This is a genomic window from Rhodoblastus acidophilus, from assembly GCF_025961575.1.
Lineage (GTDB): Bacteria > Pseudomonadota > Alphaproteobacteria > Rhizobiales > Beijerinckiaceae > Rhodoblastus > Rhodoblastus acidophilus_C.
This window is the reverse complement of the sequence record NZ_JAOQNX010000014.1, coordinates 57672-115342: the sequence shown is the minus strand read 5'-3', so window position 1 is coordinate 115342 and position 57671 is coordinate 57672. Positions and strand designations below refer to the sequence as shown.

At 66.9% G+C, this 57671-nt stretch carries 35 protein-coding genes (2 of these 35 cut by a window edge); 22 read left to right on the top strand and 13 right to left on the bottom strand.

The annotated features are described in order from the left end of the window. A protein-coding gene (locus tag M2320_RS11775) for a SurA N-terminal domain-containing protein (RefSeq protein ID WP_264597439.1) crosses the window boundary here: on the bottom strand, positions 1 to 1887 show its 5' portion. The gene continues 3 nt to the left of window position 1, outside the view; only the first 1887 of its 1890 coding nucleotides appear in the window; it begins with the start codon at positions 1885 to 1887; its stop codon lies off the left edge, out of view. A gap of 122 nt (positions 1888 to 2009) precedes the next feature. Continuing rightward, positions 2010 to 2528 (bottom strand): hypothetical protein, encoded by a 519-nt coding sequence (locus tag M2320_RS11770; protein ID WP_264597438.1) that lies wholly within the window; start codon positions 2526 to 2528, stop codon positions 2010 to 2012. A 326-nt stretch (positions 2529 to 2854) separates the two neighbouring features. On the opposite strand from M2320_RS11770, the gene tpiA reads away from it, so the two are divergent. The 5 genes from tpiA (at position 2855) to M2320_RS11745 (ending at position 6703) form a co-directional block, all read left to right on the top strand. Beyond that, positions 2855 to 3604 carry a triose-phosphate isomerase gene (gene tpiA, locus M2320_RS11765; protein ID WP_264597437.1) on the top strand — a complete coding sequence of 250 codons (750 nt, stop codon included), beginning with the start codon at positions 2855 to 2857 and terminating at the stop codon, positions 3602 to 3604. A gap of 244 nt (positions 3605 to 3848) precedes the next feature. Further along, positions 3849 to 4232, top strand: coding sequence for a preprotein translocase subunit SecG (gene secG, locus M2320_RS11760; protein ID WP_184427616.1), 384 nt, complete (start codon positions 3849 to 3851; stop codon positions 4230 to 4232). 148 nt (positions 4233 to 4380) lie between these two features. Beyond that, complete coding sequence (locus M2320_RS11755) at positions 4381 to 6009, top strand: CTP synthase (protein WP_264597436.1); 1629 nt, start codon at positions 4381 to 4383, stop codon at positions 6007 to 6009. A gap of 68 nt (positions 6010 to 6077) precedes the next feature. Further along, entirely contained in the window at positions 6078 to 6314 is a 237-nt protein-coding gene (locus M2320_RS11750; RefSeq protein WP_264597435.1) for a type II toxin-antitoxin system VapB family antitoxin, read from the top strand. Further along, positions 6302 to 6703 (top strand): type II toxin-antitoxin system VapC family toxin, encoded by a 402-nt coding sequence (locus M2320_RS11745; RefSeq protein WP_264597434.1) that lies wholly within the window; start codon positions 6302 to 6304, stop codon positions 6701 to 6703. The genes M2320_RS11750 and M2320_RS11745 overlap by 13 nt, the downstream gene beginning before the upstream one ends. Before the next feature lie 33 nt (positions 6704 to 6736). Here M2320_RS11745 and M2320_RS11740 read toward each other — a convergent pair whose 3' ends face one another. After that, positions 6737 to 7387, bottom strand: coding sequence for a L,D-transpeptidase (locus tag M2320_RS11740; RefSeq protein WP_264597433.1), 651 nt, complete (start codon positions 7385 to 7387; stop codon positions 6737 to 6739). A gap of 151 nt (positions 7388 to 7538) precedes the next feature. On the opposite strand from M2320_RS11740, the gene M2320_RS11735 reads away from it, so the two are divergent. The 6 genes from M2320_RS11735 (at position 7539) to M2320_RS11710 (ending at position 11891) form a co-directional block, all read left to right on the top strand. Next, the gene (locus M2320_RS11735) at positions 7539 to 8102 is read left to right on the top strand and encodes a hypothetical protein (protein ID WP_264597432.1); all 564 of its coding nucleotides are present in this window, start codon (positions 7539 to 7541) and stop codon (positions 8100 to 8102) included. A gap of 9 nt (positions 8103 to 8111) precedes the next feature. After that, entirely contained in the window at positions 8112 to 8957 is an 846-nt protein-coding gene (gene kdsA / locus M2320_RS11730; RefSeq protein WP_264597431.1) for a 3-deoxy-8-phosphooctulonate synthase, read from the top strand. 102 nt (positions 8958 to 9059) lie between these two features. Further along, positions 9060 to 9455 carry a hypothetical protein gene (locus M2320_RS11725; protein ID WP_264597430.1) on the top strand — a complete coding sequence of 132 codons (396 nt, stop codon included), beginning with the start codon at positions 9060 to 9062 and terminating at the stop codon, positions 9453 to 9455. An 11-nt stretch (positions 9456 to 9466) separates the two neighbouring features. Beyond that, on the top strand, positions 9467 to 9889 hold the full coding sequence (locus M2320_RS11720) for a phage holin family protein (protein ID WP_184427624.1): 423 nt from the start codon (positions 9467 to 9469) through the stop codon (positions 9887 to 9889). Then, complete coding sequence (locus tag M2320_RS11715) at positions 9867 to 10820, top strand: DUF3618 domain-containing protein (RefSeq protein ID WP_264597429.1); 954 nt, start codon at positions 9867 to 9869, stop codon at positions 10818 to 10820. Before M2320_RS11720 ends, M2320_RS11715 begins: the two co-directional genes overlap by 23 nt. Next, on the top strand, positions 10821 to 11891 hold the full coding sequence (locus M2320_RS11710) for a YihY/virulence factor BrkB family protein (RefSeq protein ID WP_264597428.1): 1071 nt from the start codon (positions 10821 to 10823) through the stop codon (positions 11889 to 11891). Here M2320_RS11710 and M2320_RS11705 read toward each other — a convergent pair. Continuing rightward, the gene (locus M2320_RS11705; protein ID WP_264597427.1) at positions 11888 to 12637 is read right to left on the bottom strand and encodes a carbonic anhydrase; all 750 of its coding nucleotides are present in this window, start codon (positions 12635 to 12637) and stop codon (positions 11888 to 11890) included. The two genes, M2320_RS11710 and M2320_RS11705, sit on opposite strands and share 4 nt — an antisense overlap. A 122-nt stretch (positions 12638 to 12759) precedes the next feature. On the opposite strand from M2320_RS11705, the gene M2320_RS11700 reads away from it, so the two are divergent. Continuing rightward, positions 12760 to 13971, top strand: coding sequence for an alpha/beta hydrolase (locus tag M2320_RS11700; RefSeq protein WP_264597426.1), 1212 nt, complete (start codon positions 12760 to 12762; stop codon positions 13969 to 13971). An 83-nt stretch (positions 13972 to 14054) separates the two neighbouring features. On the opposite strand, the gene M2320_RS11695 is transcribed toward M2320_RS11700, so the two are convergent. The 8 genes from M2320_RS11695 to M2320_RS11660 all read right to left on the bottom strand — a co-directional run bounded on the left by M2320_RS11695 (position 14055) and on the right by M2320_RS11660 (position 21870). Then, entirely contained in the window at positions 14055 to 14585 is a 531-nt protein-coding gene (locus tag M2320_RS11695) for a hypothetical protein (protein ID WP_264597425.1), read from the bottom strand. 136 nt (positions 14586 to 14721) lie between these two features. Continuing rightward, positions 14722 to 14952 (bottom strand): hypothetical protein, encoded by a 231-nt coding sequence (locus M2320_RS11690; RefSeq protein ID WP_264597424.1) that lies wholly within the window; start codon positions 14950 to 14952, stop codon positions 14722 to 14724. A 74-nt stretch (positions 14953 to 15026) separates the two neighbouring features. Beyond that, the gene (gene purB / locus M2320_RS11685) at positions 15027 to 16334 is read right to left on the bottom strand and encodes an adenylosuccinate lyase (RefSeq protein WP_264597423.1); all 1308 of its coding nucleotides are present in this window, start codon (positions 16332 to 16334) and stop codon (positions 15027 to 15029) included. A 371-nt stretch (positions 16335 to 16705) separates the two neighbouring features. Then, a complete protein-coding gene (locus tag M2320_RS11680; protein WP_264597422.1) occupies positions 16706 to 17185 on the bottom strand; it encodes a cache domain-containing protein in 480 nt (159 codons plus the stop codon). Positions 17186 to 17360: 175 nt separating this feature from the next. Continuing rightward, positions 17361 to 18986, bottom strand: a complete 1626-nt coding sequence (locus M2320_RS11675) for an NAD(P)-binding protein (RefSeq protein ID WP_264597421.1) — start codon at positions 18984 to 18986, stop codon at positions 17361 to 17363. A 9-nt stretch (positions 18987 to 18995) separates the two neighbouring features. Then, the gene (locus tag M2320_RS11670) at positions 18996 to 20015 is read right to left on the bottom strand and encodes a thiamine pyrophosphate-dependent enzyme (RefSeq protein ID WP_184427633.1); all 1020 of its coding nucleotides are present in this window, start codon (positions 20013 to 20015) and stop codon (positions 18996 to 18998) included. A 6-nt stretch (positions 20016 to 20021) separates the two neighbouring features. After that, positions 20022 to 21284, bottom strand: a complete 1263-nt coding sequence (locus M2320_RS11665) for a transketolase C-terminal domain-containing protein (RefSeq protein WP_264597420.1) — start codon at positions 21282 to 21284, stop codon at positions 20022 to 20024. Positions 21285 to 21294: 10 nt separating this feature from the next. Next, positions 21295 to 21870 (bottom strand): 2-oxoacid:acceptor oxidoreductase family protein, encoded by a 576-nt coding sequence (locus M2320_RS11660; protein ID WP_264597419.1) that lies wholly within the window; start codon positions 21868 to 21870, stop codon positions 21295 to 21297. Between the two features lie 283 nt (positions 21871 to 22153). Here M2320_RS11660 and M2320_RS11655 point away from each other — a divergent pair, with 283 nt between their 5' ends. The 9 genes from M2320_RS11655 (at position 22154) to M2320_RS11615 (ending at position 55979) form a co-directional block, all read left to right on the top strand. Then, a complete protein-coding gene (locus M2320_RS11655) occupies positions 22154 to 22363 on the top strand; it encodes a cold-shock protein (RefSeq protein WP_184427636.1) in 210 nt (69 codons plus the stop codon). 217 nt (positions 22364 to 22580) lie between these two features. Continuing rightward, positions 22581 to 23897, top strand: coding sequence for a DEAD/DEAH box helicase (locus M2320_RS11650; protein ID WP_264597418.1), 1317 nt, complete (start codon positions 22581 to 22583; stop codon positions 23895 to 23897). A 344-nt stretch (positions 23898 to 24241) separates the two neighbouring features. Beyond that, a complete protein-coding gene (locus M2320_RS11645; RefSeq protein ID WP_264597417.1) occupies positions 24242 to 24547 on the top strand; it encodes a DUF3467 domain-containing protein in 306 nt (101 codons plus the stop codon). A gap of 13 nt (positions 24548 to 24560) precedes the next feature. After that, positions 24561 to 26396 carry an HlyD family efflux transporter periplasmic adaptor subunit gene (locus M2320_RS11640; RefSeq protein WP_264597416.1) on the top strand — a complete coding sequence of 612 codons (1836 nt, stop codon included), beginning with the start codon at positions 24561 to 24563 and terminating at the stop codon, positions 26394 to 26396. Continuing rightward, positions 26393 to 28543 (top strand): peptidase M50, encoded by a 2151-nt coding sequence (locus M2320_RS11635; protein WP_264597415.1) that lies wholly within the window; start codon positions 26393 to 26395, stop codon positions 28541 to 28543. Before M2320_RS11640 ends, M2320_RS11635 begins: the two co-directional genes overlap by 4 nt. Beyond that, positions 28536 to 30509, top strand: a complete 1974-nt coding sequence (locus tag M2320_RS11630) for a DEAD/DEAH box helicase (RefSeq protein WP_264597414.1) — start codon at positions 28536 to 28538, stop codon at positions 30507 to 30509. The genes M2320_RS11635 and M2320_RS11630 overlap by 8 nt, the downstream gene beginning before the upstream one ends. Then, positions 30509 to 31327, top strand: coding sequence for an efflux RND transporter periplasmic adaptor subunit (locus M2320_RS11625; protein WP_264597413.1), 819 nt, complete (start codon positions 30509 to 30511; stop codon positions 31325 to 31327). The genes M2320_RS11630 and M2320_RS11625 overlap by 1 nt, the downstream gene beginning before the upstream one ends. 264 nt (positions 31328 to 31591) lie before the next feature. Next, positions 31592 to 54259, top strand: a complete 22668-nt coding sequence (locus tag M2320_RS11620) for a right-handed parallel beta-helix repeat-containing protein (RefSeq protein ID WP_264597412.1) — start codon at positions 31592 to 31594, stop codon at positions 54257 to 54259. A 100-nt stretch (positions 54260 to 54359) separates the two neighbouring features. Further along, on the top strand, positions 54360 to 55979 hold the full coding sequence (locus M2320_RS11615) for a Hint domain-containing protein (RefSeq protein ID WP_264597411.1): 1620 nt from the start codon (positions 54360 to 54362) through the stop codon (positions 55977 to 55979). Between the two features lie 114 nt (positions 55980 to 56093). On the opposite strand, the gene M2320_RS11610 is transcribed toward M2320_RS11615, so the two are convergent. Further along, positions 56094 to 56909, bottom strand: a complete 816-nt coding sequence (locus tag M2320_RS11610) for a hypothetical protein (protein WP_264597410.1) — start codon at positions 56907 to 56909, stop codon at positions 56094 to 56096. A 456-nt stretch (positions 56910 to 57365) separates the two neighbouring features. Between M2320_RS11610 and M2320_RS11605 the strand changes: the two genes are divergently transcribed. Further along, positions 57366 to 57671, top strand: partial view of an arylsulfatase gene (locus tag M2320_RS11605; protein WP_264597409.1) — the start only. It continues 2403 nt past the right edge of the window; 306 of the gene's 2709 nt are visible here — the first part of the coding sequence; it begins with the start codon at positions 57366 to 57368; the stop codon falls past the right edge of the window.

The following is a 57671-nucleotide window of genomic DNA, read 5'->3' as shown; positions in this document are numbered from 1 at the left end:
CTGCTCCGAGCCGAGCGCGCTGCGCAGCGAGGTCTGGTTGATCTTCACGCCAAGCTGCGATTCGAGGCCGCCGACATATTCAACCAGGAGCTCGTCGGCCATGGCGCCTTCGAGTTGCGGCGCGGCGCGCGCGAGATTGGGGTCCTTGGGGTCGAGCGGCGGCACGGTCGAATCCGTCACTTTTAAGACATAGCGCCCGCCCTTGTCGGCCAGCGCCACGCCGGACGCGCCGACGGGCAGGGCGAAAATCTGCGCCACCGCCGCTTCGCTCAGCCCCTCGCCGCCGGCGCGCCGCACATTGGTCGCCTGCTGCAGCTTCGCGTCATTGGCGCGGGCGAGATCGGCGATGGCGGCGCCGCCCTCGATTTTTTTCACGAGGTCATTGGCCTTGGCGGCGAGCGCCTTCTGCGCTTCGGACGTTTTCAGCGCCTCGGCGACCTGCGCCTTGACCTCGTCCAGCGGCTGCTGGCGCGACGGCTCGATGGAATTGATCTCGAACCAGGCGAAGCCGCCGTCCTTGCGCGCCACCGAATCATTGTCGACGCCAATGTCGGAGGCGAAAATCGCCTTGACCAGCTCCGGCGCCGCCCCGACCGGACCGCCCTCCTTGTTGGCGCCGGAGGCGTCGGTGACGATGGATTCGGTCGACAGCCCGATTTCCTGCGCCACCTGGGCGAGACTCTTGCCCTGGGCGCGCAGGTCCTCGATCTTGTCGTGCTTGACCTGCAGGTCGCCCTTGACCTGACCCTTGGCGATCTCCGCCTTGATCTGGTCCTTCACCGAGGCGAAGGCTTGCGTCGTTCCCGGAATGATTTTCGCGACCTTGACGATCACAGTGCCGAACTTGCCCTGGAACGGGCCGACCACTTCCGGCTCGCTCGGCTTGAACGCGGCTTCGGCCACGGCGGGATCGAACACGCCCGTCTTTGCGACCTCGCCGAGATCGGCGAACACGCCGCCCGTATCCTTTTCTTCCGACACGGTCTTGAACAGCACGCCATTGTCCATGCGGGCGCGGGCCTTGTCGGCGGCCTCCTTGCTCTGGAAGGTCAGCTGCAACAGCACGCGCTTTTCCGGCGTCCCATATTTCTGCGTGAGGTCGCGGTCGTAAGCAGCCTTGGCCGCCTCATCCGAAACCGCGACCGACTTCGCCAAAGCCTCGGGCGAAACCACCAGCACGGTGGCCTTGCGATATTCCGGCTTGCGGTAGCTGTCCTTGCGCAGCTCGTAAAAGGCTTTCACCGCCTCGTCGGTGGGGGCGGGCAGGGCGCTGGCGTCGGGCGCCGGCAGAACAAAATAGTCGGCCTTGCGCGTCTCGGCATTGAAACGGTTGATCGCCTCCAGCATCAGCTGCGGAATCTTATAGGCGCCGATAATGGCGCTGGCGATCTGCTGGCGCACCGCATTGGCGCGCTCCTCGCGCAAATAGGTGTTTTCGTTCAGGCCGTTGTCGCGCAGGATCATGTCGAACCGCGCCTGGTCGAATTTTCCATCCGCGCCGGCGAAAATTTTCTCCGCCTTGATGCTCTTGGCGACATCCGCGTCGGACAGGCTCAGGCCGAGCCGGGCCGCGTCCTGGTCGAGCGCGGCGCTGGTGAGCAGGCGGGCGAGCACCTGCCGGTCGAGGCCGATGGCCTTGGCCTCTTCATTGGTGATGGCGCGCCGGGCCTGCCGCTGCAGGCGCTGCAATTCAGACTGATATTCGCTGCGATACTGGGCGACGCCAATGGTCGTGTCGCCGATGGTCGCGAGCTGGTCGGCGCGGAAATTGGTGAACACGTCGCGAATGCCGAAAAAGCCGAAGCCGACCACGATCAGGGCGGCGAAGGCGGCGAGAAGGGCCCGCCCAAAAATGTTTTTCGAAATGATCCGCAGACCGTCAAGCATGGAATTTCTCTGTTCGGCGCCGGGGTGGCGCAAGGCGCCGGACTATAGAAACGCGCCGCGTCCCGCGCAATCCATTTCGGCGGGGCCGGATTCGCCGGTGAAGCCAGCCCCGCCGACCGGGGTCAGACCCGCGCAAGCCCTTCTTCATAAGTCAGATTTGGAAAGCGCGCGTCATATTTGGCGGCGCCGTCGGCCAGCGCGTCGATCTTGGCGGCGGTGTCGAACTTCTTCATCTTGGACTTGTCGAGATAGAAGACGTCGACCAGCTCATTATAGACGGACACGTCGTCATAAGGCAGCACATAGAGCAGGGCGTCGCCAAAGGCGATCTGGTAGCGGTCGCCGCGCTGTACGTCCGCGACATAGATGAAATATTTGCCGTCGGCGCCGAGCGCCCCGCCCAGAGCGGCGGTCAGCAGCGGCAGCTGCGAAAATTTCTCCAGCTGGCCGGCGAGGAACGACAGGCGCGCGCCATCGGCCACGGCCGCCGCGATCGCCGCGGTCAGCAGCGCCGAATCGTCGTCTGTGGGGCGAATCTCGCCGCGAAAGGCGGTGCGCCCCGCGACATGGGTGGGACCGCTATGGGTCGGCTTGATCAGGCGCGCGTCGAGGTCTTGCAGCGCAGTGTTGGCGGCAGTCATGGCGGAGCTTTCAAGAGACCGCTCTTTTCTGAAGGATATCAGAAGCGTAGCGGCAGGACGCCAGCGCCCTCAGGCGTGGCGGTCGTCTTTGCGACGGGAGTAGGGAACTGGCCGAAATCGAGGTCGCCAGTCCGACAAGGCTGAGGTTTGGGCGGGGATGCGTGAGGCGCGCGCCACAATGGCGGCCCGGTTCGGCATCCGAACAACTCCTGACGAGACACAAGCAAGTCTCGGGCCAGCGACCTTTTGTCGCGTCGCGCGGTTCTGCGCCACTGGGCAAGGAAGCGTGGCTCTGCTATCGCAGCGTACACCTTTGGAGCCCGCCCATGACTGACATTCGCCCGCTCGCCGCCGGAAACTGGAAGATGAACGGGGTGACCGCCTCACTCGCGGAACTGACCGCCATCGCCAGCGCCGCTAGGGCCGGCGAGGCGGGCCGCGCGGAAGTCCTGATCTGCCCGCCCGCCACCCTGATCGCCGCGGCAGTTGCGGCCGGAGGCGGCCTCGCCATCGGCGGCCAGGACTGTCACGCCGCCGCATCGGGCGCCCATACCGGCGACATCTCAGCCGAAATGCTGCGCGACGCCGGAGCGACTTATGTCATCGTCGGCCATTCCGAGCGCCGCGCCGATCATGGCGAGAGCGACGAAGTGGTGCGCGCCAAGGCCGAAGCCGCCTTGCGCGCCGGGCTGATCGCCATCGTCTGCGTCGGCGAAACCCGCGACCAGCGCGAGGCCGGGCAAACGCTGGCGGTGGTCGGGTCGCAGATTGCGGGATCGCTGCCCCATGGCGCGACGGCGGCGACGCTGGTGGTCGCCTATGAGCCGGTCTGGGCGATCGGCACCGGCCTAACCCCCACGGCGGCCGATGTGGCCGAAGTCCACGCCTTCATCCGCCACGAGCTGATCGACCTGCTGCCGGGCGAGGGCGAAAAAGTGCGCATCCTCTACGGCGGCTCGGTCAAGCCGACCAATGCCGCCGAACTGATGGCGGTGGAAAACGTCAATGGCGCGCTGGTCGGCGGCGCCAGCCTGACGGCGAAGGATTTTTTGGGCATCGCCGGCGTTTACAAGTGAAGGGCTCCCTTCCTTCTCCCCTTGCGGGAGAAGGTGGCGCGTCAGCGCCGGATGAGGGGTTCGTGCGTTGGAGCGGGGCGTTCATCCCCCATCATCCGCCTCACAGCCCGATCGCCCTCGGACAAGGCTTTCCCCATGAACCGAACGGCTCAACCCCTTCCTTTGCGGCTCGAATTGGTCTAAAGACGCCACAAATTCCGCCGCCGGCCAGAGTCTCCGGCGGCTTGCCTTGTTGGAAAGCGCCATGCAGACGGTTTTGATCGTTGTTCACATGCTGATCGTCGTGGCCCTGATCGTCACGATTCTGCTGCAGCGCTCCGAAGGCGGCGCGCTCGGCATCGGCGGCGGTTCGGGCTCGTTCTTCACCGGGCGCGGCCAGGCGAGCGCGCTCACCCGCGCCACCGCCATCCTCGCCTTCCTGTTCTTCGCCACCAGCCTGGGTCTGACGATCCTCGCCAGCTACACGCGCACCAACACCTCGGTGTTCGAGCAGCCGGCTTCGACGGCCCCGGCCGGCGAGACCAAGGGCGAGGGCGGAAAGCTGATGGATCAGTTGAAGAAGCTGGAACAGCCCGCCGCGCCCACCCCGGCCGCGCCGGAGCCGCAAGCGCCGCCGCGCTCGCAGTAACGCCTTTCGTTTCGCGCGGGAGCCTCTTTCTCCCGCGCTCCGGCTAGGCTTCGCTGCGACTTCTGGCGCGGCGGATTTTCCCATTGAAGACGAACCGGCAAGCGAGGGACGCAGGTCCTCCGCGTGCGCAAAACCTTGAGGACTTGTCATGGCGCGGTACATCTTCATCACCGGCGGCGTGGTGTCCTCGCTCGGCAAGGGCTTGGCCTCCGCCGCGCTCGGCGCGCTGCTGCAAGCGCGCGGCTATACGGTGCGGCTGCGAAAGCTCGACCCCTATCTGAACGTCGATCCCGGCACCATGTCACCCTACCAGCACGGCGAATGTTTTGTCACCGACGACGGCGCGGAAACCGACCTGGACCTTGGCCATTACGAGCGTTTCACCGGACGCTCGGCGAACCGACAGGACAATGTCACCACCGGCCGAATCTATCAGGACATTATCGCCAAGGAGCGGCGCGGCGATTATCTCGGCGGCACCGTGCAGGTCATTCCGCACGTCACCAACGCCATCAAGGATTTCGTTCTCGACGGCAATGACGCCTATGATTTTGTGCTCGTGGAAATCGGCGGCACGGTCGGCGACATCGAAGCCATGCCGTTTCTCGAGGCGATCCGCCAGCTCGGCAATGACCTGCCGCGCAACCACACCTGTTTCATCCACCTGACCCTGCTGCCGTTCATCCCCTCGGCCGGCGAGGTCAAGACAAAACCCACCCAGCACTCTGTCAAGGAACTGCGCTCGATCGGCATCCAGCCGCACATTTTGCTGTGCCGCTGCGACCGCGAAATCCCGGTCGAGGAGCGCCGCAAGCTCGGCCTGTTCTGCAACGTGCGCGAATCCGCGGTGGTCGAGGCGCGCGACGCCGCCTCGATCTATGACGTGCCGCTCGCCTACCACGCCGCCGGCCTCGACCGCGAAGTCTTGGCGGCCTTCGGCATTGACCCGGCGCCGCGCCTCGACATGTCGCGCTGGCAGGCGGTGTCGCGCGCCATCCACAATCCCGAGGGTCAGGTCACCATCGCGGTGGTCGGCAAATATACCGGCATGCTCGACGCCTATAAATCGCTGATCGAGGCGCTGACCCACGGCGGCATGGCGAACAGGGTCAAAGTCCATCTCGACTGGATCGAATCGGAAATTTTCGAGCACCAGGACCCCGCGCCCTATCTCGAACACGTCCACGGCATTCTGGTGCCCGGCGGGTTCGGCCAGCGCGGGGCGGAAGGCAAAATCGCGGCGGCGCGCTTCGCCCGCGAGCGGAATCTCCCCTATTTCGGCATTTGTTTCGGCATGCAGATGGCGGTGATCGAGGCGGCGCGCTCGCTCGCCGGCCTGGAAAAGGCGACCTCGAGCGAATTCGGGGCGACGAAAGAACCGCTGGTCGGCCTGATGACCGAATGGTTGAAGGGCAATGAGCTGCAAAAGCGCGAACAGAGCGGCGATCTCGGCGGCACGATGCGGCTCGGCGCCTATCCGGCGCGGTTGAAAGCGGGTTCAAAAATCGCGGAAATCTACGGCAAGACGGAAATTTCCGAGCGCCACCGCCACCGCTACGAAGTGAACATGGCGTATCGCGAAAAGCTGGAAAACTGCGGCCTGATCTTCGCCGGCACATCGCCGGACGGTCTGTTGCCCGAGACTGTGGAGCTGGCGGACCACCCCTGGTTCATTGGCGTGCAGTACCATCCCGAACTAAAAAGCCGCCCCTTCGAGCCGCACCCGCTGTTCGCCAGCTTTATCGCGGCGGCAAAGGCGCAAAGCCGGCTCGTGTAAGGCTGCACGCCTGTTCCTTGAAGCTGTGTGTAGACAATGCTATCTCTCTGTGTAGACGAGGGAGCGCCATGCCGCTGCACATCAGGGATTTCGCCGCCACGGAAGCGGTGCGCAAGCTGGCGCAAGCCCGCCAGCTGACCCTGACCGAGGCCGTCAAGGTCGCCTGCGAGGAGGCTTTGGCGCGCGATCAGGCCTCAACACCGGTGTCCGAACGGCTCGAAAAAATTCACGAACGCCTGCGCGCGGCGCGAAAAACCGGCGAGAAGGCCGACAAGGCGTTTTTCGATCGGGAATGGGGCGAGTGAGGCTGCTGGTCGAGACCAGCGCGCTCGTCGCCATCGCCCTGGAGGAGCCGGGTTGGGAAAAGCTGGCCGAAGCCATCGCTTCCGCAAACAATCCCGTCACAACCTGCATCAATGTTTTTGAAGCCGCCCTGGCTCTGTCCCGCGTCCGGGAGCTTGCTCCGACCGAGACGCATAGTCTGGTCGAACGCCTCGTCGCGGCGCTCGGCGTCGAGGTCGCCGGCATTTCGCCTGAAATGATCGCCCTCGCGGCGCTTGCGCGACAAAGATTTGGCGCCGGCCGATACGGGCTCAACTTCGGCGATTGCCTGTCCTACGCCGCCGCGCGCCACTTCAAGGCCAGACTGCTTTACGTCGGCAATGATTTCGCCGCGACCGACGTGAACGATTGATCCCTCTCGCTCACGCCCGCCGGGACTGCGCGCTTACTGGAACCCAAAAATCCGCGGGAAAAACGGTTCCTGAACCTGCGGCGCAGGCTGTCTCACAACCTGCCGAACAGGCTGCCGCGAAGCCTCGCGCGCAGGTTGGATCACCTGCGGCTCCTGCTTGCGCCCGGCCAGATAATCCCCGCCGGGGCTGGTTCCGCTGACGATCACCTGCGTATTGTTCAGCCCGCTCTTCTTCACCAGCTCGAACAGCGTGGTGGCGTTCTGGGGCGACAGCCGCACGCAGCCATGCGAGGCGGGCTTGCCCAAATGCTTGACCTCATAGGTGGCGTGAATGGCGTGGCCGTCTCGCATGAAGAACACGGCATGGGGCATGGGGGCGTTGTCGAATTCCTTGCTGTACCAGATCTCGTTCATCGACGTGGCGGTATAATTCCCCGACGGCGTCGAATAGCCGCGCATGCCCGTCGAAACCGGCCAAGTATAGGTGGGGCCGCCTTCAACGGTCACCGTCATTTTCTGCGTGGATTTATCGATGTTGACGACGATCTTGCCGCCGCCGGTTCCGACCTGCTCCAACATTTCCTGCTCGGTGGGGCGCGCATGCGCCAGAGCCGGAACGAGGACCGCGAGGGCGACGAAGGCGGAGAACAAAAGGCTATGGGGTGGAACGACGGACATGCGCATATGCGCCTCCAAAACGGAAAAACAGGGGTCCCGGCTTTTCTAGCATGTTCATCCGGCAATCCAAAGGAAAGCCGCGCGCCATCGCGCCGGTCTGGACGCCAACCCGGGCTTGCCCCATAAAGCTCCGCCCGCAAATCAAATTCGACCTCGCATGCCTCACCATCTCAACAGCGTCACCATCGTCCCGGAAAGCGCCGCAGACGCGCGCCAGCAATGGGCGCGCCTCGGCTTCGCGCTGCTGCCCGGCGGCGTGATCGCGCTGGGCTCGACCAGTATCGTCCTGCGCGACGCCGCCGAGCCGACCCCCGCCTTTGGCCCGATCAGCCTGACCATGACCGAGCTGCCCAACCCGGACGCGGGCGCGCCGGCGCCGCATCCCAATGGCGCGCGCGCCCTGGCGGCCGTCGCAAAAACCATGGAAAACCCCGCCGATCACGCCGAAACCCTGGGGCGCGCCGCCAACCAGCGCGAAATGCGCGCCACCTCCGCCGGCGTTGAGCTGAAACTCGCCAACGCCCGGCTGGAGGCGCTGACCTCCGCCGCCTTCGCGCAGCGCTATGGCGCGGGCGACCAGGCGCTGGTGTTCACTATCTCCTCGCTCAAGGCGACGCGCGCCTTCTTCAACGCCGCGAATTTAGCCTTCGAGGAAAAATCCGACCGGCTCGTGCTCGCCGAGCGCCCCGCCGGCCTCATCCTCGCCTTCGAGGCGCTTTAGGAGCGAACAATGTCCGCCGCCCCTCACGTCACCATCGGCGCCGGCCCGCGCGCCGCCAAATTCGGCAATGATCTGCCGCTCGCCCTGATCGCCGGCCCCTGCGCCATGGAAAGCCGCGACCACGCGCTGTTCATGGCCGAAAGCCTGCAAAAAATCGCGGAACGGCTGAACATCGGCCTGGTCTTCAAATCCTCGTTCGACAAGGCCAACCGCACCTCGGCCAAGGGCCGGCGCGGCATCGGCCTCGACGAGGCTCTAAAAGTTTTTGCCGAGGTGAAGGCGACCTTCGGCCTGCCCGTCGTCACCGACATCCATGAAAAGGAGCAATGCGCCCCCGTCGCCGAAGTGGTCGACCTCCTGCAAATCCCGGCCTTCCTCTGCCGTCAGACCGATCTGCTGCTCGCCGCCGCCGCCACGGGCAAGCCGGTGAACGTGAAAAAAGGCCAGTTCTTGGCCCCCTGGGACATGAAGAATGTCGCGGCGAAAATCACCGAGGCCGGCAATTCCAATGTGCTGGTCACGGAGCGCGGCGCGAGCTTCGGCTACAACACCCTTGTGACCGATTTTCGCGGCCTGCCGATCATGGCCCAGCAAATCGGCGCGCCCGTGATCTTTGACGCCACCCATAGCGTCCAGCAGCCGGGCGGGCAGGGGACGTCGTCCGGCGGCCAGCGCGAGTTCGTTCCGGTGCTGGCCCGCGCCGCGGTCGCGGTCGGCGTCGCCGGCCTGTTCATCGAGACCCACGACCGCCCGGACGAAGCGTTTTCGGATGGCCCGAACATGGTTCCGTTAAGCGAAATGCCTGCGCTTCTGGAGCGGCTCATCGCCTTCGATCGCCTCGCCAAGGGATTGTAAAGCCAGAGCTTTTTTTCGGATTTTTTTCGCGCCCCGGGGGAACGCGCCCTTTCGTTCGCTGTTGCATCAGGCATGGCGATTCCGAACCGATGGGCGGCCTCGATGGATCCGGACACAACATTCAATCGCGCTGAAGAGTTTGCGGACAAGCAAAAAAAAGCCGGCGCCAGCCGGCTCGACGATATGGCGCGCGCCGTACATGGCGCGGCCGACGAACTGAACGCGCAAATGCCGCTCGCCGCCGAATTCGCCCATGCGGCGGCCGAGCGGATCGAGAAGGGCGCAGGCGCCCTGCGCGACCACAACATGCGCGGGCTCGTGGGCGACATCAACAATTTCGGACGCCGCGACCCGCTGATGCTGTTCGGCGGCGCAATGGCGGCCGGCTTCGCGCTGTCCCGTCTGGTGAAAAGCGCCGCGCGCGCCACACCCCGCACCGAGACGCATGTCGGCGGCGCGCCGCATGCCGACGCGTTTCCCGGCGCGCCGATGCGGTGAGAGGAGGTCACATGTCTTACCAGACCCAACGTCCTGTCGCCGACATCATCGGCGATCTCTTCAACCAGGCGACCTCTTTGTTCGGCAAGGAAACGCAGTTGATGCGCGCCGAACTCTCCGAAAACGTCGGCCGGGTCGGCCGCGGCATCGGCCTGCTGGTCGGCGGCGCTGTCCTGTTGATTCCCGCGCTGGTCATCCTGCTCCAGGCGGCCACGGCGGCGTTGATCGAAAACTATCAGCTCGCCTCCTATTGGTCGGCGCTGATCGTCGGCGGCGTCACGCTGATCGTCGGCCTGATCCTGGTCATGTCGGGGGCCGGGCGCCTGCGGGCGGAAGAACTCATGCCGGATCGCACCGTGAGGCAATTGCGGCGCGACGCGACGGTGGTCAAGCAACAGGTGGGGGGCGAACGTGACATACAGCGAGCAGCTTGAACGCGAAGCCGAGCTGACGCGCAGTCAGCTCGCCGACACGATCGGGGAATTGCGCACGGCGATGACGCCCGGGCAGGTGGTCGACCAACTGCTGGAGCGGGTCGGCGGCGGCGACGCCGCGACCCTGCTGACCAATCTCAAGAAGCAGGCGGTCGATAACCCGGCGCCTCTGGCGCTGATCGGCGCGGGCGTCGCCTGGCTGATGTTCGGCGGCGGCAACACGCGCCGCAACGGAGGGGTCGCGGACATGTCCGGCGAATGGATGGAAGGCGCCGAAGGCTCGGTCGAAGCCATGCGCGACTCGACGGCGGAGACGGCGCGCGCCTGGAGCGGCGCGGCCTCCGACGCGGCCGAAAGCGTGCGGCAGAGGGCCAGCGACGCGGCCGAGCGGGCGCGGCGCAGGGCGGCCGAAACCGGACATGCGGTGAAGGAGACGGCGGGCGCGGCCGTGAACAGTGTGCGCTCGGCGGCGTCCAGCGGCGCGCATTCGCTGTCGCATGGCGCGCGCACGGCGGCGCATGGGGTCGCGACCTCGGTCAGCGCGACGCGCCAGCGCGCCATGCACACCGGCGCGGCCTTCGCCAGCTTCTGCCGCGAGCAGCCGCTGGTGCTGGCGGGGCTCGGTCTGGCCATCGGCGCCGCGGTCGGCGCCCTGGCCCCGCAGAGCGAGGCGGAGGAGCGCGCCCTCGCCGACACCGCCGCGAAACTGCGCGAGAGCGCCGAGCAAGGGCTCGAAGCCGCCAAGGAGGCGGCGCAAGGCGCGGCCCAAGGGGCGTTCGAGGGCGCGTTCGAGGGCGCGGCGGCCAAGGCCGAATCGGCGGGCGAAAAGCGCAAGCCCTCGGGGCAGACCAAAGAATCGGGCGAGGACACGGCCAAGGCCGTGGACGAGCTCGGCTCCGCGCCCCTGCAGCAAACCGCGCGCGGCGCCTGAATGACGGAGCGCGCCGCCGCCGCCGGGCCGCCGCTCTGGGCGATCGCCGCGACCGTCGGCCTGATGGCCGCCGGTTTTGGCTCTCGCCCGCCGGCGCGCGGCGCGCTCCACGATGACGACGCGGTCGGGGACGCGGGCGGGGACTCGCGCGGGCGGTCGGCGGATGCGCCGACCGAAATTTCCCCGCGGGGCTGGAAGGATATTTTTGCCCGCGTCTACACCAATTTCACCGAGCACCGGATCCTGGCGCTGGCGGCGGGGATGACGTTTTACACGCTGCTCGCCGTCTTCCCGGCTTTGGCGGCGCTGGTGGCGATTTACGGCCTGTTCTTCGATCCGCGGACCATCATGACTCATGTCGACACGCTCGCCGGCTTCGCCCCGAGCGGCGCCGTCGAGGTGGCGCGCGAACAAATGGCGCGCATCGCCTCGCGCGGGACGCAGACGCTGAGCGTCACTTTTATTGTGAGCCTGGTGATCTCGCTGTGGAGCGCCAATTCGGCGATGAAAAGCCTGTTCGACACGCTCAACGTCATCAATGGCGAAACGGAAAAGCGCAGCTTCATCCAACTCAATGCGGAATCGCTCGCCTTCACCATCGCGGGAATTGTTTTTGCGCTGCTCGCCGCCGCCGCCGTGGTCGTGGTCCCCGTGCTGTTCGAGACGCTCGGGCTTTCGGGCGAGGCGGCGGCGCTGCTGCGCTTCGGCCGTTGGCCGGCGCTGCTGGTGATTTTGACCTTGGCGCTGGCGGTGATCTACCGCTATGGCCCCAGCCGCGAAAAACCGCGCTGGCGCTGGGTGAGCTGGGGCGGCGCCTTCGCCGCGCTGCTCTGGCTGCTGGCGTCGCTGCTGTTCTCCTGGTATGCGGCCAATTTCGGCAAGTTCAACGAAACCTACGGCTCGCTGGGCGCCGTGATCGGCTTCATGACCTGGTTGTGGCTTTCGGCGACGGCGGTTCTGCTCGGCGCCGAGGTGGACGCCGAGGCCGAACATCAGACCGCGCGCGACACCACCGAGGCGAACAAGCCGCTGGGCGCACGCGGGGCGACGATGGCGGATAAGGTCGCTTAGCTTCCCTTCAGCAAGAACCGCCGGCCGATCGTCTGCAAAGGCCGGGCGTTCATCGGAAACAGTTTTACGAAAGTATTGATGTCGCTCTCCGCCACCTGGATCGGCTGCTCGAAAACGTTCCAGTCGACGATTTCCGAACAGGGCGGAGTGGTCAGCGATCCCTCATAGCGGAAGCGCGCCTTGCTCTTGGGCAGGAAGGTTTTGGGATCTACCGCCTTGGCGAGCGTCGCTTCGCCTTCCGTCGCCGGCGCCGCCGCCATGATCGCGGCGAAACCGTCGTGTTTCGCGCCCGCCTTCATCAGCACGCCGACGACCGCCAGCTTGCCCGCCGCATTGGCGTGAACAAAATGGACCTCCATGTCGGTGCGGGCGCCGTCCAGCGCGTGTTCGCTCGGCGTGTGAAAGTGATATTGCTTGAGCGTGTACGTTTCGCCGTCGAGCGTTGCGGTAGAGGCGTTGGCCACATTGCACTGAATGGTGTGGCCGTTGTTGACCACTTTGTTGGCCTCCGGCTTCCAGTCGATTTTCAGCGCGCCGACGTCCGCCTTGGTCGCCTTCTTCAAGTCGATGGGCGACTGCTCCGCGCCCACGGCGCAGGCCTTGAAGCGGGAATCGAGGGCGCCCCATTCGTCGGCGCCTCCATGGCCCTCATAAGTCCAGTGCGGCGCAGCGCCCTCGGCGCGAGCGAGGCCGGCGCAAACGGGGCAGGCCAATAATCCGGCGAGCATGGATCGGCGGTTGAGCATGGGTCCTCCTGATTGTATTTTTCAAGGAGGCTAGCACGCTCCGGCGCGCCGTGGAACGGCAAAGCTAGGTTAAAGGCAAAGCCAGGCTTGGGCCACGGCTGCGCCCATGTTATGGCTGGCCTATGATACGCGCCCTTCTCCTTTCATGTCTGCTGCTCGCCGGCTGCTCCGGCCGGCTCAATGGCGGATTGTTGCCTGTCAGCGGCACGGTCCCGGGCGCGAGCGAAGTCAACGTGCTGGTCGCGACCACGCGCAAGCCTGCGCCCGAACCCGAGCGCATGTTCGGCGGCGAACGCGACGTCGCGTATAATTTCGCCGATATTCTCGTCTCGATCCCGCCCGACGCCAATCGCGTCATCGGCGAGGTGCAGGTTCCAGACGATCGCAGCGGCGATCCCTCCCGCCAGTTCGTCGCCCTGCGCAGCGAGATGCTGACGCGCGACGAGGCGCACAAGCGCTTCAACCAGCGCCTGCTTCAGGCCCATAACGGCCGCGTGCTGGTGTTCATCCACGGCTACAACACCCGCTTCAGCGAGGCCGTGTTCCGCCTCGCCCAATTCGTTCACGACGCCCGTTTGCAGGAGACGCCGGTCCTGTTCACCTGGCCGTCGCGCGGCAGCCTGCTCGGCTATGGCTACGACCGCGAAAGCGCGAATTATTCCCGCGACGCCCTGGAAGCCCTGTTGATGGGGCTTCAGCGCGACCCCGCGGTCACCGAGATCAACATCCTCGCCCATTCCATGGGCAATTGGGTGACGCTCGAAGCGCTGCGGCAGATGGCGATCCGCGACCGGAAGATCGCGCCCAAGATCAAGCAGGTGATGCTGGCCGCGCCGGACGTGGATGTCGACGTGTTCCGCCGCCAGATCGCGCAGATCGGCGAACCCCGGCCGCCCTTCACCATGTTCGTGTCCCGCGACGACAAGGCGCTGCAAGCCTCGCGCGTGGTCTGGGACGGCCAGCGCATCGGCGCCGTCGATCCCGAGGTCGAGCCCTTCGCCTCCTTCTTCCGCAAGGAGCGGATCACGCCGATCGACCTCACCGACATCAAGTCGCCCGACAGCCTCGGCCACACCAAATTCGCCGCGAGCCCGGAAGTGGTGCGCTCCATTGGCGCGCGTCTCGCCAGCGGTCAGAGCTTTGAGGAAAAGGCTGGGCTCGGCGGCGTGCTGGCGCAGACCGCGACCGGCGCCGCCGCGACGGTCGGCTCCGCGGCGGGCCTCGCCATTTCCGCGCCGCTCGCCGTCGTCGACGGCCGCACCCGCGAGGAAATGGGCGACCGGTTCGAGGAGGTCGGCCACAACCTCGATTCAGCGATGGGCCGCACCCACTGAGAAATCACGTGAACTGAACCACCCTCACCCTGAGGAGCCCGCCTTGGGCGGGCGTCTCGAAGGGCGGGGGCGGGCCACGAGTTTCAGCCCCGCATCGCCCGCTGCGCCAATTCGACAAACCCCGATTCCTTATCGCCGAGCCATGCGCCGTCGGGACGGCGGCGCCCGATGGCGACCAGCGCCTCGCAAACAATCGTCCATTGCGCGTCGGTGAAATTCAGGTTGAACACGGCGCTGACAGCCTTCCGGCTTTTCAGTCGCGCATCGAGATTGACGGTCGACAGCTTTTCGGCGCTGGCGACAAGGGCCTCAAGGTCCACGGCGAGACCTCGGGACATCTGAGCCTCGACATGGGTGGCGATCTTCTCGATCTTGGTCCAGCCGATCTTCAGCAGGCGCGGACGATCGGGATAATCCGAAAAGATTTTCGCGGTCGTGATGGTGTAATAGGCTTTGCGCGTGGTCGTCCCGGCGAAAGCGGCGGCTTCAGCCAGCGCCGCCCGGCCGCTTTCGGCCGCGATATAGTTGAAGATGACGCCGGCGGCGATGAAGTCGTAGGGCTTGCGGTCGCCGATCGACTTCAGCTGTTCCTTCAGAGCCTCGAACAATTGCATTGCAATCACTCCGCCTGGGAAGCGGCGCAAGCATAAGCTCTCAGGAGCGAAATGCAATTAATTGCAGGCTGAGTTGAGCGACCGGCGGTGGGCTCCGCCGGAGTCTGAGGCTTTCAGGCGAATATTCAACACTGGGTCACCAGGAGCGGTGGTGATGGCGCCAGCCGTAATGAGGGCCGTGGCCCCAGCCATAGTGATGGCCTCGCCCCCAGCCATGATGATGGCCATGACGCCAGCCGTAGGGTCGCCCGTTATGCCAGCCGTGGTGGTGGCCCCGATCCCAGCCGGGTTGCGCTTGCGCCAATGTTGGCGTGAGCAGGCTGAGCGAACAGGCAAAAAACGCGGCCGCCACGAGGGACTTCATCATTTTTTCGTCTCCGATCAAGGACAAGGCGGATTTTTGTCCGCCTTGCGCAAACCGGAGGCGCCGGCCTTTGTTCCTCAGGCGCGGCCAAACACGCGCTTGAAAATCGTGTCGACGTGCTTGAGATGATAGCCGAGATCGAATTTTTCCTCGAGTTCGGCGTCGGTCATCAGTTTGGAAACGTCCGGGTCCTTCTTGAGCAGTTCCAAAAAATTGCCCTCGCCGCGCCAGACCGGCATGGCGTTGCGCTGCACGAATTTATAGGCGTCCTCGCGCGAGGCGCCCTTTTGCGTCAGCGCCAGCAGCACGCGCTGCGAATGGACGAGCCCGCCGAGCTGATCGAGATTCTTCTGCATGTTCTTCGGATAGACCAGCAGCTTGTCGATCACGCCGGTGAGGCGGGCGAGCGCAAAATCGAGCGTCACGGTGGCGTCCGGTCCGATCATGCGCTCGACCGAGGAGTGCGAAATGTCGCGCTCATGCCACAGCGCCACATTCTCCATGGCCGGGATCGCCATGCCGCGCACCAGCCGCGCAAGCCCGGTGAGATTTTCCGTGAGCACGGGATTGCGCTTGTGCGGCATGGCCGACGAGCCCTTTTGCCCCTCGGAGAAGAATTCTTCGGCCTCCAGCACCTCGGTGCGCTGCAAATGCCGGATTTCGATGGCCAGCCGCTCGATCGAGGAGGCGATCACGCCGAGCGTGGCGAAATACATGGCGTGACGGTCGCGCGGGATCACCTGCGTCGACACCGGCTCGGGCTTCAGGCCCATTTGGGCGGCGACATGCTCCTCCACGCGCGGGTCGATGTTCGCAAACGTGCCGACAGCGCCGGAAATCGCGCAGGTCGCCACTTCCTCGCGCGCGGCCACCAGACGCGCCCGGCAACGCGAAAATTCGGCATAGGCCTCGGCCATCTTCAAGCCGAAGGTGACGGGCTCCGCATGAATGCCGTGGGAGCGGCCGATGCAGGGGGTGAGCTTGTGCTCGAAGGCGCGGCGCTCGATGGCGGCGAGCAGCGCGTCAATGTCGGCCAGCAGAATGTCGGCGGCGCGGGTGAGCTGCACATTGAGGCAGGTGTCGAGCACGTCGGACGAGGTCATGCCCTGGTGGACGAAGCGCGAATCCGGCCCGATGAATTCGCCGAGATGGGTGAGGAAGGCGATGACGTCATGCTTCGTCACCCGCTCGATCTCGTCGATGCGGTCGACGTCGAACGTGACGTTTCCAGCCTTGTCCCAGATGTTTTTGGCGCTTTCCCTCGGAATGACCCCGATCTCCGCCAGCGCGTCGCAGGCGTGCGCCTCGATCTCGAACCAGATCTTGAATCGGGTCTGCGGCTCCCAGATGGAAACCATTTCGGGGCGGGAATAGCGGGGGATCATCGGCTCGCCTGGGGTTTGTAAAAGGAAATTTCGCTTAAACGCCGCGACGCCAGGGCGCAAGGGGTCGCTATGACGCCTCGAGATGGCCGGAGTTTGCGCCCCGCGCTCGCTCCCACAGACCTGTGGCGATCTCTTAAGTAGAAACCCGGGCGAACAAAAGAAGATGCGCGACAAGTTGACACTTGGGACAAAGCAAGCCCGAACAGGGGGAATTTGTTCCCGGCCTACTAAAAGGTTAATAAATGATTAACGCCGCCGTTCTTCCCGAATCAATTCTTGCAAAGCGCAAAGCAAAACCGCCCGTCGGGGACGAGCGGTTTCGGGAACGGCCTCGGTTCGCGGCGGCGGCTCGGCCGCCTCAAAGGCGCGGCTTACTTGTAATAGCCGACGCCGCAGGCGTAATCCTCGTCGACCCTGGTGACAAAACTGGTCTTGGGCGCGGGCTTCGGGTCGCTCGGCTTGCCGAAGAGATAGTCGATCTCGGTGATCTCGCCTTCCGGCTTTAGGCCCGCCGCGAAAATTTCCTGGCCGAACGGCTTGCCGTTCACGTCTTTAAGCGCGCGAACGTCGGTGCCCAGGAGGTCCTTGGCGTTGACATTGCCCTCGGCGACGAATTTGCCCGTTTTGGCGTCGGTGCAGAACACATAGAGGTCGCCGTTGACGAAACGGCCGCTGCCCTGGTTGAACGCGTCGAAGGCGTTCTGCCGGTTGACCTTCACCTCGGTGACCACGTTCAACAGCATTTCGTGGGCTTCGGCGGCGTCCGGCTTCCGCGCGGACTCGGCGAAGGCGCCGTGCGACAGCGCCAGCAGGACGCCGGCGGCCCCGGCGATGATGATCTTGCGCGCCATGTTTCCTCTCCTTGCCAGTTCTGACCTTTTTTCGCGCGGAGAGGATTCCCCCTCCAGCTCGAGGACGACGCTACCTCACGGCCGCGCGCCACGAAATAGGCCCTGAGGAGGAGCCGCATATTCCCGAAAAGTGTGCGCGGTTTTCGGAAAAGAATATGCGCAAACCAAAATGCTTTTAGATCTCCTCCGGCGCCATGGCGATCGCGCCGCAGGGGCATTCGGCTTCGCAGACGCCACAGCCCTTGCAGAAATCGTAATTGAAGCGAAAACCCTGGCCCGCCCCAAGCTTGATCACCGCATTGTCGGGGCAAACGCCGTAGCAATTATCGCATTCAAAGCAATTGCCGCAGGACAGGCAGCGCCGCGCCTCGTAAAGCGCATTGCTCTCGTCGAGCCCCTGGACCACTTCCTCGAACGTCGAGGAGCGCCGGGCGATTTCCAGCGTCGGCCGCAGGGTCTGCGGGGCCTCGCCATAATACCAGGCGTTGAGGTGTTCAAAGCCCGCCAGTTCATGCTTGGGCGGCGGCGCATAGGCCGCGCCGCGCAAAAAGGCGTCGATGTGGCGCGCCGCCTTTTTGCCATGGCCGACAGCCACCGTCACCGTGCGCTCGGAGGGCGCCATGTCGCCGCCGGCAAAAATGCCTGTTGCGCCGGTCATCATGTCCGGTCCGACTTTTACGAGACCATCGGCGAACTCAAGGCCGGGCACGCCGTCGAGCAAGGAGAGGTCAACATCCTGGCCGAGCGCCAGAACCACGGAATCGGCCTCCAGCGTCTCGAATTCGCCGGTCGGCTGGGGAAAGCCGGTTTCGTCCAGCTTCATCTTTTCGACGGTGATCGCGCCGGCGTCGACGTGCTTGATGGTGGACAGCCACTTCATCATCACGCCTTCTTCCAGCGCCTCCTCCAGCTCGAAATCATGCGCCGGCATTTTTTCGCGGGTGCGGCGATAGACGATGATCGCCTCTTCCGCCCCCAGACGCTTCGCCGTGCGCGCCACGTCGAGCGCGGTATTGCCGCCGCCATAGACGACGACGCGCCGGCCCAACAACGGTTGTTCCGCGCCTTCCATCGACGCCAGCACCTGCACGGCGTCCAGAATCTTGGTGGCCTCGCCGGCGGGAATATAGGCGCGCTTGGCGATATGGGCGCCGACCGCCAGAAAGGCCGCGTCGAACCCGCCCTCCTTTATCGTCGCCTGGAGGTCGGAAACCTTGCTGTTGTAGTCGATGCGCACGCCGAGCGCGGCGATGCGGGCGACTTCGGCGTCGAGCACGTCGCGCGGCAGGCGATATTTGGGAATGCCGAAGCGCATCATGCCGCCGGGGGCGGGACCGGCCTCCCGAATGTTCACGTCATGGCCAAGCACCGCCAAGTGATAGGCGGCGGAAAGCCCCGCGGGTCCGGCGCCCACCACCAAAACTTTTTTCCCGCTCTTTTGCGCAGGCGGCTCAAAAGCCCAGCCTTTGGCAATGGCCATGTCGCCCAAAAAGCGCTCGACGGCGTTGACGCCGACGGCGGCGTCGATCTGGGCGCGGTTGCAGGCGGTTTCGCAGGGGTGGTAGCAGACGCGGCCCATGACGGCCGGCAGCGGATTGTTTTTCGTCAGCGCCCGCCAGGCCGCTTCATAGTCGCCCGCTTCAGCAAAACTCAGCCAGCCCTGAATATCCTCGCCGGCGGGGCAGGCGGCGTTGCAGGGCGGCAGGCGGTGGACATATTCCGGCCGAAACGTGCGCCACGCGCCGGTGTGATTGGCGAGCGAGGTGCCGACGTCCAGCGTGATTGCAAAATCATGATCCATGGTCGCGCCTCACGCTTCGTCGTCGCCCAAAAGTCCGTAGTCCTCGATATGCGCATCGCAGATCGCCTGCAGCCGCGCCACGCGCGGGTCGTCCACGCCATTGCGGAACAGATGGGCGTAGCGCTTTTGCAGGATCAGATAGTCGCGCACCGGAATGCGCCGCCTGATTTTCCGCGATTGGGTGATGCGGCCATGCTCGGCTTCAAAGATCGGATAAAGCCCGCATTCCACCGCCAGACGCGCCAGTTTGATCGTGTCATAGGAGGGCGCGCCCCAGCCGAGCGGGCAGGGGACGTTGATCTGGATATAGCGCGCGCCCCTGATGCCCATGGCCTTGATGACCTTGGCCTCCAAATCGCGCAGGTCGGCGACGGTGGCGGTGGCGACATAGGGAATGCCATGCGCCACGGCGATTTTCGGCACGAATTTGCCGGTGCCGAACACATTGCCCGGCTCCGGGCCGAGCGCCGGCGTGGTGGCGGTGCGCGCCGCCGGCGGCGTGGCGGACGACCGCTGCACGCCGGTGTTCATATAGCCTTCGTTGTCGTAGCAGATGTAGAGTACGTCATCATTGCGCTCGAACATGCCGGACAGGCACTGGAACCCGATATCGGTGGTGCCGCCGTCGCCGCCTTGCGCGATCACCCGCGTGGCCTTGCCTTTTACGCGCTGCGCCGCCGCAACCCCGGTCGCCACCGCCGCCGCATTGCCGAACAAAGAGTGCAGCCAGGGCAATTGCCAGGAGGTCTCGGGGTAGGGGGTGGTGAACACTTCGAGGCAGCCGGTGGCGTTGACCGCAATCAGATCGTTGCCGGTGGCGCGCATGGCGGCGTCGATGGCGTAGCGGGCGCCGAGCGCCTCGCCACAGCCCTGACAGGCGCGATGGCCCGAGGTCAGCGCATTGCTGCGCTCGGCCGACGCCTGCACCGACCGCTCCGCGTCGGAGACCAGACGGTTGCCGACGGTGAACGTGCCCTTCTGATAATATTTGAGCTTTTGTTGTTGCTGAGCGAGCGTGCTGTCGTCCATGGCGTCTCACTCCTGCGGAAGATGGCTGGCCAGCGCGAGCTGTCGCAAAATGTTTTCGGCGGTCGCGCCGGAGCGGCGCACTTTTCGCACCCGATGGATTTCGCGCCCGACCACGCGCTCGTTGAGGTCGAGGAAGAACGGTCCCTCCCAGGGCGCATGCACGGCGTCATGAAAAAGTCGTTTCAAGGACGCCCGGGTGATCGGCCGTCCGCCGAGACCGGCGATGGCGGAATGCAGCAGCGGCCGGTTGTCCAGATTGCGCAAGGCGCCATCGGTATTGTCGGCGAGCGGTCCGCCCAAGCCCACCGAAACGCTCTTTTCAATCACAACAACGTGCTTGGCGGTCTTCAAAATGTCGCGCAAAGCCTCGACGGGGAACGGGCGGTAGGAGACCAGAGTGACCACGCCGATCTTCTGGCCCTCGTCGCGCAACTCGTCGACGACATCCTTGATGGTGCCGACCACGGAGCCCATGGCGACGACAATGGTTTCGGCGTCCTCGGTGCGATAGGCGCGCAGCAGCCCGCCCGACGCGCGCCCGAATATTTTGGCGAAATCGTCTGAGAGCGCGGGGATCAGCCGCAGCGCCTGACGCTGCTTGTAATGGGCGAGAAAACGGACTTCGGTGAAAGCCTCGGGGCCGACCATGGCGCCGATGGAAGCGGGATTGTCGGGGTCGAGCACCTGCACGGGATCATAGGGCGGCAGGAAGGCGTCGACCTGCGCCTGCTCGGGAATGTCGACGCGCTCAAAAGCATGGGTGAGAATAAAACCGTCGACGCAGACCATCACCGGCATGGACAATTCTTCCGCCAGCCGGAAGGCGATGATGTGCAGGTCGACCGCCTCCTGGTTGTTTTCGGCGAACAATTGCATCCAGCCGGCGTCGCGCATCGACATGGCGTCGGAATGATCGTTCCAGATATTGATCGGCGCGCCGATCGCCCGATTGCCGAGCGTCATCACGATGGGCAGGCCGAGGCCGGCGGCGTTGTACACCGCTTCGGCCATGAACAGCAGGCCCTGCGAGGCCGTGGCGGTATAGGCGCGGGCGCCCGCCGCCGAGGCGCCGATCGCCACCGACAAAGCGGCGAATTCGCTCTCGACATTGATGAATTCGCAGTTTTGCAGCGCCCCGGATTTGACCAGTTCGCCGACGCCTTCGACAATATGGGTCTGCGGCGTGATCGGATAGGCGCAGATCACTTCGGGGCGGCACAAAGCGATGGCCTCGGCGACCGCGTGAGACCCTTCCACTTGCTTCAGCATTGGGCGCTCCTCAGACTTTTGCGGCGCTTTCCTGAATGACGAGATCGTAAGCGTCCTGGGCGGCGGCGCCGTTGGCCTCGCCGACCTTTCCGGGAAAAGTTTGTTGAATGGCGCGCAAGACGCTGTCGAAATGGACGAGGCCGGTGAGCGCGGCGAAGGCGCCGAGCAAAGCGGCGTTGGGCGCGGGCCGCCTGACATGTTTCAGCGCCAGTTCGGTCGCCGGCACGGTCACCGCATGGCCCGCCGGCAATTTGTCGACCAGCGCGCGCAAATTCAGATCGTCAAAACTCTTGTTGGTGTTGACCAGCAGATAGCCGTTCGGCTGCAGGCCGGAAAACACGTCGACGACGCGGGGCAGGGTGGGATCTTGCAGGATCAGGCAATCCGGGTCCTGGATCGGCTCGCGCAGCCTGATCTCCCTGTCGTCGATCCGGCAAAAGGCGACCACCGGCGCGCCGGTGCGTTCGGAGCCGAAACTGGGAAAGGCTTGCGCGTGCCGCCCCTCCATGAATCCGGCGATCGAGAGCATTTCCGCTCCCGTGACCACGCCCTGGCCGCCCCGGCCGTGAATCCGGATCTGAAACATGCGCGCCTCCTGCCCCAGGGTCGCCAGTCTGACGCCGGTCTTGCCCTTGTCAACATCATGCGTCCGATTCCATGACCGCGCTTTGACATCTCGCAAACATGAGCTGGCGCGAAACGCCTTGTTTCGGTCACGATTGACTGCTATCTGAGACCAATCGAGTTATGGCCTTTAGGCTGGTCGACCGGGGCTCAGCGCCCCGGCGCCTCAATGATCTCCACGACATCGATACTACTGGACGGTGCGCTTGCGCGCCCGTCTCAACGTCTTCAGGAAAGAACTCTCCATGCCGACTGGAACCGTCAAATGGTTCAACGCCACCAAGGGCTACGGCTTCATCGCGCCGGACGCCGGCGGCGGCGACGTCTTCGTCCATGTCTCCGCGGTCGAGCGCGCGGGTCTGGCCGGCCTCAACGAAGGCCAGAAGCTCGCCTATGAAATCGTCGTCGACCGCCGCACCGGCAAGTCCTCGGCCGACAAGCTGCAAGTCGCCTGAACCGCGACTCTTGCGGCAAGATTTCGGTCTTGCCGCCTTCCTTTCCGCCGCGCGCCGCATGACCGGACGCGGGCCGGAGAAGAAACTGCCGGCGCATGGGACGCGAATTTTTGAAAAATTCATGCGTCGCCCGGAGTGTTATGACAGTCGGCCCATTCCGTGCGGGGCCTTCTGCGACCGCATCCCGCTGACGGGGGCGGCCCCTACGAAAGCAAAAATGACCAAATTTTCCGATCTCGGCCTCGCCGAGACCATTTTGCGCGCCCTTAAGACCGAAGGCTACGAAACCCCTACCCCCATTCAGGCGCAAGCCATTCCGCCCCTGCTCGAAGGGCGCGACCTCCTGGGCATCGCCCAGACCGGCACCGGCAAAACCTGCGCCTTCGCCACGCCGCTGATCACGCGGCTGCTCGCCTATCCCGAACATCCCCGCCCCAAACAGACCCGCGTGCTCGTGCTCGCCCCGACTCGCGAACTCGCCGCCCAGATCGGCGACAGCTTTAGGGCTTACGGCCGCTTCGCCGGGCTGCGCGTCGCCACCATTTTCGGCGGCGTCGGCTTCGGCGCCCAGGTCCAGGCGCTGTCGCGCGGCCTCGACGTGCTGGTCGCCACCCCCGGCCGCCTGCTCGACCATATGCAGCAGGGCAATCTGCGCCTCGACGGCACCCATGCCGTGGTGCTGGACGAAGCCGACCACATGCTCGACCTCGGCTTTCTCGTTCCGATCCGCAAGATCTTCTCCAAACTGCCGAAGGTCCGCCAGACCCTGTTCTTCTCGGCGACCATGCCGACGGAGATCGCCACGCTCGCGGGCGAAATGCTGCATAATCCGATCAAGGTCTCGGTGACTCCGGTGGCCAAGACGGCGGATCGCGTGGCGCAGCGCGTCATTCACGTGGAATCCAAGCGCAAGCGCGAAATCCTCGTCGACCTCCTGCAAAACCCCGACTTTTCCCGTTCGATCGTCTTCACCCGCACCAAGCGCGGCGCCGATCGCGTCGCCGCGACCCTGGTCGAGGCCGGGATGACGGCGGAAGCGATCCACGGCAACAAGAGCCAGAACCAGCGCCTGCGCGCCCTCGACGGCTTTCGCGCCGGCAAGGTCGCGGTGCTGGTGGCGACCGACATCGCCGCGCGCGGCATCGACATTGACGGCGTCAGCCATGTCGTCAATTTCGAACTGCCGGAAGTCCCCGAGGCCTATGTGCATCGCATCGGACGCACGGCCCGCGCCGGCGCGGAAGGCCAGGCGATCTCGCTGTGCGACCACGAGGAGCGCGACCTTTTGCGCGCGATCGAGAAGCTGACCAAGCAGGCGATTCCCGCGACCGACCTTCGTCTCGATCCGAACGCTCCCGTCGAAGCCGCCCCGGTGGAAAAGAAGCGCGGCGGGCGTCCGCCGCGGCGTCCGGCGCAGAACGGCCGTCCCGCCAATGGCGCGCCCGGCGCACGCCCGGCCCCGCGTCGCGACGGCCGGCCGGCCTCGCGTCCCCAGGCCGAAGGCGCCGGCAGAAATCAGGCGCGCCGCGGCTGACCCCTTCACTCCGGCCGCCGAGCCCCCACATAGGGCTCGGCGGATCGCCAGGACGTCAACCGGAGGAAGCTATGCGCACATTGGGCTTTGCACTTCTCGCTCTCATGCTCGCGACCGGAATTCCGGCCGTCAGCGCCGGCTCGGCGCAGGCCTGCGAGGGCAATGCCGCCAGCGCCGGCGGCAAATAAACCATATCGGGCGCCCCAAACGGGCGCCCGCGACGCCCTGCCGGACCTCACAAGTCCGCAAACTAAGCTTGACTTTACGTCATCTTCATCCGCCAATACAGCGCTGTCGCCAGACAAGCGCTTTTCGGCCGCTGCATTTTCAGCGAGGATGTCACGATGACTGACGCTCAAGCCCCCGTCCCGCCGGCGCCGGACCAGCCCGTCGCCAAGGTCCATTGGGACCAGAGCCAGATGCGGACGGAATTCGCCAATGTCGTCAATATCGTCAGCACCCGCGAGGAGTTTTCGCTGCTGTTCGGCCTGAACAGCACATGGTCGCTGGCGGAAGGCAACGGTTTTGAGGTGAAGCTCTCCAACCGCATCGTGCTCACGCCCTTCGCCGCCAAGCGCCTGCTGGTCCTGCTCAGCGAACGCGTGTCTGATTACGAGACCAGAAACGGCCCCCTGAACATCGGCCCGTGAAGGCGAACGCGCCTTGAGCGAGTCCGCCGCTGTTTCCGTCGCGCCCGAGCGAGCCGCCGAACCCGACATCTGGCGGGTCCTGGCGCAGAGCGCCGATCTCGCGCCTTTCGCCCGGGCCTGGCTGACGCTCGCCGTCCAATCCGCCGAAGGGGTGCGCCGCGCCGCATTGCTGCTGGGTCCGCCGGATCGCGGCCCCTTCGCGCCGGTCGCTGGCTTCCCCGACGAGGGCGCAGCCGGCGCCCTGACGGCGGAGGCCGCGCAACCCCTGGCGGCGGCGTTGGACAAGCGGCGCCCGGCGGTGGAAAGCCTCGAGGGCGGCGCCCGCATCGGCTATCCCCTGGTGTTCGCCGGAGTCTTGCACGGCGCGGTGCTGGCGGAGACCCGCACGCCCGACCCCGCCGCGATTCGCCGCTTGATGCGCCATCTGCAATGGAGCGCGGCCGGGATCGAGGCTTTTATGGCGCGCGACGCCTTCCGGCGCAGCGCGCTCTCGATCGACAAGGCGCAGTTTTTCGTCGCCGCGATCGAAGCCATGGCGGCGGAACAGCATGGCGACGATTGCGCCCGCGTCTTCGCCAATCTGCTCGCGCAGAAATTCAATTGCGAAAGCGTCGCGGTGGGACGCTGGCGCGCGCAAAAAATCCGGCTTGTCGCGGCGGCGCAAAGCGCGTCGCTCGACCGGCGCACCGAAGCGGCGCGGCAGGTCGAAGCGGCGATGGAGGAGGCGGTCGACCAGGAGGCGGCTTTGCTTGCGCCGCGCGCGGGCGCGCCCAACGCCGCCAGCGCCCAGGATCGGCTCGCCGGCGCCCGCCCGGGCCGCGCCCTGCTGACCTTCCCGCTGTTCATCCGCGACGAGGCTTTGGGCGCCGTCTGCCTGTCGCGCGAGGCGGCGTTCTCGCAGGAGGAGGTGGATTTCGTCGACGCCTTCGCCAGCGCCGCCGCGCCGATGCTGCGGGAAAAATGGGCGCTCGACCGCTCGCTGCCCCGGCTCACCTATGAGCGCGCCGCCGCCTTGGCGCAGAAGCTGACCGGCCCGCGCCATGCCGGGCTCAAGGCGGCGAGCGTCGCGCTCGTGGTTGGCGCCCTCATCCTGACCTTCGGCGGCGACGTCTATCGCGCCCGCGCCAAGGCGCAGATCCAGGGCGAGACGCGCCGCGTCCTGTCCGCCCCGTTCGACGGCTTCGTCCAGGCGCAATTCGCCCGCGCCGGCGATGTCGTGGACGAAGGCGCCGTGCTGGCGCAATTGCAGGACAGCGATCTGGAGCTGGAGCGGCTGCGCCAGATCGCCCGCAAGCGGCAATATCAGCTCGAACTCGACAAGGCGCTCGCCAAGCGCGATCTCGCCGAGGTCAATATCGCCCGGGCCCAGATCGCCCAGAGCGAGGCCGAGGTCGATCTCGCCGAAAAGATGCTGGCGCGCGCCAAATTGATCGCGCCGTTCCGGGCGATCGTGGTCAGCGGCGATCTCAGCCAGTCCGTGGGCAAGCCGGTGTCGCGCGGCGACAACCTGTTCGAACTCGCGCCGCTCGACCGCTACCGGGTCACCGCTTTGGTCACCGAAGCCGATGTCGGCCTCGCGCGCCCTGGACAGAAGGGCGAGCTGCTGCTGTCGGCGCTCCCCGACGCCACCTTTCCGATCACCGTCGACTCCGTCGCCACCGTGGCGCAGGCGGCGGATGGCGTGAACGGCTTTGAGGTGATCGGCGCGATCGACTCGCGCGATCCGCGGCTGCGGCCCGGCATGGAGGGCGTGGCGAAGATCGAAATGGGCCGGCGCAACATCGCCTGGATCTGGACGCATAGCCTGGTCGACTGGCTGCGCATCAAGGCGTGGAGCCTGATTCCATGACCGGCGCCTCGATCCATTCGCCGCTTTGGCACAGGATCGAGCGCCTCAAGCCGCGGCTGCGCGCCAATGTGGCGATCGAGCGCCAGCTGTCGCGCGGACAGGTCTGGTATGTCGTCCGCGATCTCTATTCGGCGCGCGCCCACCGCTTTTCGCCTGCCGTCCATTTCATGCTGCTGCGCATGGACGGCGCGCGCAGCCTGGACGAGATCTGGCGCGAGGCGGTCGCGCATTTCGGCGAGGATGCGCCCTCGCAGGACCAGATTTTGCGCGCGGCGTCGCAGCTCTATCTGGCCGGGGTGCTCCAGTCGGACGCGGCCGTCGATGCGCGCGATCTCGCGGAGCGGGCGGAGCGCGAGCGCGGACAGGGCTGGCGCGCCAATCTGCGCAATCCCATGTTCCTGCGCCTGCCGCTGATCGATCCGGACCGTTTCCTCAACGCCACCGTCGGACTGGTGCGGCCCTTCGCCTCCTGGGTCGGCGGCGCGCTCTGGCTCGCGGCCATGGTCTGGCTGGCGACCCAGATGGCGGCGCATTGGGACGCGCTGACCGCCGATATGGCGGACCGCGTGCTGGCGGCGGAAAGTCTCGCCACCATCGTGCTGATCTATCCGCTGATCAAGATCCTCCACGAGCTCGGCCACGCCTATGCCGTCAAGCTCGCCGGCGGGGAGGTGCATGAAGTCGGGGTGATGCTGCTGACCCTGCTGCCCGCGCCCTATGTCGACGCCTCCGCTTCGGCGCTCGTCCCCGGCAAATGGCGGCGCGCCGGCATTGCCGCGGCGGGCATGATCGTCGAGCTCGCGATCGCGGCGCTGGCCATGCTGGTCTGGCTCAAGGCCGAAAACGGCGTGGCGCGCGCGCTGGCCTATGACGCGCTGTTCATCGCCAGCGTCTCCACACTGCTGTTCAACGGCAATCCGCTGTTGCGTTTCGACGCCTATTACATCCTCAGCGACCTCCTCGAAATTCCCAACCTCGCCTCGCGCGCGCAAGCCTATTACCTCTATCTCGTCCGCCGCCATCTGTTCGGCGATCCGGGTGCGCGCGACCCCACGCTCGCCCCCGGCGAGCGCTTCTGGTTCCTGCTCTATGCGCCGGCCTCGTTCGCCTATCGGATGATCACGCTGTTCGGCATCGCCCTGTTCGTCGCCGGCCGCTATTATGTCATCGGCGTGGCGCTGACCCTGTGGATGCTGGCGGCCTCGATCTTCTGGCCGCTGCTCAAGGCGGCGCGCTGGCTGGCGCTGTCGCCCGATCTCGGCCGGCGGCGCGGGCGCGCCGTCGCCGCCAGCGCCGGCGTGGTCGCGCTCCTGATCCTTCTCGTCGCCGCGCTGCCGCTGCCCCATGGCACGGTGGTGCGCGGCCAGATCTGGGTCCCCGAGGACTCCCGCGTCGTCGCGCTCACCGCCGGCGTGTTCAAGCGCTTTCTCGCGCAGCCGGGCGAGGCGGTGACGCGTGGCCAGGCGCTGGCGGCGCTGGAGGACCCCTATGTGGACTCCCGCCGCGCCAAGGCGCGCGCGCGGCTCGCCGAAGTCGAGGCGCGGCTGCAGGCGGCCGAGGCGCATTCGCCGTTCGAGACCCAGGTGCTGCGCCGCCAGCGCGAGCTGTCGCAGCGGGAATTGGCGGAAATGGAGCGCAAGCAGGAGGAATTGACCCTGCGCGCGCCGCGCGATGGCGTGTTCGTGGCGCCGCGCGCCGCCGACCTGCCGGAGAATTTCGTCACCCGCGGCGAGACCGTCGGCTATGTGATGGCCGAGGGCGCGCCGACGATCCGCGCCATGGTGCCCGCAAGCGAGATCGAACTGGCGCGCGATCGGGTCAAGGGCGTGGCCATCCGCCTCGACGAGGCGCCGTGGACGCCGCTGGCGCGCGCCGCCATTGCGCGGGAAACCCCGCAGGCCTCCCACAAGCTGCCCTCGCCGGCCATGGCCAGCGTCCATGGCGGGCCGTTCACGCTCGACCCCACGGCCAAGGACAAGGACGTCGTCCTCGACTCCATCGTCGCCATCGACGTCAGCAGCCCGGATGTCCCCGCCGGCCATTGGAACGAGCGCGTCTGGGTGCGCTTCGACCATGGCGCGAGCCCCTTGCTCGGGCGGCTCTATCGCGCAGCGCGGCAATTGTTCCTGGGGCGCTTCGATGTCTGACGCCGTGCTCGCCCGGCCGGATGTGGTCGCGCCCACTTTTCTGCGCGCGCCGCCCTGGCGCCCTCCGCCGGATGTGGAATCGCCGCTGAACTGGCTGGCGGCGCGGTTCGCTTTGGCTTTAGCCCCCGCGCGATCCTGGCGCGCCGCCCGTTGGGGCGCCCGCGCCGCCGCGCGCGCCGCCGAACTCGCCGCCATGTCGGACGCCGATTTCGCCGCCGCCACCGCGCGCGCCAGAAAAAACCTGCGGCGCAGCGGCATGAAGCGCGAGCCTCTGGCGGAGGCGCTGGCCGTCGCCGCGGAGACGGCGCGGCGCGCGCTGGGCGCGCAGCCGTTTCCGGCGCAGCTCGCCTGCGCGGCGGCGCTGGCGCGCGGGGCGGTGGCGGAAATGGAGACCGGCGAGGGCAAGACGCTCGCCGCCTTTCTGGCGGCGGCGGCCTATGCCTTCGCCGGGCGCGGCGTGCATGTGGTCACCTCCAACGATTATCTCGCGGCGCGCGACGCCGCGACCCTGGCGCCGGCCTATGCCGCGCTGGGGCTAACCGTCGGCGTGGTCGTCGGCGGCGACGAGACCCGCGCCCGCCGCGCCGCCTATCGCGCCGACATCGTCTACATCTCCAGCAAGGAGGCGGCGTTCGACTATCTGCGCGACCGGCTGGCGCGCCCCGCCGCCTCCGGGGGCGGCCGGCTCGCCGGCAAGCTCGCCCGGGTGTTCGGCGCTTCTGGGGAAGAGCCCTTGCAGGCCAATCTGGACGTCGCTCTGATCGACGAGATCGACAGCGTGCTCGTCGACGAGGCGGTGACGCCGCTGCTGATTTCCGCCAATCATCCCGGCGACATCACGCAGGCCGTGGCGCGCGACGCGCTGGATTTCGCCGCGGGCCTGTCGCCGGGGCGCGACTTCACCGTCGATCCGCTGGCGCTGTCGGCGGAGCTGACGCCGCGCGGCGAAGACCGGCTGGCCCGGTTCTGCAAGGGGCGCGACGGGCCGTGGCGCGTGCGGCTGATCCGCGAGGAGCTGGCGCGCGCGGCGATCGGCGCGGTCCACGTGCTGCGGCGCGACCAGCATTATCTGGTGCGCGACGGCAAGATCGCCTTGATCGACCAGGAGAGCGGCCGCCTGACCCCCGACCGGCGCTGGAGCCACGGCCTGAGCCTGATGGTCGAGACCAAGGAGGGCTGCGCCTCGAGCGGCGAGATGAAATCGCTCGCCAGCATCAGCTTCCAGCGCTTCTTCCGCCAATATGGCGCGGTCTGCGGCATGAGCGGCACCGTGCGCGAAGTGGCCGCGGAGCTGCACGCGGTCTATGGGCTCGCGCCCGTCTGGATCGCCCGCCGCCTGCCCCTGCGCCGCGTGGTGGCGAAACGGCGGGTGTTTCGCACGCGCGAGACGCTGTGGCGGGAGGCGGCGCGCGTCGCTGCGGCGTTGCAGAAACGCGGCCAGCCGGCGCTGGTCGCGGTGCGCAGCGTGCGCGAGGCCGATCGCGCCAGCGCCGCGCTCGCCGCCGCCGGCGTCGCGCATCGCGTCCTCAGCGCGGCGCAGGACGGCGCCGAGGCCGAGATTGTCGCCGAGGCCGGCCAGCCGGGCATCGTCACCGTGGTGACCAACATGGCCGGACGCGGAACCGACATCAAGCTCGGCGCCGGCGTGGCGGCGCTCGGCGGCCTGGCGGTGCTGATCTGCGAACGCCACGAGTCCCGCCGCGTCGACCGGCAGCTCGTCGGCCGCTGCGCCCGCCAGGGCGATCCCGGCCTCGTCCTGGAATTCGTCAGCGCGCAGGACGGCGCGCTGCGGACGCTTGATCCCCTTTGGCTTCGTCTGCTCGCCCGCTGGCCCGGATTGACGGCGGCGGCGCTCTGGCGCGCGCAACGCTTAGCCGAGGCGCAGAAGCGCGTGGCGCGGCTGCAATTGCTGCGCCGCGACGAGGGCCTGGCGCGGATCATGGCTTTTGCCGGAGGATTGGACTGATGCGGGCGGCGTTCCGGGTTTTGTGCGTTCTGCTGTCGGGCGCGGCGCCCACCGGCGCCGCCGGGCTGAAGGATTTCGGCCCCGGCGCCTCCTGCCTGATCGGTCCCAACCACAGCTACAAGCTGGCGATGGCGACGGCGGGCGCGCTCGCCATGGTCGCCGTCGAGCGCTCCGACAAGGTCCGCAAGGGGGATGTCATCGCCCAGCTCGAATCCGGGGTCGAGCAGGCGCAGCTGGAGGCCGCGCGCGTCCGCGCCGCCGCCGAGACCCAGATCCGCCTGAAAAAAGCGGTCGCCGATTCGACCGCCGCCAAGGCCGAACGCCTCGGGCGCCTGCGCGAACAGGCCATCGCCAACCAGCAGAGTCTCGACGACGCGCAAACCGGGGCCAACGCCGCCAAGGCCGATCACGAACAGGCGCTTCTGGAGCGCACCCTGGCGACGCTCGACGTCAGGCGCCTCGAGGCGACGCTGGAGCGGCGCATCCTGCGCGCGCCCGCCGATGGCGTGATCACCGCCGTCGACCTTCATGCCGGCGAATATGCCGACCCCGCCAACGCCGTCGCCACGCTCACCGAGATCGATCCGCTGCGGGTGGACGTCTATCTTCCCGCCGCCGCCTATCCGCTGGTGAAACGCGGCGACAGGGCGATGATCACGCCGCGCGACCCGGAGGCGGCGCCGCGCGCCGCCGAAATCATCACCCGGGACCCGCAGATCGACGCGTCGAGCGGGCTGTTCCTGGTGCAGCTGCGTCTGCCGAATCCCGAGGGCGCGCTGCCCGCCGGCGTGCGCTGCTCCGTGGAGTTCGTCCCCTGAAAATTACTTAATCCTTTAGTATGAGATAAGTCGGACATCCAGTGCGGGCGCTCGCGGCGGTTGCAGATCAGCGGGCGTCCTTGCGTGACTTAACCCTCAGTTCTACTTTGGTTTCCGCAACGTTGCCAAAAAGATCAAGAATTTGTGAAACTCGCGCTGCGTGTGCTGCTTGAAAAGCGCAATATATTTCATCTTTACAACGGAATTTCGTTGCGGAACCATCGGCTTCAACGCTCCTCCTTTGGTCGCAGCCAGGGCATGCCAATGGGAAAGATCGGTGGCACTCCAAGCAAGCCTCTGGGCGCCGCGCGACGCGGGGCGCGCGCGGAGGCGCAAGCCCATGCGCGCCGGTTCGCCGTGGATGCGCTGGAGCCGCGCCTGCTGCTTTCAGCCGATCTCAACGTCGCCGCCGGACATGCGCTGATCGCCGGGCTCGGCGACCTGCAGGCCGCCCTCGACCTGCCCGGGCAGGCGGCGGGCGGCGATCCCGCCTTGCCCTTCATCCACCGCGCCATTGAAGAGTTCGGCAAGCTCGGCGATCCCCTGGCGACGGTGATCGCGCAAGCCAACCAATATCTCAACGGCGCCGGCGCCAATGCGAGCTTCGCCGGTCTCGCCGCCTCGCTCAACGCGATTCCCGCGACCCCCGACGCCCATGGCGTCACCACCAAGGTCAATGCCGCCGTCGCCTCCGCCGCCAATGGCGATCCGGAGATCGCGCTGTCTGTGGTCCAGACCACCGCAGGGCTGGCGGGCCTGGTGTTCGATCTCAGCGGCGAAAGCAGCCTCGGCCTGTCGTTCGACGCCGGCGCGACCAAAGCGGCGACCTCTACGGCGACGACGACTCTGTCGCTGACGCTTGGCGTCGATGCGTCCAATGCGTTTTTTGTGGCGGCCGGGGGCGGCGGCGCCGAAACGGTCGCGGCCCAGGCGTCGCTCGCGGGCGGATTGACCGTCGGCCATGTCGACACGGCGATGGCGGCGGGCGCCAGCGGCCAGTCGTCGGCCACGATCGGGGCGAAGATCGCCAATCCCGACGGGACCGGGCGGGTCAGCGACGCGGCGCTTCAGGCCGCCGTCAACGCCCCGGCGAGCCAGACCCTCGTCGTCGCCGACCATACCGCCGGACCGACCGGCGCGGTGACCGCCAGCCTGACCTCGACCGCCTTTTCCGGAACCCAGGCCTTCAGCCTCAGCGACGCGCCCGGCGCCTCCGGCGCCCATGCGAAGCTGACGCTGGACGCGGCCTTGCGCGCGGCGGCGACGGGCGATCTCACCGGCGATGGCGCGGCGATCGCCGCGGGCCTGCAGGACCTGCAGACGGCGCTGGGGCAGGACGCCACCGCCGCCGCCCATACGGCGCTGCCCTTTGTCGGCAAGACTTTGGGCGACTTCGGCGGAGTCGGCGATCCGCTGACGCTCGTCGTCGCGGAGATCAAGAGCTATTTCGCCGCCGCCGCCGCGCCCACCATCGACGGGCTCGCCGCCGCGCTCAACGCCACGCCCGCGGGCGTGGACGCCCATGGCGCGGTCACCAAGGTCAATGCGGTCGCGCTGGAGGCCGCGGACGGCGCCCGCGAGATCGCGCTCACGGTGACGCGCACCCCGGCGCCGCTGACCGGCCTGTCGATCGACCTCGCCAACGAGAGCGGCGTGCTGCTGGCCTTCGACGCTGGCGCTGGCCATGCCGCGACCTCGGCGACGACGACGACGCTGGCGCTCACCTTCGGCGCAACCGCGGCCGGCGCCTTTTTCGTCAATGCGGCGGGCAAGGCGGCGGAAACGGTCGCGATCGCCTCCACTTTGTCCGGCGGCCTCACCGTCGGCCACACCGACACGACGCTGCAATCGGGCTCGGCCACCGTCAACGCCGGCCTGACCCTGACCCTTGGCGATCCCGACCATACCGGGCGCATCACCGACGCCGATCTCAAGGCGCAAACCGCGCAAAATCCGGTCGCCGCCGCCGCGCTGACCGGGCCGGTCGGCGTCGTCGACGCCAAGGTCGTGTCGAAATCCGGCGATTTCACCGGCGCCCAGGCGCTGCATCTCACCGACAGCGGCGCGCAGACCGGCCTGGCCGCCAGTCTCACCCTCGACGCCGGGCTCAAGGCGGCGGCGGCGGGGAATTCGTCGAGTTTCGTCACCAGCGCCGCCCTGTCCGAAGCCTTCTCCACCTTCCTGGACGCGTTGCAGAGCGATCTCGACGCGTCGGCCTATAATGCGCTGCCGCTGCTCGGCTCCGCGCTGGCGCAAGGCGCGCTGACCGGCGGCTTCTTGACCGGCGCCGCGCAAGCCCTGGCCAATTCGGCGACGGCGGTCGGCGCGTCGGCGGTGCAGACGCTGCTGTTCAACGACCTCAAGAGCGTGCTGTACAAGTCGGACGGCAAGACCGCGGCGACGCAGGCCTCCGACATCGTCATCGAATATTTCGACCATGGCGCCGTCGTGAGCGCCGCCGATGTCGCCTCCGGCCACGTCTTCGACAAGATCGACTACCTGCTGCCGCTCGGAGGGGAGATCAGCGCTGCGGTCGCCGCCAGCCTGGGACTTTCGGCGCTGTTTTCGCCTGACGCGCCGTTCGGCCTGACCGCCTCGGTGAATTGGAGCCTCACCCTGGCGCTGGGCGTGGACGCGTCCAACCGCGGCTATGTCACGCCCAAGTCGAATCTTGCGGTCAGCATCGGCGCCTCCATCGCCGACGGAACCAGCCTGACCGGCTCGTTCGGCGATCTCAAGGCGGCGCTGACGCAGGACAACAGCAAGGGAACGACCGGCGTTTCCGACACGTTCACCCTGGCGCTCGGCGTCGGAACCGCGTTGCAGGGTTCGGCGCTCTCGGTCAGCCCGACGGTGTCGGAATCTGGCTTCAAGGCCAGCGTCGACCTCCAGGCGTCCATGGGCTTCGTCCTCAACGGCGGCGCGGTCGACAACACCACGCTGGGCCTGAGCGCGGAAATCCTCGGCGCCTGGTCGCAGGACAATCCCGCGCCCGATTTCAAGATCGCCAACATCAGCCTCGGCCTGTCCGGCATCGCCTCCCAGCTGGCCCAGGATCTGCAGCCGCTCGACACGATCCTGGCCGCGATCCAGCCGGTCACCGATTTCGTCACCGCGCCGCTCCCGCTTCTATCCGATATTTTCGGCAAGTCGGCCAATCTGATCAACATCGCCGCCTTCATGGCGGGCGAGAGCTCGGGCTTCGGCGATTCCGACATTGTGGCGGTCCTCAACAAAGTCGGGGAGGTCGACAATTTCCTGAACGCCCTGCAGGGGCTCGCCGACGACAAGGCCGCCATCAATCTCGGCACGCTCGACCTGAGCGCCTATGCCGGCCAGATCGATTCGCCCGGCGGACTTTCGGGCGTTCTGGACACGACGTTCGCCGGGCTGTTCTCCGGCGGCTCGACGGGCCTGGATTCCGCCGTGCAGAGCCTCGAGAGCGTGGCGGCGCTCGCCGGCGTCTCGCTGCCGATCCTCGACAATCCCGCCAGGGTGGTCGCCGATCTGTTCCTGAAACAGGACAGCAATCTCGTCGTCGCGGATCTCGGCTCGGGCAGCATCACCGCGCCGCTCGTGAGCATGGAATTTCCCTTCCCGGCTTTCCCGGGGCTGATGATCGGCTTCCAGGTCAACTTCACCTTCGATTTCGGCCTGAAGTTCGGCTACGACACCAAGGGGCTGGAGGAATACGCCCAGACCGGCAACGCCGCCAGCATCAGCGACGGTTTTTACATCGACGACGCCGGCACCAAGCTCAAGCTCGAGCTCGGCCTCAACCTCACTGCGAATGCGGCCGGCGTCATCGGCATTTACGGCGGTCTCGACGGCGGCATCGCCTTCTCGCCGGCGGGGGTCGGCGGCAAGACGCGGCTCGACGCGTTCAACGCCGCCGGCGGCGACCTCGGCGCGCTGATCACCACCCAGGCCGAGGTCGATCTCCAGGTCGGCGTCGACATCAACCTGTTCCTGACCACGATCGACATTCCGATCATCAATGTCACTTTGTTCAAATTCCCCAACGACGGACCGCCTCCCGACATCGCCGACCAGGACGCCGCGACTGGCGTGGTTTATCTCAACGCGGGCCCGCGCGCTTATCTGCAGACCGACCCGAATCTGACCGGCGGCTTCGGCACGGTCACGCCGGCGACCTACGACAAGAACGACAAGTTCTCGGTCACGCAGGTGTCCCCCGGCGTCATCCAGGTCGCGGCCAACGGCGCGAGCAAGAGATTTTCCAACGTCACCGGCGTCTTCTTCGACGGCGGCAAGGGCGACGATCAGATTTTCGTCGGCAAGCTGCTCGACGCCGACGGCAAGACGCCGATCAATTCGACCATTCTGGGCGGCGCCGGCAACGACAAGATCACCGCCGAATACGGCCACAACCTGATCGAGGGCGGAACCGGCGACGACAAGATCACCGGCGGCGCGGCCACCAGCACGATCTACGGCGGCAATGGTCAGCTGTTCGACATCAACGGCAAGCCGGTGGCGAGCGGCTATGACGGCGCGTCCTTCGATTCGAGCGGCGATACGGGCGTGGACCCCAAGGGCAATCCGATCGTCAGCGACATCATCGCGATGGGCGTCGGCTCGAACACGGTCTATGGCAGCTCCGGCGCCGACGTGTTCAGCGCGGGCGGCGGCGCCAATATCATCGCCACCGGCGACGGCCAGGATTCCGTTTCGGTCGGCGACGGCGCCAATTCCATCACCGGCGGCGTCGGCAAGGACACGATCACCGGCGGGAACGGCGCCAACACCATCCGCGCCGGCGTCGGCGATTACAGCATCAGTGTGGGCAATGGGGCCAACAGCATCGTCGGCGGCCACGGCGCCAACACGATTCTGGCCGGCAACGGCGCGAACTCGATCTATGGCGGCGTCGGCAATGCGTCGATCACCGCGGGAACCGGCGCCAACACCATTTATGGCGGCATCGGCAATGACACGATCGTTGCGGGGCTTGGCGGGACCGGCGCCAATTCCATTACCGGCGGAACCGGCAATGATTCCATCGTGGCGGGCGACGGCGCCAACACCATTTTCGGCGGAACCGGCGACACCACGATCAGGGCCGGCGACGGCGACAACAGCATCATTGGCGGCGTCGCCACACATGGCGACGTCATCATTGTCGGCGTCGGCGCCAATTCGATAACGGGGGGAACCGGCGACGATTCGATCGTCGCCGGCGCGATCGGCTCAGGCGCCGGTTCGCTCATCGGCGGGACCGGCGCCAACAGTATCGTCGGCGGAACCGGAAACACCACGATTCGCGCCGGCAATGGGGCGAACACCATCTTCGGCGGCGTCGGCGACGACCTGATCGTGGTGGGCGACGGCGCCAACACCATCCTCGGCGGAACCGGGAACACCACCATCCTCGCGGGCGCCGGCCGCAATTCCATCGTCGGCGGCGCCGGCAACGATTCCATCGTCGCCGGCGACGGCGCCAACATCATCTGGGGCAATAATTCCGTCTATGGAGGAACCGGAAACGACACGATCGTGGTCGGCTCCGGCCAGAACACCATTTACGGCGGAACGGGCAACGCCAGCATCGTCGCCGGCAACGGCGCCAACATCATCTTCGGCGGCATCGGCTCCGCCACCATCTCGACCGGGACCGGCGACAACACCATCACCGGCGGAACCGGCGACAATCTCATCATGGTCGCCGGCGGCCAGAATGTGATCGACGCCGGCGACGGCAAGAACACCATTTTCGGCGGCGCCGGCTCAGACATCATCCGCGCCGGCAAGGGCGCCAACAAGGTCACGGCGGGCTCGGGCAAGGAATATATCGCGCTCGGCGACGGCTCCAACACCGTCTATGGCGGCGCCGGTCCGGACAATGTCAGCGTCGGCGACGGCGACAATTACATCTATGGCGGCGCGGGCGCCGACACGATCGTCGCGGGCGCCGGCAAGAACGTCATCTTCGGCGGCCAGAGCGACAATTTCATCGCCGATGGCGCGGGCCACGCCCTGATCCAGGGCGGCGGCGGCGACAATCTCATCTACGGCGGCGGCCTCGCCAGCACGATCATCGGCGGCGCCGGCAACGACACGATTTTTGGCGGCGGCGGCGGCAATCTGATCGTCGGCGGGACCGGCAAGGTCACCGTCTACGGCGGCGCCGGCGGCGACAGCGTCTATGGCGCGCTCGGCGACAGCGAATTGCATTCGGGCGGCGGCGCGACGAAAATCTTCGGCGACCACGCCGGCCTCACCTTCGCGCTCAGCGCGCTCGGCGCGCTCACCAAGGGCGTGGCCGCGCCCAACACCGGACCGACCAACCAGCGCGTCACCCTTTACGGCGGCGCGGGCCCGGATTCGCTCACCGGCGGCGCCGGCGCCAACACGATTTACGGCGGAACGGGGACGCGCGCCATCCAGGGCGGCGGCGTCGCCAGCTATATCCAGGCCGGCCCGGGCGCCGGCGTCATCGTCCATGCGGGCGATTCCGGCGACGTGATCATCGGCTCCGACGGCGGCGGCGATTCGATCTACGGCGGCGCCGGCGCCGATCGGATCGAATTGCGCGGCGGCGGCAATTATGCCGAAGGCGGCGGCGGACCGAACGTGATCGTCGGCTCGACCGGCAAGGACAGCCTGGTCGGCTCCTCGGGCCAGGACACGCTGATCGGCGGCGCGGCCAGCAACATCCTCACCGATTCCTCCGCCCACAAGACCGACACGCTGGTCGCCAATTCCGGCGAGACCGGCGACAGCCTGTCGTCGCCGAGCCTCGTCGCCGCGACGCCGAAAGTGGCGCTGCCGCGCGACAGCGTCGCGGACGGCTGGTGGAGCCCGATCCTTGGAACGGCGGGCGTGCAGCTTGGCGCCGACGCCTCCACGCCGGTCATCGCGGCGGACGCCAACGGTCCCTGGCTCGCCTGGACCCAGACCAACGCCGGCGGGCGCGGGCTTTACGTCGCCCAGGACATCAACGGCGTCTGGACCGCCTTCGGCGGCAGCGATACGGGGCTCGGCCTCGGCCTGGCCGGAACCGCCGCCAGCCATCCCGCCATCGCCATCGTCAATGGCGCGCCGGTGGTGGCGTGGACGGCGACGTCGGCCTCGGGACGCGCGATCATGGCGGCGACCTGGAGCGCCAGCGCCAATGGCGGCGCCGGCGGCTGGATCGCCCTCGGCGGCTCGCTCGCTTCCGGAGGGATCAGCGGGTTCGGCGCCTATGACGACGCGCGCGTCGTGGCCACGGCCAATGGTCCCGTCGTGGTGTGGCGCGATTCATCGGGGCAGGCGTCGCTCGACGCGCTGCGGTTCGACGGCGCCAACTGGGTCAATTTGGGCGCCAGCCGCGCGCTCGCGGGAAGCTCGGGCGTCGGCGAGGATTTTTCCGTCGCCGCCTCCGGGGCGAATGTCGCGGTCGGCTTCTCGCTCGCTGCGGCCAACGGCTTCGCCCTCCATGTTCTGCAATATGGCGCCGGCGCCTGGACGGCGCTCCCGCCCCCCAACGCCGCGACCGCGGCCGGACCGGACGCCTCCTTCAGCCAGGCGCCGAGCCTCGCCTATGCGAATGGCGGGCTGTTCATCGCCTGGGCGCAGAAGGATGTGACGACGAGCTATGATTCCGCGCTTTACGCAGAAGTCTGGTCGGGCGGCGCCTGGAGCCCCGCCGGCGCCGGGGCGGCGAGCAAGCTCGGCCTCACCAATCTCGGCGAGACCGTCGCCACGCCGACGCTCGCCTCCAATGGCGCGGCGCTGACGCTGCTGTGGACCTCGACGCAGCAGACCGCCGGCGGCCAGATCGACGCTTTGCGCGCCGCGAACTGGAACGGCAAGGCTTTTGTCGCGGCCCAGCCCTCCGACGTCGCGGGAACGGGCGTGGGCCAGCTCGCGGGCGTTCCGACCTCGCTGTCCGCGTCGCTCGACGCGGGCGGGCGCGCCTTCCTCGCCTATCAGAACCAGGGCGGCGCCGGCGTTGTCGCCCGGGCCGGGGCGACCGGCGCGGCGCATATGTTCGTCGCCAAGGGCGCGACCACCATCGCCTCGCTGCTGGCGAGCGGTAATGTCCATTCCGGCGATCTCATCCTGGTGGCGGGCGCGACGTCCGACACCGCTTTGACCCTCGGCGCCTCGGCGGCCGGCGTCACCATCGCCGGGGTCGACGGCGCGGTCTTCGCCCAGGACATCACCATCCAGGGCGCGACCGGCGTCACCTTGCGCAATCTGATCGTCACCGGCGCCGTGACGATCCATTCCACCGCTCATGTCACGCTGGCCGAGAACAGGCTCGCCGGCGTGACGCTCGACGGCGCCGCCAATCTGGCGATGCGCGGCAATGCGCTGCAATCCTTGACCGTGGCCACGGCCTCGGGCGGCGAGATCTTCGCCAACACCTTCGCCGGCGGCGCGACCGCGCTGACCCTGAGCGCCGCCTTCAGCGGCCTGATCCACGACAACGACCTCTCCGCCAGCGGGACGGTGGTGGTTTATCATGCCGCCGCCGCGCTGGCGAGCAACCGGATCCACGGCGGCGCGGTCGGCGTCGCCACCACCATCGCCGATGGCGCGACCCTGTTCGGCGCCGTCGCGGGCTCCAAGCCCAACACCATCACCGGCAACGTGGTCGGCGTGCAGTTGACCGCCGCGCAGGTGATCAACCAGATCATCATCGCCAACGCGACCGGCCTGTCCGGCTCCGGCGTGATCGGCGGGACCAGCGCCGCCCTCTACAACATCATCAGCTATAATGCGACCGGCGTCGGCGGCTTCACCGGCCTCGTCCAGTTCAACCGCATCGACGACAATGGCGTCGGCGTCGCCGCGACCGATGGCCTGAACATCTACAGCAACCAGCTGGTCGGCAACACGCAGGACGCCATTCTCGTGTCGGGCGCGGCGCGCGTGCAGATCGCCGGCAACACCATCCACTCCTATATCGGCGACGGCGTCCACCTGCAGAACGCGGCCAAGGATGTGGCGCTCGTCTCCAACATCATCTGGACGGACAGCGGCACGGGCGTTTACGTCGCCAACGACAGCCAGACCGGATTCTGGTCCGACCACAACAATCTCTACGCCACGGGCGCGGGGACCATCGTCTACTGGACGAAATATTTCACCGACATTCTCGACTGGCGCGACGATGTGGCGATCTACGACCTGCATTCGATCGGCGCCACCAAGGTCAATCCGTCCTACGCCGAGCCGCATTTCGGCGTGGATCAATATGGTTTCCTGGTCACCCGGCCGCCGGTCACCGGGCTGCAGGCGACCGACCCGACCATCGACGGCGGCGATCCCGCGGGACGTTTCTACGGCTTTACCGGCGCCGCCAATCTGCTCGTGAATAGCGGCTTCGCCAACGGGCTGACCGGTTGGATCGCCACGGCGGGCGGCTCGACCGTGACGGCGCCGCTGACCCCCTGGAATGGCGCGGCGGAATATCAATCCGGCGCGAGCGCCAATACGGTGTTGCAGCAGACGGTGAGCCTGCTGCAGAACGGCGTCACCGCCAGCGAGATCGACGCCGGCTCGGTCCAGGTCGCCTTCGGCGGACAGGTCGGCGCCGCCAGCGCCGCGGTGGCGGCGCAGATTTCCGTCCTCTTCCTCGACGCCGGCGGCAATGCGATCGGCAATGCCGTGGTCATCCCCGCGACCGGCGCCAGCGCCGCCGCCTGGACGCGCGTGTTCGACACAATTGTCGCGCCCTCGGGGGCGCGCTCCGTCGAATATCTGTTCAGCGTCGCCAAGACCGATTCCAGCGCCGGCGGCTGGCTCGACAATCCGTTCCTCACCGTGCTGCCGCAAGGGTTGGGCCAGGACCAGGGCCTGCGCACCGCGCCGGACGTTCTGCCGGATCTCGCCACCCTCGGCCGCATCCAGCTGCAATCGCCCCAATATTATCTGAACTGGGTGGCGAACGCGCCCATGTTCATCACCTGGAACGCCTATGGCGCGGCGACCGGGCAGCCTGTGCGCCTCGAGCTCTGGCGGGACGGTCCCAACGGTCCGGCCTATCTGTCGACCATCGCCGCCTCCACGCCCGACACCGGCTCTTACGCGTGGTCGCCGAGCCTCGCGGGCGTCCAGCCGGGAACCAGCGGCCTGCGCATCCGCATTGCCAGCGTCGCCCATCCCGGCGTGTTCGACCTGTCGCAGGAAACTTTCGCGGTCCCGAAGGTCGGGTCGCAATTTTATGTGGCCACCAGCGCCGATGGCGGCTCCAACCGCAACACCGGCGTGTCCGCGGATTCGGCGCTGCCCAATCCCTCGAACCTGTTCCGCGCCTATGCGATCGGCGCCGGCGCGACGGTCAACATCGCCGCGGGCGACTACCCGCTGATCGCGCCGCTCACTCTGTCCGGCGCGACCGATCTGGGCTACGGGCTCGACAGCGGCTTCACAATCCAGGGCGCGACCAAGGGCGTGGTCAACCTGCATCAGGCCAATCCGCTGATCACGCCGCAGGCGCTGATCCACATTTCCAACGCCTCCTATGTGACGTTGAACAATCTGACGCTGACCGGCGGCGTCGAGGGCCTGCTGGTCGACAACGGCTCCAACACGTTCAACGCCTCCTATCTGACCGCGACCGGCCAGTCCTACGCCGGCTTCGTCGTCACCACCAATTCGCCCGCCGGGACGCTCGACCATTTCACCGCGACCAATACGGGACAGTACGGACTGCTGTTCAACGGGGTGATCGGCGCGATCAGCAATATGGTCCAATCGGGCGCGCAATACGGGCTTTACGCCTATCCGAACACCGGTTCGGAAAGCATCGCCCGCATCACCCATTCCAGCTTCAGCAACGACAGCTATTACGGCGCCTATCTCTATCTCTACGGCGACTCCGTCATCACGGGATCGACCTTCTCCGGCAACGGAACCGGCGTTTATCTCAACGGCTCCGGCATCGTGTTCGGCGACGCCAATCTCGGAGATGGCAATGTCGTGACCGGAAGCGCGAACCAGGCTCTGTCCAGCTCCGGCGCCAGGATTGTCGGCAATGTGTTCTCCAACACCAGCGGCGCGGCCTCCGTCGCGGAAGTCTATTCCGGCTCGTTCGCGGACAATCTGGTCTATGGCAACAGCCGCGGCGTCAAGATTTACGGGACGCAGGCCGCGCCCGTCAGCGGCAACCGCATCTTCAACAATGCCGGGCCGGGGCTGAGCGTCAGCGCGACCGGCGCCACGGTCAGCGGCAACACGCTTTATTCCAACGCCTATGGCGTGATCGTGTCCGCCTCGGGCGTGACGCTCGCCAACAATCTCGTCTATGCCAACAGCTATGCCGGCATCCTGCTCTACAGCGCCGCCAACGCCACGCTGACCAACAACACGGTCTATGAGCCGACCGCGGGAAAGGTCAGCGACACCTATTCGAACTATGACACGGGCGCCATCGTGCTCGACGCCGACTCGACCGGGGCGACGCTGCGCAACAACATCGTCGTCGCCCTGGCGGGCGCCGGCCTGTTCGTCTCCAACACCTCGCAATCCGGCTTCAACTCGGATTACAACCTGTTCCAGACCAGCGGCTCCGGCAAGGTGGGCTCCTGGCTCGGCGGCGGCGGCGCCACGCTGGCGATCTGGTCGGCGGTCACCGCCCAGGACAAGCATTCGCTCGCCGGCGATCCCCTGTTCGTCAATCCGACCGGCGGCGCCGCGTCGGCCGGCTATCTCTCGCCGACCCAGAACGGGGTGGCGGACGATTTCCATCTGCAGAGCCGGCAGGGCAGCGACCACGGCGGCTCGCTCGCCGTCGTTCCCGGCGCCAATGGCTTGCCGGTCCTGCCGACCGGCGCCTATGTCGCAGATTCCGCCTCCTCGCCGGGCGTCGCCGCCGGCGATCCCGCGACCCCCATCGGGGCCCAGCCGCAGCCCAATGGCGGCGTGGTCGAAATCGGCGCCTATGGCGCAACGACGGAAAGCTCGCTGACGCCGGCCGCCTTCATCAAGGTGAACGCGCCCTCCGCCGGCGCCCTGCTGACCCAGGGCAATACGGTCACGATTTCCTGGACCGCCTTCAATATCGCCGGCGATGTGTCGATTTCGGTGAGCTCGGGCGGCGTGACCAAGGTGCTCGCCGCCGATGTCGCGGACAGCGGAACCTATTCCTGGACGATCGACGGCAAGGTTTTCGCGCCGGGCTCGACCTATGTGGTCCGGGTCGCCTCGCTGACGACGCCGAGCCTGTTCGGCGAATCCTCGGCCTTCGCCATCGCCGCGCCGGTGCATGTTTACTATGTCAACGCCTCCGCGACCGGCGGGCAATATACCACGGCGGCGGGCAGCGACACGGCTTACGGGGCGAGCGGCGGCCTGACCGCGGCGACGCCCTTCGCCAGCCTGGGCGCTCTGCTGTCGGCCTATACGCTCAAAGCCGGCGACATCGTCTATGTCGACGCCGGGACCTATGCGCTCAGCAACAATTTGGTGTTCGGCTCGGCGATCGCCGGGACGGCGACGGCGCCCGTCACCATCCAGGGGCCGACGCAGAGCGGCCTGAGCGCGACCTTCGACCGGCAAGCGACCACCGCGGGCTTTTACGCCTTCGATTTCAAGGGCGCGACCCATGTCGTCCTGTCCAATCTGACGATCAAGAACGGCTATGCCGGCGTCGAACTCGAGGACAATGCGGGCAGCACCGGCATTACGGTGCAGAACACGACGCTCGACGGCAATGTCAACAATGTCTACGCCGGCGCGGGCGACAATAATTTCACGCTGATCAATTCGACGCTCACCAACAGCGGCGCGGAAGGCGTTTACATCTCCTCCGCCAGCAATGCGACGATCGCCAACACCACGATCAGCACGTCCGCGAGAACCAGCGCCGTCCATCTCAAATATGCCGACAATGCGACCATCGCCAACGACACGCTCACCGCGCTCGCCTATGGCGCGAGTGGGCTGCAAGCGGAGTGGTCAAACAATGTCCTCGTCAACGGCGTCATCATAACGGGCGGCGGCAGCGCCAACTATGGCGCGAGCTTCTCTGGCGGCAACGGCCTGATCGAAAACAGCACGATCGACGCGAGCGGCGCGACGCACGGCCTCGAGATCTCCGGCTACAATGGCCTGATGGTGGCGCAGAACAACGTCATCCACAACCAGGTCGCCGGCAATTCCTATGGCGGCGGCCTGATTGTCGACGACGGCGCCCTGGCGCAGAACAACACCATCTATTCCAGCGACATCGGCATCCGCATCGGCGGCGCCACCGGCGTCGCGCAGAACAACATCGTCTACGGCAATGTCACGGGCCTGCTCCTATCTTCGGGCAAGGCGCTGGGCAACGCCATTTACAACAACACCACGGTCGGCGCGATCCTCGACGGCTCGGACACGACCTTCAACAACAACACGCTCTACGGCAATGCCGACGCGATCCAGGTCGGGCAGTACTCGTCGAGCGCGCGGCATACGATCGACAACAACACGATTCTGCAGAGCGGCGGCTGGGCGCTCAATCTCGCCACCACCGGCGCCGCCGCCACACGTTTCGAGGACAATATCCTGTCGCTGTCGAATGGCGCGGTCGGAATTCTTGCGCCCATCGCCAACCAGGTCGGCTTCGTCAGCGACTACAATCTCTACCAGCTCGACGCCTCCGCGAAGATTTCGACCTGGAGCGGCCAGAGTTTCGCCGACCTGACTCTGTTCAAGATCGACGTCGGTCAGGACGCCAACAGTTTTGTCGCCGATCCTCTGTTCGTCGATCCCGCCAACCGCAATTACACGCTGCAAAGCGGATCGCCCGCGCTCAACCGCGGCGATCCCGCGTTGATCTACGCCCTGGAGCCGCAAGGCGACGGGTCGCGCATCGATATCGGCGCGCAGGGCGGAACGGCGCTCGCCAATCCCGGACCCGCGCAGATCGTGCAGCTGCTCGGACAGACCGGCGGCCAGCGCTATCAGGTGGGGCAGGGCGTCACGGTCGCCTACACCTCGGCCGGACTTTCCGCCGTCACCCCGGTATTGCAGATGGTCGCCGGAAACGAGGGCCAGCTCAAGGGCGCCGATCCCTCCAATGTCTGGCAGGCGGCGCAATATGCGACCACGACGCCCAACTACACTTCGAACAGCACGACGGTCAGCGCCAATGGTCTCAATGTCCCACAGGCGATGCTGCAGAACTTCGCCTATTGGTCGAGCGCGTCGAACGGCGCCTATGCGATTCCGCTGGCCGCCGGAACCTATCAGGTCACGCTGATCTTCTCCGAACCCTGGGCGAGCGGTGCGGGACAGCGCACGTTCGACATCGTCGCCAATGGCGTGACGGTGGCCTCGGGCTACGACATTTTCAAAGCGGCCGGGGCCGCAAACACGGCGGTCGCCTTCACCTTCACCACGACCGTCGGCGCGAGCGGGCTGAACCTGCAATTGAAGGGCGTGGTCAGCTATCCCCTGCTCAACGGCGTCCAGATCGCGCTCGCCAATCCCGCGGCGACCTGGACCGGGATCGCCTACGCCTCCTATGACAATGGCGTGAACTGGAGCCAGGTGGCGAGCGGCCTGACCTTCGACGCCTATGGCGCGGGATCCTTCACCTTCAACCCGACCCAGGCGACCACGCAGGGGCTGCTGAAGATCGTCGCCAGCCATGGCGCGCAGAGCGTCAGCGACGTGTCGATCAGCCCGTTCACCTCCCTCGCGGCGGTCAATCAATATTACGTCAGCACGAGCGGCAGCGACCTCAACACCGGCGCATCGGCCGACGCGCCCATGGCCAGCCTCGCGGCCCTGCTCAACGTCTATCATCTCAAGGCCGGCGATATCGTCCATGTCGCGGCGGGAACCTATGTTCTGCCGGCCGCGATCGCGCTGGCGGCGGACGATTCCGGCGCCGCGGGCGATCCCGTCGTCATCGAGGGGCAGGGCGCCTCGACGATCTTCAAGGTCAATTCGACCGCGGCGGGCACGGCGGCCTTCACCTTCGCCGGCGCGCACGACGTCACGCTGAAGAATTTCGCCGTGTTCGGCGGCGCCACCGGGCTCAATGTCGCCGGCGGCGCCGGCGCGGCGGGCGTGACCCTCTCGGGCCTGGACATTTCCGGCTTTTCCAGCCAGGGCGTGTTCGTCGGCGCCGGCGCGGCCGGGTTCACGCTGACGGGATCGACCGTCCACGGCCCGGTCAACGCCGACGCCACCGGCCTTTACATCGACGTCTCGAGCAATGCCGCGATTTCCGGCAACACGTTCAGCGGGCTCTACCGGGGCGTCGCCATTGTCGGCGACGCCTCGCTCAGCCTGAGCGGCAACACGTTCACCGACAACCGGATGGCCATCGACGGAAACGTCGATTCTGGCGCTGCGTCCAAGATCGTCGTCGACAGCAATGTCGTGACCACCAATGTCGCCTATTCCGGCGGCATTCTGTTGAATTACACCTACAGCAAGGCCGGCGCCGTCTTGCAGGTCGTCAACAACCAGATTTCCGGCGCGACCTATGCCGACGCGATCTCCGTTGCGGGCGCCTTCACCGTGTCCGGCAATGTTCTCACCAACAACGCCCAGGGCATTTCGCTGAACAACGGCGCCGTCGCCACCGGCAATCGGGTGACGGGATCGACGACCTATGGCATTTACGTCACCAATTCGAGCGGCGCCGTCACCGGCAACACGCTGATCGGCAATGCGGTGGGGGTGAAGAGCGCGGTCTATGGCGCGCTGGTCGCCAACAATCTGTTCCTGAACAATACGACGGCGGTTGAGAACGATTACACGCTGACCCTGCGCAACAACACCTTCGTGCAGGCCTCCGGCGTCGCCGTGCTGAACGCATCGACCAACGCCGTCACGATCGAGAACAACATATTCGCGCTGTCCGGCGGCGCCGTCTATTCGGCGGCCGCGGCGAACCAGGCGCAATTCCGCTCGGACTACAATCTGTTCCATCTCTCCGGCGCCGCGGTGATGGCCAATTGGGCGGGGCTGACCATTTCCGACTTCAACGCCTGGATGTTCGGAACCGGTCTCGACTGCAACGGCGTCGCCGCCGATCCGCAATTCACCGACGCCGCGTCGGGCGATTACACGCTGCGCGCGGGCTCGCCCGCGATCGACGCCGGCAACCCCTTGTCGGCTTACAATCTCGAGCCCGGCAATAATGGCGGTCGCGTCAATATCGGCATGGACGGCGACACGGCCCGCGCCACCCAGAGCCCCGCCGTCGTCATCCAGATAAACAGCCCCACGCTCGACGCCAAATTGCAGCAGGGCGTCGCCACCACCATTGCGTTCGCCACCCATGGCGTCAGCGGCCTGGAGTTGGCGGCGCAATGGAACGAGGGCGGCCCGGCGTTGACCGGCGCTACGCTGGAGAGCAATTTCGCCTCCGACACGGCGGTCTATGGAACGCTCTCGACCGCTGCGGCGATCGACCTGTCGGCCTCCACCAGCGGCGCGCCGGCCGCGCTGTATCAAAGCGCGCTCTACGGCGCCTATGGCGTGGGCTCGTCGATTGTCCGCACCCTGGCGCTGGCCGACGGCCAATATCAGGTGACGCTGAATTTCGCCGAAATCGCCGGCGCGACCGCCGGCCAGCGCGCCTTCGACATCAAGATCAACGGCGTGAAGGTCGCGAGCTCTTTCGACATCGTCAAGGCGGCGGGCGGCAAGGCCAATGCGGCGGTCGATCTGAGCTTCGCGGCCACGGCGAGCGGCGGAACCGGCGTCACCATCGAACTCGACAGCCTCACCGCCAGTTATCCGGCGCTCCTGTCCGGAATCGAGGTGGGCAGGGTCACCGCGTCGACCGCGAGCAAGACGGCGCGGGTCGAGGTTTCGCCCGACGGACAGGCCTGGTACACGGTCGCGGCCGCCGCGCCCATCGACCAATATGGCTTCGGCGCCGTGGCCTGGACGCCCAATTTCCAGACCAATGGCAATGCCGCGCAGGTGCGGGTGACCGTCAATGGCGTCGCCGCCCTGTCGCGCCATTTCCTCGTCGCCAACGCCGGCAATTTCTATTACGTCGCTCCGGCGTCGAGCACGTCCTGGCAATATGCGACCGCCGCCGGAAACAATCTCAACTCCGGCAAGACGCCGGACGCGCCCATGGCCGATCTCAGCGCCTTGCTGCGCGCCTATACGCTCAAGGCCGGCGACATCGTCTATATCGACGCCGGCGTCTACACCGAATACAGCAATGCGCTGCTCACCGCCGCGGATTCCGGGACGGGGGCGGGCATCGGCCAGACCATCACCTTCCAGGGGCCGACGACGGGAACCGCGACGCTCGACCGCGCCAATCTCACCGCCGATGCGGTTGAGATCGCCGGCGCCAGCTATGTCGTCTTCGACCATCTCACCTTCGCTCACGGCAATGCCGGCGTGGCGCTCGACGACAACAGCGGCGCCGTCGGCGTGGTCATCCGCAATTCCGTCTTCCGCGGCAACCAGACCTACGGCGTCTATGTCGGGGGCGGCGGCGACAAGTTCACGCTCGCGAATTCACGAATCTTCGATGCGGGCGGCATCTACAGCAGCTATGGCGTCTATGTGTCGGGATCGGCTTGGACCGGCCAGACCGCGAGCCTCCTCGACAATGAAATCTACGGCCAGGCTTATGGCATAGCGGTCTATGGCCCCGGCGGCGCGATCTCCGGCAACAGCGTCCATGACAACACCTATGGCGGCATCGACGCCACCGACACGGGTTCGCCGACCAATCCGCTGCTGACCGTCTCCGGCAACAATGTCTTCAACAATGGCGCGACGACCACCAGCGCCTATGGCGTCAACGCCTATGGCGCGAATGTGCGGGTGACCGGCAACGCCATCTACAACCAGACGGGCGGCAGCGACGTCGGCCTCAAGCTCAGCGGCGGCGCGGTCGCCACTGGCAACATCATCTACGGCAATTACGACGGCGTGGCGCTGAGCGACGCCATTTCGCCGCTGACCGGCAATCGCATTTTCGCCAACAGCGACGCGGGCGTCACGACGAACGCCAACGGCGGCCTAGTCCTGAACAACCGCATCTATTCGAACGGCGTCGGGGTGGTCTCGGCCGGCGCGCTCAACCTGCAGAACAATCTGATCTATGACGACGCCAATGGCGCGGTCAGCCTCACCAACGGCTATTCCTCGGTAAAGACGCAGATCATCGGCAACACTTTGTGGCAGTCGGTCGGGACCGTCGTCGACATTTCGGGGGGCTCGGCTCCGGTCGTCTTCGCCGACAACATCGTTTGGGGCGATCTCGGCGCGCTGCTCGATGTGGCGTCGAAATTCACGGGCGCGATGAGCGCGCAATACAATCTCTATTATCGCGGCGCCAATGGCGCGGCGACGGCCGCCAATATTGCGGGGACCGCCTATGCGACCCTGGCGGCTTGGAAGACGGGGCAGCCGGGCCAGAACGTCGGGTCGGTCGAGGGCGATCCCAAATTCATCGCCATCGCGGGCGCCGACGGCGTGCGCGGCGGCCTCGACACCGCGCTCGGCGGCGGCGCCGACGACGATTTCACCCCCGGCGCCCATTCGCCCGCCATCGACGCCGCCAACGCCTATCTGCAGAGCAACACGGACATGCTGGGCCAGCCGCGTCACGACGACCCCGCCGTGGCCAATACCGGGACCGGCCAGCCGCTCTATCAGGCGACCGCCGCCGCGCCCGCGACCCTGCCGACCGGAACCTATCTGAGCGGAACCCAGAGCTACGCCGGTTACTCCGTCGCCTATAACCTGTCCGCCCCCTTCACCTTCTACGGCGTCAGCTATTCCACCGTCTATCTCAGCCCGACCGGCGCGATCTTCTTCAGCGCGGCGGCCGCGGGCCAGATCGGCGGCGTCGCGCCGAGCCAGGCGAATTTCGCCGCCACGGCGATGATCGCGCCGTTCTGGAGCACGGCCGACACCCGCAATGGCGGAATTTACGTCGACACGTCGGCCGCCGGTTTCGTGACCTTCCGCTGGGTGGCGACCCAGGCCGGCGCAAACTCCGCCTCGGCCACGATCAATTTCGCCGTCAAGCTCGGCTTGAACGACGGGAGCATCGCCCTCGAATATGGGACGATCCCGAGCGGCGTCACCGGGCTCATCGGCGTGTCCGCGGGAACCGGCGTGATCTATACGCTGGCGTCGACCAGCGGCCAGGCCGATCTGTCGAACAGCGGCGCGATCGTGCTGACCCCGAACCAGAGCCTCGGATTCGTCTCCAACGACATTGGCGCGATCGAATTCCAGGGCTCGTCCGCCAACAAGACGCCACCGGTGATCACCGGCGCGACCAACCTGCCGGCGAATGGCGCGAAGACCGATGCGGCCTTCTCGTCGATCACCCTGAATTTCTCCGAAACCCTCGACCCGATCAGCGCCGCGAGCGCCGCCAATTACCAGCTCGTCGCCGCCGGTCCCGACGGCAAGTTCGGCACGGCCGACGACATCGCCATTCCGCTCGTCGTCGTCTACGCCTCGTCCTCGCAGAGCGTGACTCTCGCCTTCGCCAAGGGGCCGCTCGGCGATGGGCTTTACCAGCTCACCGTCAGCAAGAACGGCGGCCTGCTCGATTCCTCCGGCAATGCGCTGGACGGCGACAGCAACGGAACGGCGGGCGGCGCTTTTGTCCGCGCCTTCACCATCGACCGCGGCGCGATCAAGGCGCCGGTCGTCGCCGACCAGACCCTGACAACCCCGAACAACGCCCCGCTCGTCGTCAATATCGGCGCGACCGATCCACAGGGGCTTGCTCTCGTCTACGCCATCGCGCAGGCGCCCTCGCATGGCCAGATCGTCAATTTCGACTCCGCCAACGGCAGTTTCACCTATCTGCCCGCGCTCGGCTATGTCGGCGCCGACATCATCAAGGTTTCGGTCGTCGACGCGAAGCTCGCGCAATCCGTCGCCACCATCACCGTCAACGACACGAAGGTGATGCAGCCGCCGATCGCCGCGCCGACCAGCGCCCAGGCCATCGCCGGGCAGACCACAATGATCGCCGTCACCGGCTCCGACGTGCAGACCCCGGTGAACCAGCTGGTCCTCTCGATCGTGACCCAGCCGGCCCACGGCGTCGCCGCCATCACCGGCCAGAACACCCTTTCCTACAAGGCGAACGCGGGCTATTCCGGGCCGGATTCCTTCACCTTCGCCTGGACGGACACCGGCAGCCCGCCCGGTTCGCTCAATCCCGGCGTCACCAGCGCGCCGGCGACCGTCAGCCTGAGCGTGATCACCGTGAACCAGGCGCCGACGACCGCCGACACGACGATCGCGACGCCCCACGACACGCCCTATGTGTTCAAGCTCTCGGACTTCCCCTATTCGGACGCGCAAAACGGCGCGCCGACCGCGCTCAAGGCGGTGATCGTCGAAAGCCTGCCCGCGCTCGGGGCTTTGACCGACAAGGGCGCGGCGGTGCAGATCGGGCAGGCGGTGGCCGCCGCCGACATCGCCGCCGGGAAACTGGTCTTCACGCCCGCCGCCGGCGGCTTTGGCCTGGCCTATGCGAGCTTCAGCTTCGCCGTGCAGAACAGCGGCGGAACCGCCAATGGCGGACAGGACATTTCCAGCGCCAAGACCGCCACGATCACTGTGGCGATCACGCCGACCGTGACGGTCGGGATCGGCGCGACCCTGCTCACGCTCGCGCAGCCCACAACCACCGTCACCTTCGCCTTCAGCCAGGCGCCGAGCGATTTCACGCTCGCCGATGTGACCGCCGCCGGTGGAACCCTGAGCCATCTCGCGGGCTCCGGCCTCACCTATACCGCGACCTTCACCGCCGCCTCCGGCGTCGCCATCCACAACGCCTCGGTAAGCGTGACCGCCGGCGTCTGGCATGCCGAGGGTTTCGCCGGCGCGGGCGCCGACTCCGCCGCCTTCGCGGTCGATACGGTCGCGCCATCGGTCGTCTCGGTCAGCGCCGGCGGCGCCGCGCTGCTCGGCGCGGGGGCGAAGATCACCATCGTCGTCACCCTGAGCAAGCCGGTCACGGTTTCGGGCGGAAGTCCGACGCTCAGCCTCGGCAATGGCGGCGCCGCAACCTATGACGCCCAGGCCTCCGCCAAGCTCGGCGGCGCGGCGCTGGCCTTCGACTATACGGTCGGGGCGGGTCAGGACACGCCGGCGCTGGCGGTGTCGGGCCTGGTTCTCAACGGCGCCGCCATCATCGACGCCGACGGCAATCCGGCAATAGTCTCGGGCGTCGCGCTCGCGCCGACGGTCGGCGTCATCACCACCGATCCGGCCGAGATCACCGTCGCGCAGGCGCTGCAGGCGGAAAGCGGCGCGTTGACCCTCAATGTCCCCGGCGCGAAGCTGGTGGTCGCCGACAAGGCCGCCGCGCTCGCCGGCCTGAGCGTCGCCGAAATCTCCGGTCTCGCCGCGCTGGGCGTGACCCGGTTGCACGCGCTCGACGCCGCGCCCGCCTTCACCGCCCAGCAGCGCGCCGCGATCGGCGGCGCCGGCCTGTCGCTGGTTCTGCCGTTCAACGCCACAAGCGCCCAGACCCAGACTTTTTACGCGAACGGCGCGGTGAAGACCGCAATCGTCGCCGCCGGCGGGACCATGCAGGGGCAGACCTACGCCTCCTCGGAATCCGATTATCTGCCGACCGGCTTCCGCACCCAGCAGATCTGGTATGACGCCAACGGCCATGCGGTGGTGGTGCGGACCAACCAGCAGAACGGGTCCAATCCCAACATCGGCTACACGCTCACGGTCAATGGCGCGGTGGTCCAGTCGAGGACGGTGAACGCAAACGGCAGCTATGTCGATCGCACCTATGCGCCCGGGCAGGTCTGGAACGTCAGCTACAGCTATTACGACATCGCCTATAATGCGAGCCGCGCGCGCACCAGCGAGACCTGGTGGCGGGTGAGCGCCCCCGGCGCCGCGCCGGTGGTCGCGGCGGTGGAAACCTTCTCCGCCAACGGCGGCTATGTCATCACCGTCGGCGGCGCGCTGCACCAGAAGAAGGTGGTCGCCCCCGACCTGAGCTACAGCATTCAGACCTTCGCCGCTGGCGTCTACAACGCCCAGGTCTACGCCTCCGTTCTGGTCAAATATGCCGCGAACGGCGCGGTCCTGAGCACGACCTATTACACCAAGGCCGGCCAGCCCCTGGCGGCGGCCTCGATCATGTCCTTCGCCGCGCCGGCGACAGTGACGCTTTCGACCGCCGACGCCGCGCCGACCGTCGCCGCCGCGAGTCTCGTCGCCGCGCCTGCTCAGGCTCCACAGCCGAGCGTTCCAGCGGCGCCGGTTTCTGCGGCGCCCGAGATCGCCGCGACGTCCGTTCCCGTCGCGCGCGTTACGCTGGCGAAGGCGGCGCCCGCCGCGCCGCCGCAAAGCGAAACGGCCAGTCCGCGCGGGACCTCGTACGCGACCGTCGAACGGACGCGCCTCGGCCCGGTTGGCGCAAACGCGCGCGTCGTCCTCGCCGATAGCGTCCGCGCTCCGGCGGCGAGCGTCGCGCCGGCGCCGACGGGCGCCAGCCGCGCCGCCGAGGGCGGCCTGAGCTTCGTCTCTGTTCCGGTCAGCTCTTCATCGGGCGTCGCCTTCCACGCCATCCCCCGCGCGAACGCATCGCCGGGCGGCGGCGGAGGCGGCGACGACGCGCCCGAGTCGAGCGCTGGCGCGCCGCCGCCGCGCGACGACGGCGCGGGCCAGCCGGCGGCGACGCCCGAGCGCGCCGCTTTGCGGGAGCCTCGACTGGGCTTGATGCTGGGCGCGCCGCCGGCTTCGCCGCGCGCGGACCTGGACCGGATGTTCGGCGAAGCCGCGCGTTCGCGGGCGCTGGAGGCGGCGCTGATCGGCTTCGCGCCGTTGGCGCGCGGCTTGGCCACGCGGCGCGCCGGCAAGCCGGACCTCGTTCTCTACGACATGATCGAGGACCGGTTCCAAGACCCAGAAGACCCCGGAGACGATGACGGCGTCGATCTGCCGCTGTCCGCGCATTCGGACCAGGGCGTCGTCGACTGGATCGCGGTGGAGTGAGAGGATTTTACCGTAAAGGTTAATCTTTAGGCTTTACGCTGTGGTTTTCGATTGGCGCAATTAGGCCAGGTTTCGCACCCGGCCAATAAGGGGAATGGGAATGGCAGGCGCAAAGCTGACATGGACTGGAGCGGGCTTCGACCAGGACTGGTCGAATGGGGCGAACTGGGACGGCAATGTCGTCCCGACATCAATCGATTCCGCAAGCGTGGATGCGGCGGACGTCTTGTTCAACGGCCCGGACGGCGCGGCGGCTTCGCTGAGCTTTTCGGGAACCTCCAGCCTCACCCTCTCCAGCAACGCCCTGACTCTCGGCGCGCTCTCGGAGATCGGCGGCTCCGCCGTGACCTATACGCTTTACGGCGGCGCCCTGACCGTGAACGGCGACTTCGGCGGCGCCAATGACATGGTCTACGCCACGGGCGGCGCCTTCACCGTTACGGGAACGGCGACGCTCGCGGGCTTCGCCAATGGCGACGCCTATACCGCCTCCAATGGCGGAGCCATCTGGCTCGGCGGCGTCGCCAGCGACGCGGCGGTGATCAAATATTTCACCGTGAGCGATTCGACGTCATGGATCGAACTGGGCCCGACCGCAGGCGCCGCCGCGGCGGGCCAGTTCGCGCTCGACGCCGGTCAGACGCTCTCCGGCAGCGGCGCCATCCAGGCCTCGGACATCATCATCGACGGCGTGCTGGAGGCCGACAAGGGCGCCGAGGACCTCTATGGCGCGCTGTCCGGTTCGGGCGTGCTGAAAATCGCCGCGCAAGGCGTCCTCAATCTCTACAATCCCGCCGCCGCCACCTTGTCCGTCGATTTCACCGGCAGCGGCGGAACGCTGGCGCTGACCTCGGGCGTCTACGATCTGAGCAAAAGCTTTGCTCCGCTGATCTCGGATTTCGGCTCCGGCGACACCATCGACCTCGCCGGTCTTCAAGGGGCGGGGGGCGCGTCGAGCAGCGCGACCATCGCCTCGGTGACCAATGACGGCCTGCACACGGTCGTGCGGCTCGACGGCTTCGACCCCAACGGCTCCATCGTCGATTACACGCTGACCTTCGCCGGCGTCTACGACGCCAGCCTCTTCGCGGTTCGCGCCGACACCACCAGCACGAATGGCGGCACGTTTCTCACCAGCGCCGCGCCGTGCTTCCTGCCGGAGACCCTGATCCGCACGCCCGACGGCGAGACCGCGGTGCGGGATTTGAAGCGCGGCGATCTGGTGATGACGAGCGCCGGCGAGATTCGTCCGGTGGCCTGGATCGGGATGCGCACGGTGGCGTCGCGCTTCGCCGATCCGGCGCGCTGCTGGCCGATCCGGGTCACGGCCGGGGCGCTCGGCGAAAATATTCCCGCGCGCGACCTGCGGCTCTCGCCCGATCACGCGCTGCTGGTCTGCGGCGTGCTGGTTCACGCGGGCGCGCTGGTCAACGGGACCACGATTCTACGCGAGACCGAGGCGCCGGAACGCTTCACCTATTATCACGTGGAGCTCGACGACCATGCGCTGATCCTGGCGGAGAATACGCCGGCGGAGACGTTCGTCGATACGGTGGAGCGCATGGCCTTCGACAATTGGGCGGAGCACGAGGCGCTGTGGCCTCAGGGCAAGCCGGTGGCCGAAATGGAGTATCCGCGGGCGAAATCGGCCCGTCAGCTTCCAGCGGCGGTGCGCAGGCTGATCGCCGAACGGGCGAAGGCGACGCCAGCCGCAGCGTGACCATGCGGCTGGCCTCGATCTGGGCCGGGGCGGTCGCCCCGGCTCATCCGGTTAGAGCATTTTCGAGCGAAGCGGTTTCCGGTTCGCGTGAAGAAAATGCGTCAAAACAAAGAACTAGAATGTGTATCCGATGGTGAATTGCGGCCCGAGCATGGTCTGCTGGAAGCGGAAGCTGCCAGCGAGGCCGTTGTCCTGCTTTTCGTAGGCGTAGAGCGCCCGGAAGCCGAGGGTCAGCGACGTGTGCGGCGTCCAGTTATAGCCCAGGGCGCCAAAGGTCTGCCAGGTCAGGCTGTTGGTGTAGCCGCCGATGTCCGCCTCGCCCTTGAGGAACCAGGTGTCGTTCAAGTCATATCGGGCGACCGCGCCGATGATCGGGTCCACCCAGTCCTTGCTCTGCGAGGTCTTGACGCCGTAGCCGAGCACCGCCGTGCTCAGCGTCACATCCGCATGCACGCCGAAATAGCGCGCGCCGGCAATGCCGAACAGGGTCAGGCCGGGGACCGGCACGGCGAGGCGCGCGCCGGCGAAGCCGGTCAGCACGGTCTCCTGCAGATGCAGGTTGGCGTGGACGCCGCCGAATTGTCCGAGTCCCCCGGGCTGGCCATGGAAGCTCGCGCCCGCGGTCACGCCGGTGGCGTAGAGGTCGAGGCCGCCGATGAAATCGTCGTTGCGGGCGACGACGCTGAGGGGCACGACATAATTGAGATGCTGGAGCAGTTTGAAAAAGCCGACATCGGCTGACGAGGTCGGCAGATTGCGCACGCCCACATTGGCGATGAGGCTCGGCGCCCAGCCGTTGATGGTCGCCTCGAAGCGCCAGGCGCTGGGCGCGGGCGCCAGAACGGGCGCCTCCTTGAGCGACGGCAGGTCGGCGGCGAGAGCGGACGCCGAAGACATGGCGGTGAGCGCAAGGACGGCGCTGCTGCTCAACAAGATCTTCCGCAAGCGATGAAACTCCTCGATAAAGTCTCGTTCACGTTGAGCGAAGGCGTTGCAAAAGGCCAGCGCGAATCGCCGCTCCGGCCGTTCCTTCCCTATAATCCGAGCTCATGTTGCACGGACGCCACAAGCAGAATTGAAGCAACAGGCGAGAAGCTATCGTAGACTTGGCGATAAGTCTTTGATCGCCATGGACCGAACTGAGTAACAGGCCTGGGTGAAGCGGGACGAAACCGCTCGGCGCCCGCGCTGACATTGCGTCCCACCCGCCCGCTGGCGGGAAATGTCCCGGTTTCTGGCGCAAACCGTCCTTGACCCGGCGCCCGGCATGGACAGGATCATCCTGCGAAGCTTTGTTCGAAACCCGGTCGCGCCCATTCGCCACGACCCGCCCAAGAGGGACATCCCAAGGGACATTCCAAGGGGACATTCCAAGAGGGACATCCGATGATCAAGGACCCGGCGGCAACTCCCAAGCTCTCGTTCACATGCGCCAGCCCGGCGAAATGGAGGCGCGGCGCCTCCCTGCTGGCGCTCAGCGCCTTTGCTCTCGCCGTCGCGGGGGGCGACGCCCCAGCCGCCGCGCAGGAGGTCACGGGCGTGCTCGGTTCGCCCGCCGCCACCACGACCATCGACGGAAAGCAATTGCCGCCGCCCGACCCGAAATTCGGCGGCGAGATCAAGCATGACGCGCTGCAATCCAAGGCGTGGTGGGCGCCGCGCATTGTCCCGCCCAAGGGCGCGCCCAATGTG

Excerpts from the sequence above, each read along its gene's own strand:
- M2320_RS11750 (WP_264597435.1), top strand. The coding sequence starts at position 6,078 with ATGCCGCTGCACATCAGGGATTTCGCCGCCACGGAAGCGGTGCGCAAG.
- M2320_RS11720 (WP_184427624.1), top strand. The coding sequence starts at position 9,467 with ATGTCTTACCAGACCCAACGTCCTGTCGCCGACATCATCGGCGATCTC.
- M2320_RS11675 (WP_264597421.1), bottom strand. The coding sequence starts at position 18,986 with ATGGATCATGATTTTGCAATCACGCTGGACGTCGGCACCTCGCTCGCC.
- M2320_RS11615 (WP_264597411.1), top strand. The coding sequence starts at position 54,360 with ATGGCAGGCGCAAAGCTGACATGGACTGGAGCGGGCTTCGACCAGGAC.
- M2320_RS11745 (WP_264597434.1), top strand. The coding sequence starts at position 6,302 with ATGGGGCGAGTGAGGCTGCTGGTCGAGACCAGCGCGCTCGTCGCCATC.
- kdsA (WP_264597431.1), top strand. The coding sequence starts at position 8,112 with ATGTCCGCCGCCCCTCACGTCACCATCGGCGCCGGCCCGCGCGCCGCC.
- M2320_RS11695 (WP_264597425.1), bottom strand. The coding sequence starts at position 14,585 with ATGCAATTGTTCGAGGCTCTGAAGGAACAGCTGAAGTCGATCGGCGAC.
- M2320_RS11725 (WP_264597430.1), top strand. The coding sequence starts at position 9,060 with ATGGATCCGGACACAACATTCAATCGCGCTGAAGAGTTTGCGGACAAG.
- M2320_RS11660 (WP_264597419.1), bottom strand. The coding sequence starts at position 21,870 with ATGTTTCAGATCCGGATTCACGGCCGGGGCGGCCAGGGCGTGGTCACG.
- M2320_RS11740 (WP_264597433.1), bottom strand. The coding sequence starts at position 7,387 with ATGCGCATGTCCGTCGTTCCACCCCATAGCCTTTTGTTCTCCGCCTTC.
- M2320_RS11770 (WP_264597438.1), bottom strand. The coding sequence starts at position 2,528 with ATGACTGCCGCCAACACTGCGCTGCAAGACCTCGACGCGCGCCTGATC.
- M2320_RS11655 (WP_184427636.1), top strand. The coding sequence starts at position 22,154 with ATGCCGACTGGAACCGTCAAATGGTTCAACGCCACCAAGGGCTACGGC.
- M2320_RS11665 (WP_264597420.1), bottom strand. The coding sequence starts at position 21,284 with ATGCTGAAGCAAGTGGAAGGGTCTCACGCGGTCGCCGAGGCCATCGCT.
- M2320_RS11645 (WP_264597417.1), top strand. The coding sequence starts at position 24,242 with ATGACTGACGCTCAAGCCCCCGTCCCGCCGGCGCCGGACCAGCCCGTC.
- M2320_RS11630 (WP_264597414.1), top strand. The coding sequence starts at position 28,536 with ATGTCTGACGCCGTGCTCGCCCGGCCGGATGTGGTCGCGCCCACTTTT.
- M2320_RS11735 (WP_264597432.1), top strand. The coding sequence starts at position 7,539 with ATGCCTCACCATCTCAACAGCGTCACCATCGTCCCGGAAAGCGCCGCA.
- secG (WP_184427616.1), top strand. The coding sequence starts at position 3,849 with ATGCAGACGGTTTTGATCGTTGTTCACATGCTGATCGTCGTGGCCCTG.
- M2320_RS11690 (WP_264597424.1), bottom strand. The coding sequence starts at position 14,952 with ATGATGAAGTCCCTCGTGGCGGCCGCGTTTTTTGCCTGTTCGCTCAGC.
- M2320_RS11635 (WP_264597415.1), top strand. The coding sequence starts at position 26,393 with ATGACCGGCGCCTCGATCCATTCGCCGCTTTGGCACAGGATCGAGCGC.
- tpiA (WP_264597437.1), top strand. The coding sequence starts at position 2,855 with ATGACTGACATTCGCCCGCTCGCCGCCGGAAACTGGAAGATGAACGGG.
- M2320_RS11705 (WP_264597427.1), bottom strand. The coding sequence starts at position 12,637 with ATGCTCAACCGCCGATCCATGCTCGCCGGATTATTGGCCTGCCCCGTT.
- M2320_RS11670 (WP_184427633.1), bottom strand. The coding sequence starts at position 20,015 with ATGGACGACAGCACGCTCGCTCAGCAACAACAAAAGCTCAAATATTAT.
- M2320_RS11755 (WP_264597436.1), top strand. The coding sequence starts at position 4,381 with ATGGCGCGGTACATCTTCATCACCGGCGGCGTGGTGTCCTCGCTCGGC.
- purB (WP_264597423.1), bottom strand. The coding sequence starts at position 16,334 with ATGATCCCCCGCTATTCCCGCCCCGAAATGGTTTCCATCTGGGAGCCG.
- M2320_RS11625 (WP_264597413.1), top strand. The coding sequence starts at position 30,509 with ATGCGGGCGGCGTTCCGGGTTTTGTGCGTTCTGCTGTCGGGCGCGGCG.
- M2320_RS11650 (WP_264597418.1), top strand. The coding sequence starts at position 22,581 with ATGACCAAATTTTCCGATCTCGGCCTCGCCGAGACCATTTTGCGCGCC.
- M2320_RS11620 (WP_264597412.1), top strand. The coding sequence starts at position 31,592 with ATGGGAAAGATCGGTGGCACTCCAAGCAAGCCTCTGGGCGCCGCGCGA.
- M2320_RS11710 (WP_264597428.1), top strand. The coding sequence starts at position 10,821 with ATGACGGAGCGCGCCGCCGCCGCCGGGCCGCCGCTCTGGGCGATCGCC.
- M2320_RS11680 (WP_264597422.1), bottom strand. The coding sequence starts at position 17,185 with ATGGCGCGCAAGATCATCATCGCCGGGGCCGCCGGCGTCCTGCTGGCG.
- M2320_RS11700 (WP_264597426.1), top strand. The coding sequence starts at position 12,760 with ATGATACGCGCCCTTCTCCTTTCATGTCTGCTGCTCGCCGGCTGCTCC.